We start from the raw sequence: 57,671 nt of genomic DNA, 5'->3' as shown, positions 1-57,671 counted from the left end.
ACGTAGAGTGTCTGCTGGTCCGGGGAGAGGACGAGTCCGAGGGGTGCGCCGGGGACGGAGACGGATTGGGAGACGGAGCGGGAGCCGGTTTGGAAGAAGGCGACGCTGGCGGCGGTGGCGCAGCCGACGTAGAGGGTCCGTCCGTCGGCGGTCACGGCGAGGGACGATGGGGAGAGCCAGTCGGGCGAGGGGGAAGGGGTGGCGGAACCGGGCGGCAGGACGATCAGGGAGGCGGCGGCGAGCGCGGCGGCGAGGAGGTGTCGGGAGCGCGGGCGAATCTCACGCCGGGGCGTCCGGATCGCAGAATGCCCGTGGGGCCCTGACAGGCGGCGGCCGGTGTCTTCCATGAGTTGGAAGCCTAAAGTCCGGCAAGGGTCCGTCCATCGGCCTGTGGCGAAATGCCCTGGGTTGGGTGCGAGGATCGCCGGTCCTTGGCGACCGGTCTGCAAGGGGCGGGGCCGGGGTGCGGGCGAAGGGCGGGAGATGCCGGCGGCGTTTCCGGGGACTACGGTTGGGTGGGGCGGTCGTCCTGGAGCACGGTGGCGGCGCGGATGGTATTGCCCTCGAGGGTGACGCGCCCGGCGTTTCTGCCGATGCGGATGCCGATTTTCTGGCGACCGCTGCCGGAGTCCTCGATGGTATTGCGGCGGATGACGGTGTCGTGGGTGACGCCATCGATGAAGAGTCCCCAGCCTTCGTTATCGCGGACGAGGTTTTCCTCGAAGGTGATCCGGTGGGCGGCCATGGGTTCGGTTTCGGCGCGCCAATAGACGCCGCCGCGGTGATTGCCGAGGATGGTGTTTCCGCGGACGAGGTTGTCGGTGTCCTTGTGACCGATGGAGATTCCGTAGCCGCGGTTGTTTTCGAGCCAGTTACCCTCGGCGACACCTCCGCGGACACGCCAGCAGAAGAAGAGACCGTCGTCGCCGTTGTCCACGGCACGGCAGTGGGTGACGGAGGGCCGCTGGGAGCCGCTGCCGGGGTGGAGGCCGAGTCCGGCGCAGCGTTCGATGACACAGCGATCGACGGTGACGTCGTTGGACTGCTGGAAGCTGATGCCGTCGCCGTTGTAATCCCGCACGACGCACTGGCTGATGACGCAATGGTCGCCGCGGTAGAGGAAGATGCCGGCGGCGCGGCAGCCATCGACGAGGGTGGGATTTTCGGTGCGGTTGCCATCGACGGTGAGGAGTTCGACGCGCGCGTCCTGGATATGGTAGCCGCTGATGACGGGGAAGACGGTGGCGGCGAAGGCATCATCGTGGACCATGATGTCGGCGTTCATGGGCCGGGTGAGAGTGAAGTAGTTGCCGTGGGCATTGAGGAGGGTGGCACAGACGCCGTGGAAATAGCGTTGGGACTTGGAGGCGACATAGACGCCGCGACCGATGGCGAAGCCGTTGGTATGGGTCAGGGTGATGGCGGCCTCGCCGAAGTCGGAGTCGGCGGCGAGGGGGGAGCGGTATTCGCGGTCTTTCCTGAGGATGGTGAGTTCGCCGGCGCCGCGCACGGTGACGCGGCTGCGCAGGTGGAGGGAATCGCGCATGAGGAACTCACCGGGACCGATTTCGACGAGGCCGCCGCCGAGGTTGCCGACGTAATCGACGGCGGCCTGAAGGGCCCGGTTGTCGTGGCCGACGATATCGGCATTGCGATGGCCGACGGTGACGCGGACGGCGGGGCGGGCATGGAGTTCGTTTTCGGGATACTGGCGTCCGGCCTGATCGGCGTGGGAGTGGGTGGTGAAGGCGGCGAACAGGACGGCGGCAATCAGGGGGGCGAAGGCATTCATGGAGGCGGGGGCGTGGCGGGGGCCACTGTGCCCGGCTCAATGGGGCTGATCAAGGCACTCGCGGATGAGGGTGACCAGGGCGGAGGGCTGATAGGGTTTCGGGAGGAACCGCATGCCCGGGTTGCCGATGCCGTCCGGGTGAACCAGGTCGAGGCTGTAGCCGCTGGAGATGACGCAGCGGAGCCGGGGTTTGAGCTGGCGCAGTTCCTTGACGATGTCGAGTCCGGTCATGCCGCCGGGCATGACCATGTCGGTGAAGACCAGGTCGAAGGCGCCGGCGTGGAGATCCCAATGTCGGACGGCATCGGGACCGTCGTCGGCCTCCACGACGCGGTAACCGTATCGGCGCAGGGTCATTGCGAGGAGGGAGCGAAGGGCCTCGTCATCCTCGACCAGGAGGATGCGTTCGCCGCGGCCGCGGACGACTCCGGCAGGTTCGGGGGCGGGGGTTTCGCGGGGGGCGGAGATCTCCGGCAGGAAGACGCGGAAGGTGGTGCCGTCTCCGGGCTGGCTTTGGACCTCGATCCATCCGTGGTGTTGTTTGACGATGCCATAGACGGTGGCGAGTCCGAGGCCGGTGCCCTTGCCGGGTTCCTTGGTGGTGAAGAAGGGTTCAAAGATCCGCCTGAGGGTGGCGGCGTCCATGCCGGTGCCGGCATCGGAGACGGTCAGGCGGATGAAGGAACCGGGGCGGGCGTCCTCATGGGAACCGGTCTGCTGGTGGGTCAGCGGGATGCGATCGGCCAGGAGGGTGATTCCGCCGCCGGCGGGCATGGCATCGCGGGCATTGACGCAGAGGTTCATGACGATCTGCTCGAGCATTCCGGAGTCGCCCTCGACCCACACCGGAACGTCAGCCGGGGTCCAGTGGATTTGGATATGTTCGCCGAGCACGCGGCGGAGCAGGTCGAGCATGCTGGCGACGACCTTGTTGAGGTCGAGGGGTCTGGTCTGCATGTGCTGACGCCGACCGAAGAGCAGGAGTTGGCGGGTGAGGCTGGCGGCCCGTTCGGCGCCGCGTTCGAGTTCCCTGAGGAAGGGTTGGGCGGCGGAGGGGACGGTGGCGGCGGAGCGGAGCATGGAGAGGTTCATCATGGTGGCCGCGAGGATGTTGTTGAAGTCATGGGCGACTCCGCCGGCCAACTGACCGATGGCCTCCATTTTCTGGGCCTGGAGCAACTGCGCCTGGAGTTGTCTGCGGCCGGTGATGTCCTCGAGGCAGACGAGGACGTGGGACTTTCCTTCGAGCGGGATGAGGGTGGTTGAAGCGGCCACGTCGATGGAGGACCAGACGCCGTCACGGCGGTACCAGAGCGGGCCTTCGATCTGGCGGCAGGGACGGCCGGTGGAGCAGGTGTCGATGAGGGCCTCGCGGAGGGGGCAGCGTTCGCACTGGGGGCCTGCGCCGCAGCCCTCCTCCCGGCGGAGGGCGTTGTAGCAGCCGAGGTGAGCTGCGATGGAGGAATGGACGTTGCGGGTGCCCGGGTCGGAGTTGGCGCGACCGATCAGGGCGGCCATGGCGCGATTCATCCGTTCGATCTGCCGATGTTCATTGACCAGGCACATCATGATCGGTGCGTTGTCGTAGATGGCCTCCAGTTCCACCTCACTGCGGCGCAGGGCCTCCTCGGCGTCGCGCTGTTGGGTGAAATCGACTGCGGAGGTGAGGCAGAGCGGGGTGGCCGAGGGTTGGGCGTGCATCGGCTGGGAATGGAGCCGGACCCAGCGCAACTCGCCATCGGGACGCTGGAGGCGGCACTCGCCGACCGTGGGGCGGGCGTCACCGAAGACCTGGTTCAGGTGCTGGTGAAAGGCCTCGCGGTGGGAGTCGGCGACGCAGGGAAAGAACGGCCGGCCTTTGAGGCGGTTGCGGGGCACGCCCACCAGTTCGGCGGCGGCGAGGTTGAGGTCGAGCAGTTGATGTTTGGGATCGAGGACGAGGTAGGGGAGCGGGGCGAGGTCGAAGAGGGTGAAGTACTGGTTGCGGCTGGCTTCGAGGTCCTGCTGGGCGCGACGCAGTTCCTGGTTCTGCATTTCCAGCTCCGTCTGGTGCACGCGCAGTTCGTGGAGAATGGCGGAAACGTCCTCCCTGTTGACGGAGGGCTTCGTGGGTGTCAGTCGCGCCTCGGCCTGCTCCCGCAGGGAAGGAGCCTGGGTTTTTTCAGGGCGCTTTCGTGGGCTTGGCATGGGGCTTTCTGCGGAGGGGTTGGGGGAGGGGGCAGGCGGAGGTGGAGCAGGAGCCGGGGAGTTGCTTGGAGGAGCAATGGCAGAACGACTCGATGATGCCGGTGGTCAGCCCATCGGCATTCCTGGCCGGGGAGGTGACGATGCCCACATGAACGATTCCGTGGTCCCGGGAGAGGCGTCGGGCGGGCTGGCAGGGGAGTTCCTCGCCGCCGAGGACCCGGGCATGGAGGGCGCGCTGTTCCGCCCTGGCGTCCGGGGGTGTGAAATCGGTGATGTTGCGGCCCTCTGCATGGTCGGCGGTCCATCCGAGCAATCGGTCGGCACCGCTGTTCCAGACCACGACGCGCCCGTTCCGATCGCAGCCGACGACGGCATGGCGGGTGGATTGGAACCACAGGGCCATCTGTTCCATGCGTGCCTCCTGCTCCTTGCGCCGGGTGATTTCGACGTGGGCGATGACCAGGCCGTTGTTGCCGGGGAGGCGGCTGGCATGCACGAGGAACCAGCGGGTTGAGCCGCCGGTGTGGCAGGGATACTCGGTTTCGAAGTGAGCGTTCCCGTCGCGCAGCAGGGATTCGAGTCCTTCCAGGCACCGTCGGGCGGCCGGGTCGCGATCCTGCGCGGCGCGGCAGACCTCGAAGTAGTTGCTCCCCACATCGCCTGTTCCCGGGAGGTTTTCACCGGACTGGGCGAACCGTCGCCAGGCCTGGTTCACGAGGAGGATCCGTCCCAGATCGTCCACCACGGCGACATGAGCGGGCATGGCATCGACGACTCCCTGGACGAGGGCCTCCTTCCGCCTGTTTTCGGTGAGGTCGATGACGGTGAGCACGAGTCCGCTGATGGCGTTGGTTTCGGTTCGGTAGGGTGCGAGGCGGACCAGGAGGGTGCGTCCGCCCTGTTCGGAGACGAGGTGTTCGAGCGTCTGGCACTCGCGTGAGACCTGCCGGGCGAGATCGATGATTTCGGGGGACTGGAGTTCGCGGCTGAGGACTTCGAGGGGGGCGCCGATGTCGCCGGAGGTAAGATGGGTGAGGGACTGCAGCGCCGTGGACATGCGGCGGATGCGGAGGTCGGGGTCCACGAGCATGGTGCCGACGCGGGTGGAGGCGAGGAGGTTGTTGATGTCGTTGCCGAGTGCGGTGAGTTCCTCGATGCGGTTTTGGTTTTCGGTGTTGACGGTATGGAGTTCCTCGTTGACGGACTGGAGTTCCTCGTTGGTGCTTTGGAGTTCCTCATTGGCGGCGAGGAGTTCCTCATTGGCGGCTTGGAGTTCCTCGTTGGAGGTTTCGAGTTCCTCGATGGTCGCCTGGAGGGTTTCCTTGCTGTACACGAGTTCCTGTTCGAGGTCCTTGATGCGCTGCCGGGCGGTGTGGTCGGCCTTGAACTCCTTGAGGACGCGTGGGGTTGCCGGGCTGGAGTCCTTGGGTTCGATGAAGATCAGGCGGATGCCGGAGGCGGCGCGGTTTTCGGGATGGACGGGTTTCACGCGCAGGCGGACGGACCTGACCTTCCGTCCCTGGTGAAACCGGACGTTGTCGATGGCATGGGCGCGACCATCGCGATTCACGCGATGGAGCATGGTGGCGAGGGTGACGGAGAGGTTGTGGCTGGTGAGTTTGAGAATGTTTCGGGTGAAGGCTCCGGGGGGGGCGTGGAGGTAGTCGCCGGCCTTGCCGAGCACATGAGTGATCTCGTTGTTGTCATCGACCACGATGCAGGCGGGACCGTAGTCGGTGAGGATCTGCTGATAGACGGTTTCGAGGAGACGGAGGTCGGCGGCGGGCTGGTGGCGGGCGAGGCGGATGGGATCGGGTTGCCAGGAGCGTTCGGGGACGGGGGACTGGGCGGAGCCGGCGTGCACATAGGCACCGGGGCGGGTCTGGTAGAGTTTGTGGCGGGTATTGAGGGTATTGAACTTTTCGGTGTGGTCGCCGATGGTTTCGCTGCTTCCGAGGAAGAGAATGCCGCCGGGTTTGAGGGCGAAGTGGAAGACATTGACCACCCGGGACTGGAGGGCGGACTGGAAGTAGATGAGGACATTGCGGCAACTGACGAAGTCGAGTTTGGTGAAGGGGGGATCCTTGAGGAGATCGTGTTTGGCGAAGACGACCATCTGGCGGAGGGCGGGGCTGACCTGCCAGCCGTCGGCCTTCCGGGTGAAGAAGCGTTTGAGTTTGTCGGGTGGGACATCGGCGACCTCGCTTTCGGAGTAGAGGCCGTGGCTGGCGATTTCGATGGCGTTCTTGGAAATGTCCGTCGCGAAGATTTTGACCGGCCAGATTCTTCCCTGGCGGCGCATTTCGTCGGCGAACAACATGGCGAGGGAGTAGGCCTCCTCGCCGGTGGAGCAACTGGCGACCCAGATGCGGAGGGTCTCGTTGGCCGGGGCGCGTTGGCAGAGGTCGGGGATGACGTCCTTTTCGAGGTGCTCGAAGGCCTCGCGGTCCCGGAAGAAGCGGGTGACACAGATGAGGAGTTCCTGAAAGAGGAGGCCGGCCTCGCGGGGGGAGCTGTGGAGGTACTGGAAGTATTCGTCGAGGCTGTGGAGTTGATTGATGCTGATGCGGCGTTCGATGCGGCGGTCGATGGTGGAGGGTTTGTAGAAGGAGAAGTCCACGCCGCACTGATCCCGCAGGAGGGCGAAGATCTTGTGCATCAGGGTATCGGTGGACGTCTGGTTGCGCATCAGCGTCTGCCGATTGGCGACGAAGGGATGCTGGAGATAGGTGAGGAGCTGGCGGGGCATTTCCTCGGGGGGCAGGATGGAGTCGGCGAGGCCGGTGCCGATGGCGCTTCGGGGCATACCGTCGAACTGGGCGGTGGCCTCGCTTTGGACCATGACCATGCCGCCGGCGTCCTTGATGGCGCGGATGCCCATGGTGCCATCGCTGCCGGTGCCACTGAGGACGATGCCGATGGCCTGGTGCTGTTTTTCCTCGGCAAGGGAACGGAAGAAGACATCGATGGGGAGGTTGACACCGCGGGTGAGGTCCGGGTCGACCAGGAGGAGCCGGCCTTGAAAGATCTTGAGATTCTTCTTGGGCGGGATGAGGTAGATGTGGTTGGGCTTGACCTCGATGCCATCCTCCGCGCGCAGGACGGGGATGACGGTGCGTTTGGAGAGCAGTTCCACCATGAAGCTCTTGTAGTCCGGGGAGAGGTGCTGGACGACGACGAAGGAGAGGTCGCTATCCGCGGGCATGTTGACGAAGAGTTTGCCGAGGGCTTCGAGTCCGCCGGCGGAGGCGCCGACGCCGACGATGAAATGGGGGGCGGGCGGGGAGGGAAGGCTGGAGCGGGATGCGGCGCCGGTTTTGGCCCGATGGCGGGGGGTGCCGGAGGGGGGCTTGGATTTCTTCATGGGGCCTGGATGCTGGCGGTGCTGGGGATGCGAACGGGGATGGCGAAAGGGATGGCGGCTCTCCTTGGTCTGGCGCTGGAAAGAGGAGACTCTTTGGAGGGCCAGTAGCGAATGACCTTGTGAATACCTGCGGACGGAGGGGCGATCTGGCCGTTTCTTGGGATTCCCTTGCCATTGCTTGGTTGGCGGCAACGGCGGTGCATCCCCAAGTTGTCGGTACCGAGCCAGCGACTCGGAGGGACGAGTTCCGCGAGTCCTCAACCCAACGCTCCACACCGTTGCGGCCTCGTGGAACTCGGCCCTCCGAAGCGACGCTTCGCGAAGTTCGCACCTCTACCGACAACTCCGGGATGCACTGCGGCAACGGGCGGGGGATTTCGCCGGCTTGCCAGGGGCGGGTGCGGGAGTTCAGTCTGCGGCCTTCCACAGCGGGTCCGCGACGATCGTGGACCGGGACCCCGGATGACCATGCAACTGACACGACGCTCCTTTCTTCGAACCACCGCCCTGACGGCCGCGACCCTGCCGGCGCTGCGATTGGTGGGTGCGGATTCGCCGACCCGCCGTTACCGGACGGCCCTGATCGGGACGGGATGGTGGGGGAACAACATACTGGGCGAGGCGATGGCATCGGGGGCCTGCCGGGTGGTGGGGCTGTGCGACGTGGACACGCGGCTGCTGAATCCGACGATGGAGCGGGTGCGGCGGGAGACGAGCGACGATCCGAAGGCCTATCGGGACTACCGGGAGATGCTGGAGCGGGAGAAGCCGGAGATTGTGATTGTGGCGACGCCGGACCACTGGCATCCGCTGCAAACCATCGCCGCGGTGGAGGCGGGGGCGCATGTGTTCGTCGAGAAGCCGATCGGGCACACCATTCTGGAGGGGCGGGCCATGGTGAACGCGGCGCGGCGGCACGACCGGGTGGTGCAGGTCGGCACGCACCGGCGGGTGTCGCCGCACAACGTGTCGGGACGGGAGTTCCTTCGATCGGGGAAGGCGGGGAAGATCGGGATGGTGCGGGCGTTTGTGCATTATGGCGGGGGGCCGGAGCGTCCGCTGGCGAACTCCGAGCCGCCGAAGGAACTGGATTGGGACTTGTGGTGCGGACCGGCGCCGTTGCGGCACTACAACGGGCCGACGGGAGATCTCTCGAATCCCTGGCGGGGGGGGATCCATCCGCGCGGGTTCCGCAATTACCTCGACTATGCCAATGGCACGCTGGGGGACTGGGGCATCCACTGGATGGACCAGGTGTTGTGGATCCTGGAGGAGAAGTGGCCGCGACGGATCGCCTCGTCGGGGGGCCGGCCGATCAAGGGACCGGCGGTGTACAATGCGGCCGAACAGAGCAGCGACGCGCCCGATCACCAGGTTGCGGTATTCGATTTCGAGTCCTTCACGCTGTCCTGGGAGCACCGTCAGTTTGCGGGCAACAACGCGGAGAAGGGGGAGAACGTCGGCTGCTATTTCTACGGGACGGAAGGGACGTTCCACATGGGGTGGATTGGCGGGTGGAAGTTCTATCCGTCGGACAGCCGCAAGCCCGTCATCGAGGAGCCGGCCCAGTTGCACACGCCGGACCAGCAGAACATCCGGGAGTTGTGGGCGGATCTGCTCGAGGCCATCCGCACCGGGGGGCGGCCGGTGAGCGACATCGAGGCGTGCCATTACTCCACGAACGTCTCGCTGCTGGGGATGCTCGCCCTGAAGCTGGGTCGGAGCATCGAGTGGGACGGCGCGCGGGAGCGGGTGGTTGGGGACCGGGAGGCGAACCGGTTGCTGCGCCGGGACTACCGGGGTCCATGGCGGTACCCGAGGGCTTGAGAGCCTGTCTGAAAACTGGAAGAGGCCCTGCGACGAGGGGTTTTGGTCCCGCAGCGGCCGGACGGCGAGGCCGGCCGGGGGAGGCGTCAGGGCGGAGGCGGTGAGGTGTCGTCGCGTGGCGGAGGCGTCCGGGTGAAGGTGTCGAAGGCGGCGCGGACACCGGCGACGAGGGCGGCCACGCGGGTGTCGAGGGGGTAGTCCGAGGGCGCTTCGAGGGTGTAGCTGAGGCGGGTCTTGTTCTGGAGGAGATAGAAGGCCTCGGGCCATTCGGGGCGCATGGCCGGGTCGAGGGTGGGCCGGATGATCCCTTGATGGGCGTCGCGCCCATCGATGACCGGCGAGAGGTCGATGGGACAGACGGGTCGGACGGCCTCGACCATGGCGGGGGCGAGGGAGGGTTGGTTGGCGGAATTGACCTCGTACACGTAGAAGCCGGCGGCCTCCCAGTCTTCGTGGAGGCAGAGGGCGAGGTCGAAGAGGGGCTGGCGACGAAGCCACTCGATGTGGGCGCGCACCTCGGGGGCATGGGCTTCGCGGTAGTCGCGGTTCAGGTCGATGCCGGCGGCGGATTCCCGGGTGTTGAGGGCCAGACCGGTGGGGTTGAGGCAGGGACAGCACCAGCCCCAGGCATCCTCGGGAAAGATGGCCTGGCGGAGCAGTTCCAGGACGGCGAGCGGACCGGCGGGTTCGTCGCCGTGGATCCCGGCGGAGAAGTAGAGCCGGGGGGCGCAGAGGCCTGCATGGCGCGGGGCGCGGGTGAGGACGGGAAGTTCCGTCCCGGAATCCGTGGTGAGGGAGCCGAGGGTCCAGCCGTTGCGGACGGCCTCGGTGCGGAGTTCCGCGAGAATCCGCGGCACGTCGAGGGTATCGCCCAGGTAGCGCCTGTGATTGCGTCCCAGCCGTTGCATGGGGTGGAGGGTGGGGGGTGAGACCTGAAACCGGAAACCTGAAACCTGAAACCTGAAACCGGAAGGGTGAGGACCTTATCGGGGTTGGGATTGTGTGGGGCGGTTGGGGCGGGCAAGATTCCGGGCCCCTTGCCGGGGGGCTTTACGATGACCGAACCCGCCATCACTCCGGAGCTGGTTGCCCGTCACCAGATCACGCCGGACGAATACGCGCGCATTCAGGGGATCCTGGGGCGTGAGCCGAGTTACACCGAGCTGGGGATTTTCTCGGTGATGTGGAGCGAGCACTGCTCGTACAAGAACACGCGGCCGCTGCTGCGGACCTTTCCGACGCGGTCGGCGCGGATCCTGGTGGGGGCGGGGGAGGAGAACGCGGGGATCGTGGACGTTGGGGACGGTCTGGCCATCGCCTTCAAGATCGAGTCGCACAATCACCCGAGCGCGGTGGAACCGTTCCAGGGGGCGGCCACGGGGGTGGGGGGCATCATCCGGGACATCTTCACGATGGGGGCGCGTCCGGTGGCGGCGCTGAACTCGTTGCGGTTCGGGGAACTGAGCCGTCCGGAAGTGCGGCGGTTGTTTGCCGGGGTCGTGGGCGGGATCGCGCATTACGGGAATTGTTTCGGAATCCCGACGGTGGCCGGGGAGGTCTGTTTCGATCCAAGTTATGAGGGCAATCCGCTGGTGAACGCTTTTTGCCTGGGGGTGCTGCGGCATGACCAGATCACCCGGGGGGCGGCGCGGGGGATTGGAAACCCGGTGTTCTATGTCGGGCCGGCCACCGGACGTGACGGGCTGGCGGGGGCGGCGTTTGCGTCGCAGGACCTGACGGAGGAGAGCGCGGAGAAGCAGCGCGGGGCGGTGCAGGTGGGGGATCCCTTCATGGAGAAGCTGGTGTGCGAGGCGTGCCTCGAACTGCTGGCAACGGGGGCGGTGGCGGGTATGCAGGACATGGGGGCGGCGGGGCTGACCTGTTCCACGTGCGAGACAGCGGCGCGGGCGGGGACGGGCATCGAGATCGAACTCGACCGGGTGCCGCAGCGGGCGCCGAACATGACGCCTTACGAGATCATGCTCAGCGAGTCGCAGGAACGGATGCTGGTGGTGGTCCAGCGGGGACGGGAGGAGGAGGTGAAGCGGGTGTTCGACAAGTGGGATCTTCCGTGGTCGGAGATCGGGACGGTGACGGACACGGGGCGGATGGTGGTGAAGCACGGCGGCCGGGTGATAGCGGATCTGCCGGCGGCGGCGCTGGCCGACGAGGCGCCGGTGTACGAACGCGAGGCGCGGGAGCCGGCGTATCTCGAAGGGGTCCGGGCCTTCCGGCTGGAGGGGCTGGCCGACACCACGGATCCGATGGCGGATCTGCGATCCCTGCTGGCGTGGCCGACCCTGGCCTCGAAGAACTGGGTGTACCGGCAGTACGACCACATGGTGCGGAACGGGACGGTGGTGTGCCCGGGGAGCGACGCGGCGGTGATCCGGATCAAGGGCGACTCGGTGCCCGGCGGGGCCGAGCGGGGGGCGGCGCCGGTGGCCGAAAAGCTGGTGGCGTTCACGGTGGATGGGAACGGGACCTACGTGTACCTCGATCCCTATGAAGGCGGGAAGATCGCGGTGACGGAGGCGGCGCGGAACCTGGCGTGTTCCGGGGCGGTGCCACTGGGTGCGACCGACAACCTGAACTACGGGAATCCACACAACCCGGAGATTTTCTGGCAATTACGGGAGAGCGTGCGGGGACTGGCGGACGCCTGCCGGGCCTTCCAGGCACCCGTCACGGGCGGGAACGTGAGCCTGTACAACCAGCGCGGCGCGCTGGGGGCGATCGATCCCACGCCCACGGTGGCGATGGTGGGATTGATCGAGCGACCGGAGCACGTGACGACGCAGTGGTTCAAGGAAGAGGGGGACGCGATCGTGCTGCTGGGGGCGGTGGTGGATGAAGACGATCCGCTTCAGGGACTGGGGGGCAGCGCTTACCTGCAGGTGCGGCACGGGAGGAAGACCGGGTTGCCACCGCGCTGCGACCTCGACGTGGCGCGCACGTTGCACACGGCGCTGGTGGGGTTGATCCGGACAGGGACCGTGAGGAGCGCGCACGATTGCAGCGAGGGGGGGCTGGCGGTGGCGCTGGCGGAGGCGTGCTTCAGCCGGTACGACGCGCGGCACACGCCGGTGTTTCTGGGGGCCACGGTGGACCTGACGGGGCTGGAGGGCGGGATGGGGGGCGAGGGGGCGGATCGGGCTTATCCGACCGATCCGACGGATCCGACCGATGCAGGGCATGAAATAGGTCCATCCCCGGTGGCCGGGTCCAGGGTTCGCCTGGACGCGCTGTTGTTCGGGGAGACGCAGTCGCGGGTGGTGGTGAGCTGCCGGGCGGTGGATGCGGGCGGGTTGATGGAGCGGGCCCGGTTGCTTGGCGTGCCTGCGGTCCGGATCGGGACGGTGGGTGGGGACCGGTTGGCGATCCGGACGACCGCGGGGGAAGTCTCAGCGCCGGTGGCGGAGTTGCACGACGGGTGGTGGAACGCCATCGCCCGGGCCATGGCATGACGGGAGGGATCAGCCGTCCAGCGTGGTGCGGAGGAATCTGCGCCAGGCGGGTTCGGTGGTGTCATGGGTGGCGAGCAGGGCAAGGATCAGGCGGTCATCGATGCCGCCGATCTCGACAGCCCAGCGGGAGCGTTGGCAGCAGGCGCACTGGTCCATCCAGAGCCAGGCGGAGCCGATGAGGTGGGGCAGAAGTTCGAGTCCGGAGGCACCGCCAAAGAGGCGGAGGCGCCAGGGCAGTTTGCGGCTGGCGTGCGGAGACGGCGGGAGGGGGGAAGCGGGGCGCGGTTCGGCGACGATCCGTTCGGGGATCCAGGCCGTCCCGCAGATCAGCGGTTCGCTGTAGAGCATGGTGCGCAGCGGTTGGGCGTGGGAAACCGCGGCTGCGAGGAGGTCGAGAGTCTGGACGAGGGACAGGCGGCGGATGCGGGGCGAGCGGGCAGCCCAGCGGGATTGGAGCCAGGGGATGCGCTGATGGACACAGGCGTGACGTTCTGCGGCACGGGCATGGTTTGGCGGGAACCACGGACGCGTTCGATCCGGGGGCAACTGGTGACGTTCGATGAAGGCCAGGAGGCGGTCGCTGCCCGGGCCGGGCGGGACGATGATCCGATGAAATACGGCGCCGGGCGTGTTCTGGACGGCGAGGAGGTGTCTGACTCCGGTGGCGTCGATTTCACGGAGCGCCCACAGGCGTGCGAACTCGGCGAGGTTCGGGGCATAGGGCCAGGTGCGGGACGCCGGCAGGACCGGCCAGTCGGTATGGTCGAAGCGCGGTGCGTCGCCGCACCAGCCCAGCGTGGCGCCTGAAACATGGGTGACAAACGTGAGGTCTCCCAGGGCGGCGAGGAGGTCGAACCAGGCGGAGGGCCCGGCATGGAGGGCCACTCGAATGGATCCATCGGGATCCAGGTTCCGGCATTCAGGGGCAACGGCGTCGGTCCAGGCGGCCAGTGAGGCCGGGTCCGGGTCTTCGTGGCACGGTGATGAGGGAAGGTGCCGGAGCGCGGAGGGAGCGGGTGCAGACAGCGACATGACACCGCCACCGTACGGGGTGGTCTGGCGGAGGGCTTTCGGTGGATTGACGCATTGTTGCGTCATCCTGTCCGCGCGAGGAGACCGAATCGTGTGGGCCATCATCAGGAGGGCTGGTCGGTGGTCCCGGGCCGAAGGAACAGGAATTCGTTCAGGCGTCCCCCCAAGGTGGACGACGCCTGTGGAAATGGCCGTAAACTTCGTGCATATGCACGAAGTTTACGGCCATTTGAGGGTGTGAACGGGAGATGGCAGGGGGGTCAGGGCCGGTCCGGGGGGGTGGCCTGGCGGGCGGCGTCGTACACCGCCTGGATGGGGACGCCCGCCTGTTCGGCGCGTTCGCGGCAGGATTCGAATTCGGGAGAGGCCTGGATGCGGCGGGATCCGAGGCGGCCGAGTTTGACCGAGACGGGTCCGAAGGGCGTGGGGACGGTGATGACTTCGCGGGCGAGTTTGCGTCGCGTGGCCTCGGTGCGGCGGACGCCGAAGGCGGTGGTCTCGGTCAGGAGGAGTTCGGTCAGGCGTTCGGCCAGGGCGGGGGGAGCGAGGAGGGTGAGGAGGGTGCCGGGCCGGTGCTTCTTCATCTGGACCGGGGTGTGGAAGACATCGAGGGCGCCAAGGGCGAAGGCACGTTCGGCGACGTGGCCAAGGATCTCGGGGCTGAGGTCGTCGAGGTTGGTTTCGAGGACCATCACCGTGTCGGTCTCCGCCTCCGAGCCGGCCGGAGTGGCGGGTGCGGCGGTTGTGGCGGTTCCGAGGACAGCACGGACGAGGTTGGGACGGGATTGAAGGGTGCGGGTGCCGAGGCCGTAGCCGACCCGGGACGGGACGAATCCGGCGAGCGGGCCGAAGGCGGTGACGAATTCGGCAAGGAGGGCGGCGCCGGTGGGGGTGACGAGTTCGTGAGGTTCCTCGCACTGGGTTACGGCGACCCCGCGGGCGGCGAAAATTTCGAGGGTGGCGGGGACGGGAATGGGCATGCGGCCATGGGCGCACCGGACCCAGCCCGTGCCGTCCACGACGGGTCCGGAGAAGACTTCGGGACGACCGAGATAGTCGAGGGCAATGGCGGCGCCGACGAAGTCGATGATGGAGTCCACGGCGCCGACTTCGTGGAACTGCACCTGGTCTGGGGGTTCGCCGTGGATCTTGCCTTCGGCCACGGCGAGGCGATGGAAGGCGCCGAGGGACCGCTGCTTGACCCAGTCGCCGAGGGGACTGGCGGTGATGAGGTCCCGGATTCCGGCGAAACGGCGGCCGTGGACGTGAGGCGGTGCCGGGTTGGAAGAGTCGAGAGGGTGGGCGTGCCCTTGACCATGGGGATGAGCGTGGGCCCTATCGTGCGAATGGGCATGATCCACGGCCGGCTCGTGGCCGTGGTGATGCGGATGTCCGTGCCCGTGCTCGTGCTCGTGCTCGTGCTCGTGCTCGTGCTCGTGCTCGTGCTCGTGCTCGTGCTCGTGCTCGAGGTGGACATCGAATTTGACGCCCTGGATGCCGGAGCGGGAGGCACGGTGGATGTGGAGGTGGTAGCCGGAGAGGTTGAGTTTGCGAAGTTCGGCTTCGAGATGTGGGAAAGGCACGCCGAGATCGAGCAGGGCACCGAGGAGCATGTCGCCGCTGAGGCCGCTGGGGATGTCGAGGTAGAGCGAGGGCATGGATGGAAGGCGGGGGTTGGGAACGGGGCGATGTGGAATCAGGCGGGGTTGTGGCCGGCTTCGGCGACCAGGGCGTTGATGCGGCTGGCGGCGCAGGCGGCGCCGAAGCCGTTGTCGATGTTCACCACGGTGAGGCCGCTGGCACAGGAATTGAGGGCGGTGAGGAGGGCGGCGAGGCCGCCGAACTGGGCGCCGTAGCCGACGCTGGTGGGGACGGCGATGAGGGGGCGCCGCACCAATCCCCCGAGGACGCTGGGCAGGGCGCCCTCCATGCCGGCGACGGTGATGATGACCTGGGCGGACTGGATGGCCTCCAGGCGGGCGAAGAGACGATGGATGCCGGCGACGCCGACATCGTAGATGCGTTCGACACGGTTTCCCATGACCTCGGCGGTGACGGCGGCCTCCTCGGCGACGGGCAGGTCGCTGGTCCCGGCGGCGACGACGGCGATGTGGCCGGGGCGGCGGGGAAGGGGGGGCTGTTCGACGGTGACGCAGCGGGCGACGGGATGATGGACGGCCTTGGGAAAGGCGCGCCGGAGCTGGGTGGCCTGGGCCGGAGTGACGCGCGTGGCGAGGAGTTGCCCGTCGGCGCGAAGGATCTTGCGGGCGATGGCCACCATCTGGGGAGCGGTCTTGCCGGCGCCGAAGATGACCTCGGGGAAGCCCTGTCGGAGCGTGCGATGGGTGTCCACGCTGGCGAAGGGAAGCGTCTCGACGGGCGGGGCGGCGAAGGCACGGAGGGCTTCGTCCACGGAGGTGTGCCCTGCCTTCACGGCCACGAGCAGGGCCCTGGCTTGGTCCGATGTCACGGCAGGCGAGGCTCCAGGGTCACCGCCTGCCGGTCACGCGGAAACGTGTGGGGGTGGGTTCAACGTCCGATCAGGGCGTCGCGTTTTTCCGGGGTAAGGGGGCCTTCCTCCGGCGGGGCGAGGATGTACCAGACCATGTCCCGGAAATCGGCGTCGGACATCTGTTCGAGACCTTCGGGCATGACCGAGGTTTCGAGGGTGCGCTGGCTGACGATGTCGGCGCGGGCAACGATTTCCTCCTTTGGGCCCTGGAGGAGAAGGCGCACACGGACGTCGGTGTCTTCCACGAGGCGGCCTGAGATGACGCGGTCGTCGCGGGTTTCGACTTCGACCTGTTCGTAGCCGGCGCCGATGACCTGGTTGGGATCGATGATGTTCCAGAGGAGGGCATCGAGGGAGGCACGGCCGACCCCGGTGAGATCGGGTCCGATGTCGGCGCCTTCGCCGAGGAACTGGTGGCAGACAAGGCAGGCCTGGCGGGTGATCTCCCGGCCGGCGGCGAGGTCGGGAATGCCTTCGAGGACGACGGCACGCTTTTCGGCGACGAGCCTGGCCTTGTCGGCGGGGCTTTCGCGAAAGCGACCGATGGCGGCCTGGGCTTCGCGGCGGACTGCCGGGTCGCGGTTCTGGAGGAGGGCGCGGAGGGTGGGGGCGCCGAAGTCGCTGGCGGAAATGGCGCCGGTACGGACCCGGGCGAGGAGGGGCATGGCCCAGCGTGGCCGGGTGGCGAAGGCGGCGGCGGCGGCGCGTTGCGCGGCCGGGGAGAGGCGGGGCCAGCGATCGAGGAGCTGATCAGCGATGGCGTCCCCGCCGAGTTCGCCAAGGGCGGCGACGGCCTCGATCTGGACGACCTCCGGGGCGGGCGAGGCGAGGAGATCCAGAAGGGCGTTGCGGGTGATGTCGGAACGGTCGAAGCGCGCCGTGCGAATGGCCTGCACGCGCGCGTCGGGAGTGGCGGAGGCATCGGCGAGGGTGGCGCGGACGGCGCGCAGGGCGTCGTTGTCGCCCCAGCGGGCTCCGAGACGTTGTCCGAGCGCGGCCACCCGGGCGTCGGAATGGCGGATCAGACTGGCGATCAGAGGGGTGACCGGGCGGGTTGGCAGGAGGGCGCGGGCCTGTTGTCCCTGGAGGAGCCCTTCGAGGGCGGCGATGGCGAAGGGGACGCTCGATGGGAGGATCTGCTCGATGAAGGCGACGGCGAGGTCGATGGACGAGGGGTCGCCGAGGTCGCAGAGGCGCCGCATGGCCTTTGAGGCGAGGGCGTCGGTGAGGGGGCGATGCCGGGGGCCGTGCTCGGCGAGCCAGGCGAGGGCGAGAGAGGGATGTTCCGCCAGGCGGGGTTCGCCGGCGTGCCAGATCATGAAGGGCAGGACGGGATCCCGGCCGTCGGCTGACGCGGCGACGAGGGCGGCAAGGATCGGCCCGACATCGACATCCGGCGTGGCGGGCGGGCGGTTGACGGTGAGCTGGCCGGAGGTGAACTGGCGGCAGGCGACGGCGACGGCGAGGCGGACGGCGGGGTCGGGATCGGCGGCCAGGCGGGTGAGGGCCGCGAGGTGACGAGGGGAGGCGAGTTGACGCTCGCCGATGTATCGGGCTGCCCAGGTGCGGACGGCGGGTTCGGAGTCCCCAATGGCGGCGGCGAGGAGATCCTCGGCGAGGGTGTCGGAAGCCGACAGGGTCCAGAAGGCGGCGAGCCGGGTGTCGAGGCGGCGGGCGGCGGGAACGGAGCCACCGGTGCGGAACAGGGTGTGCAGCGGGGGCAGCATGGCAGGATCGCGACGGTCGTCGAGGAGACGCTGGGCCGTGCGGCGGTGCCAGACATTGGGGTGTTCGAGGAGGCGGACGAGTTCTGCGGTGGAGAGGCGGCCGAGGTCCATGTCGCGTTGGGGCCGGGAGGGGACGGGTCTGCCCTTCTCGTTGCCGGTGTACACGACGCGCCAGATGCGGCCGTGTTCGCGATCCACGCCATCGGGGTCGGCGTTGGCGTTCTGGTAGCACGGGTAGCGGTCGTACCAGTCCATGATCCACACGGCGCCGTCGGGGCCGACCTGAACGCTGACCGGCATGAACCAGCCGTCGTTGGCGCGAACGAGATCGCGCCAGGCCGAGGCGATGGCGCTGGAGCCATTGGGGCGGAGGACGTCCTGGTGGACCGAGTGGTCGTGGATGTTGCCCTGGAGGATGGAGCCGAGGTTTTCGTCCGGATACTGGTCGCCCTGATACACCTGCACACCGGCGTAGGCCGCCATGTGGTGGCGGTGATCGTTGATCGAGGGGAGGCGCTGGTAGGCGAAGGGATGGGGTTCGCTGCCGGCCTGGCGGTCGTAGATGCCTCCGGGGGCGAGGTGGAAGAGGTGTTCGATGACGCAGGCACTGACGTAGGCATTGCCATAGCGGTCGAAATCGACGCCCCACGGATTGCTGGTGCCTTCGGCGAAGACCTCGAAGCGCTGCCGGCGAGGATCGAACCGGGCGAGTCCGGCGGTGAGGAGGACGGGTTCGGACTGAGGATCGGCGGGGTCCACCACCTCCGACCGGGTGAAGACGCCGTGGGTCATATAGAGCTGGCCGTCGGGGCCCCAGGCGAAGCCATTCAGGAGTTCGTGGCGATCCTGCAGGCCGAAGCCGGCCAACTGGACGGTGGACTTGTCCGCGCGGTCATCGCCAGTGGTGTCCTGCATGAAGAGGAGATGCGGCGCCACCCCGACGTAGGCGCCGCCGTTGCCGAGGAGGATGCCCGTGGCGAGATTGAGGCCGTCGGCCCAGACATGGACCTTGTCGGCACGACCGTCGCCGTCGGTGTCCTCGAGGATCTTGATGCGGTCGCGCGGGCGCTGCCCCTCCTTGGCGCCCATGGGATATTCGTACAGCTCGACGACCCAGAGGCGGCCGCGTTCGTCCCAGGTCATGGCGACTGGATTGACGACCTCAGGTTCGCTGGCGAAGAGGCGGACTTCGAAGCCTTCGGGGGTGGTGAAGCGGGCTTGGGCGGCTTCGGGGGAGAGGGCTGGGGTGGAGGCGGGGGCATGCTGTCCGCCGACCTGACGTCCCGGGGGCATGTTGGTGTAGATCGGGAAGCCGAGGTCCTTGCGGGGCGGACGATAATCGGCGGCCCCGACCGATAGGAGCGAGGAGGTCGCCATCGCAAGGCCGACCCAACTGGCGAACGAACAACGGGACATGGGTGCAATGCTTTCGCGGGAGGGGTGTTCGGGTACAACTGAAAACGCGGATCCGATGAATTATACAGCCAGGCGCAGTGTTATTGACCGGCCATCCAACAAAGGGCAGGAGACATACAGTTGACATAATAATAAGTCAGACCCGCTATTGTTGACCGCAGTCCAATAGCAAACCTGACATATTCTTGTTGACTCTGCGCTTCCTGCCCTCCAGCTGAATTCCGGCCGGAGCGCTCCATCAGGTTGCGGCGGATGAGCTTGTCGCCGGTCAGTTCGGCCGAGTGCCGGGTGGCGGCGGGAGCAGTGCATCCCCAAGTTGTCGGTAACGAGCCAGCGAACCGGAGGGACGAGCTCTGCGAGTCCACAACCCAACGCTCCACACCGTTGCGGCCTCGTGGAACTCGGCCCTCCGAAGCGCCGCTTGGCGGAGTTCGCACCTCTACCGACAACTCCGGGATGCACTGCGGCGGGAGCGGCGGTCATCGGGATCATGGACTGAGGCGGAGCGCGAAGGTTGGGGGGGCGTGGCTTTGGGGCCTTCGGGCCTTGGAACCCTCCTGTGTGGGCTGTCCACCCGGGAGCCTGGACTGGTAGGGTGGCTGGACGATGAATGTCTCGGTGTTCGGGCTGGGCTATGTGGGAGCGGTGACGGCGGGCTGCCTGGTGGCCCGCGGGCACCGGGTGGTGGGGGTGGATGTGGCGGCGGGGAAGGTGGAGGAACTGGGGCAGGGGCGACCGCCGATCATTGAGCCGGGACTGGAGGAGCACTTGGCGGCGGGGCTGAAGGCGGGACGACTGAGTGCGACCACCGACGCGCGGGCGGCGGTGCTGGCGACGGAGGTGTCGCTGGTGTGTGTGGGGACGCCGTCGCGGGCGGGGGGTGGATTGGATCTGCGGTTCGTCCGGCAGGTGACGGGGGAGATTGGGGACGCGGTGAGGGCGAAGGGAGGAGAGCACGCGCTGGTGTTTCGCAGCACGATGCTGCCGGGGAGCACCCGGGCTTTGGTGGAAGAGGGACTGGAAGGGCTGGTCCAGGAGGGCGGACTGGAGGTGGTGTACTACCCCGAGTTTCTGCGCGAAGGGTCGGCGGTGGCGGATTTCGAGCGACCGTCCCTGACGGTGCTGGGAACCCGGGACGGGGCGCCGTTGCGGGGGGCATGGAAGGGGTTGGTGGGGGAGGCAGGGCGGGTGGTGGGCTGGGAGACGGCGGAACTGGTGAAGTACGCATGCAACGCCTTTCACGCGACGAAGGTGGCGTTTGCCAACGAGATTGGCCGGCTGGGCAAGGGGCTTGGGGTGGATGCGCGGGCGGTGATGGAACTGTTGTGCGAGGACACGCGGTTGAACCTGTCGCCGTACTATCTGCGTCCCGGGAATCCGTTCGGGGGGTCGTGTCTGCCGAAGGATGTGCGGGCCCTGGTGCAACAAGCGCGCCAGTCGGGGGTAGGCGTTCCGGTGCTGGAGAGCCTGCTGCCGAGCAACGAGCGGCACCTGCAGAGCCTGCTGGAGTTGGTGGAAGCGTCGGGGCACCGGGAGGTGGTGGTGCTGGGTCTGTCGTTCAAGTCGCAGACTGACGACCTGCGCGAGAGCGCCATGGTGGAGGTGGCGCAGCATTGTCTGGGGCGGGGGTACACGGTGCGGATTTACGATCCGCAGTTGAACCTGGCGGCGCTGGTGGGGGCGAACAAGCGGGCCATCGACACGCGGATGCCGCACCTGGCGCAACTGCTGCGTGCGGATCTGGGGGAGGCGCTGGGGCGGAGCGGGCTGATCCTGGCGGCGCAGCGGGTGGCCGGGATCGAGGAACTGGCGGCCCGGGTGACGACGGAGCACACGATTCTGGACATCAACGGCTGGGCCGAACTGGAGCCGTTGGCGGGGCGGTATGTGGGGTTCTGCTGGTGAGGCCATGCGGGGATTGCGCCGGTGCATCCCGGCTTGGTTCCGGGGGCGGCATCGGCGTCAATCGGGCCGGTGAATGCCAAGGCAACACAGCAACGGCGACCGGCGGTGCTGATCCTGGTCGAGAATCTGCCGGTGCCGCTGGACCGGCGGGTTTGGCAGGAGTCGTGCGCGTTGCGGGACGCGGGGTACGAGGTGGCGGTGATTTGTCCGAAGATGCGGGGGTACACGGCCTCGTATGAATGTCTGGAGGGGATTCACATTTACCGGCACTGGATCAGCGAGGAGGCCGGGGGATGGTGGGGGTTTTTCCGGGAGTATGCGTCGGCGTTGGCGGGCGAGATGTGGCTGGCTTGGAAGGTGTGGCGGCGGCACCGGTTCCGAATCCTGCATTTGTGCAATCCGCCGGACCTGCTGTTTCTGGTGGCGCTGCCGTACCGGTGGCTGGCGGGGGTGCGGGTGGTGTACGACGTGCATGACGTGTGGCCGGAGTTCTTCGAGGCGAAGTTCGGACGGCGCGGGCCGTTCTACTGGGCGGTGCGGGTGGCGGAGCGGTTGACCTATGCGTGTGCGGACGTGGTGCTGGCCACCAACCGGTCGGTGCGGGAGGTGGCCCTGGAGCGGGGGCGAAAGCTGCCGTGGGAGGTGTTTGTGGTGCGGACCGCGCCGAAGATCGCGACCGGGGAGGTGTCACCGGATGACGGGTTGCGGAAAGGCAGGCGATACCTGGTGGGTTATGTCGGGGTGATGGGGAACGCGGACGGGGTGATTCATCTCATCGAGGCGGCGCGGCACATCGTCCGGGAGCGGGGTCGCCGGGACGTGCAATTCCTGCTGATGGGGACGGGACCGGAGTGGGAGCGATTGGTGAAGGAGCGGGAGGCGTGGGGGTTGGGGGAGTACGTGGATCTGCCGGGGCGGGTGAGCAATGCGGAGTTGTTTGCGGCGTTGCAGACGATCGATCTGGGAGTCGCCTGCGATCCGCCGAATCCGTACAACGACCATTGCACGATGAACAAGACGCTCGAGTACATGGCGTTTGGGAAGCCCCAGGTGATGTTCGACGTGACGGAAGGACGTTACTCCGCCGGGGAATCGGCCCGGTACGTGGAGGGGTTGTCGGCCGAGGGGCTGGGAGATGCCATCCTCGCCTTGCTGGACGATCCGGAGGCACGGGAACGGATGGGGGCCCTTGGGCGGGAGCGGGTGCGGAGGGAACTCAACTGGGAGCGGTCGGTGGAGGAGCTGCTGCGGGCGTACCGGGTGGCGATGGAGACGGGAGGGGGATGAACGCGGGGAGTTCAGCCAGCCCGGCCGGGGGGACGTCGGGGGATGGCGGGGAGGATCTGCGGGTGGCGGAGTTTCTCGAGGCGTTGGCCGGGGAGCGGGCGGCTTCGGAATACACCCTGCGGAACTACGGGCAGGCGTTGCGGGAATTCCGGGGGTGGTACCGGGGGATGCGCGGGGCGGAGCCGGACTGGGCGACGCTCCCGAGGGAGGAGTTCCGGTTCTATCTGCGCCATTTGGGGCGGCAGGGATTGAGTGCCGCGGCGGTGCGGTTGCGGTTCGCGGCCTTGCGGACGTTCTACCGGCACCTGGTGCGGCGAGGCCGGGTGGCGACGGTGCCGCTCAAGGATCTTGCGTTGCCGCGGGCGCCGAAGCGATTGGTGCGGTTCCTGTCGGTGGACCAGATGCGGGCGTTGCTGGAGGCTCCGGGCCGGGTTGAAGGCGGGAGGGAGGAAGGGGGCGGGGTGGGGCGTCCGGTGGACGACACGGTGCCGGCACGGGACACGGCGATCATTGAAGTGATCTACTCCTGCGGGCTGCGGATCGGGGAGTTGTGCGGGTTGCGGATGGAGGATCTGGATGTTCGTGAGGGATTGCTGCGGGTGCGGGGCAAGGGGAAGAAGGAGCGGGTGGTGCCGGTCGGGGGCCATGCGGTGCGGGCGGTGGAGGCCTACTGGGGGCGGATGGGGCGGGTTCCGGAGGGACGGGAGCCGATGTTTCAGCGCGGGCGGGGCGATGGACGGGCGGTGCCGGCGCGGACGTTGCAGCATCGGTTGAAGGGCCACTTGCTGGCGGCGGGGCTGGATCCGGGTCTGACCCCGCACAAGCTGCGCCACAGTTTCGCGACGCACCTGCTGGATGCGGGGGCGGATTTGAGGTCGGTGCAGGAGATGCTGGGCCACGCGCAGTTGGCGACGACGCAGGTGTACACGCATGTCACCACGGAGCGGTTGCGGCGGTCGTACGATGCGGCGCATCCGCGGGCGCGGGGGGAGGCGGGGAAGCGGGATGAGGACGGGGGAGGTTGACGACGGGCGGGGTGGGTGCGACGGTCGCGCCGTCGATCCAAGAACAAACGGTGATGGTGTCGGATGACAGCGGGTCGGTTGAGTCTTCTCGGCGAACCTTCGTGATGCTGCGTGTGCAGGTCCCCTCCACTGAGTTCCTGGGCTGGACACTCCTAACATGAATGCAGCGAGGTTGTTTGTTGGGAACCTGTCGTACACGACGGGCGAGAATGATCTGTTCGACCATTTCACGCAGGCCGGAATGGTGCGGGCCGTGGACGTGGTGATGGACAAGTTCACGGGTCGTTCGCGCGGGTTCGCCTTTGTCGAGATGGGGAGTGCCGAGGAGGCCGAGAAGGCGGTGGAGCTTCTGCATGACCAGGAACTTCAGGGGCGCAATCTGACCGTCAATGTGGCGCGTCCGAAGGAGGAGCGTCCGCCGCGGGAGGGAGGGGGCGGAGGGGGCTATGGCCGGCGCGGCGGTGGGGGAGGGGGCGGTCGTGGGGGACGGCGTGGCGGCGGGGGCGGGGGCAACGACTGGGAGGACCGCGGATCGTACAACCGTCGTTGAGGGGAAGCGGGCGACGGGCTTCACGGCCCCCTCGTCCCCGGCTCGGTCGGCCGGGTTTGGCGAGGGGGCACTCGGGCAGGGCCTGCCGTCTTAAGAGCCTGCTGGGGGATGGGGATGGCCGGCTGAAGGCGGGACACCGGGCAGGGCCAACCGGGGGGACAGCGAATTCGTAACGGGTCTGGAAGCGCCTTCGTTGCCTGGAAGTCGCCGGTTGTTTCCGAGGCGGATCAGCCATCGCGGGACCGGCCGTACATCCCGGAGTTGTGGGTTGAGGCGCGAACAACGCGAAGCGTCGCTTCGGAGGGCCGAGTTCCACGAGGCCGCAACGGTGTGGAGCGTTGGGTGGAGGACGGTGGAGGACTCGCGGAGCTCGTCCCTCCGATTCGCCGCCTCCACTCCCACAACTCCGGGATGCACCGCGGGGCCGGACTGGACGGCCAAAAAGTTTGACACTCTTCTGACCGGCTACCTAGCTTCGCGAACGTTCTATGTCGGAAAACTCCCCCAGCACACCCCCGGTGCCCCCGAATCCCGGTGAGGCCGCAAAAGTGCAGCCCAAGAAGGAGACCGTCCGGATTGCGCTCCCTCCGAAGCCGACGGCGGCTCCGACGGTGCGCCTTCCGTCGCCACCGCCTGGAGGCGCTCCAGCGGCCGGGGTTCCTGGGGCGGCCAAAGCAGCCCCTGCGGCTGGGGCAGCGCCGGCGCCGGCTGCGCCCAAGCCGATGGCCTCGGCTCCGGTGGCTTCGGGAGCGGCGGCTCCCGCGCCGATGGGGCGGCCGATGATGGCGCCGATTTCGTCTGGTGGCGGGATCAGCGGGTTGGACAAGGGATTGGCGGTGGCGGCCGCGGTTCTGGGGCTGGCCTTCCTGGTGCATGTGGTGCTGATCGCGCTGGGGATTCAGATCGATTGAAAGGCCATCCAGGTCGCGTCCGAGGCGGTTATTCTAAGAATCATGGCATCGAACCTCATTAAAAACGTCACCGAGGCGACCTTCAACGCGGAGGTGCTCCAATCGGCGACGCCTGTGCTGGTGGATTTCTGGGCGGAATGGTGCGGCCCCTGCAAGATGATCGCCCCGGTGCTCGAGGAGTTGGCCACGGAACTGGACGGCCAGCTCAAGGTCGCCAAAGTCGATGTCGATGCGGAGGCGGGTCTGGCCACGCAATACGGCATCACGGCGATTCCCACGCTGCTGGTGTTCAAAGGGGGTCAGATTGTGGACCAGATGCGGGGTGCCAAGGGCAAGCGCGCCATCCGCGACACGGTCGAGCCGTACCTCTAGGCATCCGGCCTGGGGCTGGGGCCCGTGGGGGGCGCCTGTTTGGGGAGCACCTGTCCAAAGGTCATGGCCTTCCTGGTGACACCGGCCCAACTCTCGGCGCGGGCCGACGTATTCCATCAGCTTGCGAGCTCGATCGGCGCGGGTCTGCCGCTGATCCGGACCCTGCGGATGCTGGCAGGCAGCCCTCCGGCGTGGGGGCTGGCGCGACCCTTGACGCGGGTGGGGGATCGACTGGAGGAGGGGGCCACGTTCGGGGAGGCACTTCGATCCCTGGGCCGATGGGCCCCGGACTTCGACATCGCGCTGCTGGAGGCGGGGGAGCAGAGCGGACGGTTGGATGCCACATGCCGGGTGTTGTCGAAGGCGTACCGCGAGCGGGCGGCGCTGTCCCGCAAACTCATCCTGGGGTTGGCGTACCCGGTGCTGGTTTTTCACGTTGCGTTTCTGATCCTGCCGATCGGGGATTTGGTGACGTTGTTCCACGGCGGGAGTGTGGGCGGGTTCCTGCTGGGGAAGGCGCTCTTCTTTCTGCCCTTTTACGTCGCAACGGCCTTTCTCGTGTATGCGTCGCAGGGGACCCATGGGCGGGCCTGGCGGTCGGGACTGGAAGCCGTGGCGGGGCTGATTCCGGGTCTGGGGCGGGCGCGGCGGGCGCTGGTGCTGGCGCGGTTGAGCATGGCGTTGGATGCGCTGCTGAATTCAGGGATGACGGCGACGCGGGCGTGGCCGATGGCGGCGGCGGCCAGCGGTTCGCCCGCGTTGGAGCGGGAGGTGCAGGCGTGGCTGCCGCGGTTGGGGGAGGGGGAATCCGCGGGGGACATCCTCCCGGAGCGCTCCTTTTTTCCGCAGCATTTCTCGGCGATCTACGCCGGAGGCGAGATGTCGGGACGAACGGATGAGGCGCTGGCCCGCCTGACCGAGCATTACCAGGACGAAGGGCTGCGCTGGATGACCCTTGCCAGTGGCACGCTGACCGGCGTGGTGTATGGCGCCGTGCTGTTGATCGTCGCCTGGCAGATCGTGTCGTTCTGGATGGGTTTCTACGGCGGAATTCTGGGCGGCGGTTAGCCCCTTTCCTCAGAGGTGGTTTCCGCGGCGCGAGCGGCGGCAGCCGGGGGGAAATCGGGATGTCCGGCCAGCCAGGCATGGGCTCCGTTGAGGTCATGGAAGCGCCCGTCGAGCTGGGCTTCGAAGGCGGCATGGGTCCATCGTCCGATCTCCTTTCCTGGGGACAGGCCGAGGGCAAGGAGGTGGCGTCCGAGGAGCAGGGGTTGCGGGGCGGAGCGAGCCAGATCGAGTCGATTGGCGATGCGCCGGATGGCCTCGACGGCGGACGGGGTCTGACGTGGGCGCGGGGGGCGTCCGAAAGCGTCGGCGGTCATCACCAGGCAGAGGTGCTCTACCGTCTCGGGGGCGAGGCGGCGGGCCAGGCGGCGGACGGCACGTTCGCCGGGTTCCTGGAAATGGGCCATGTGCTGAAGGACGAGCGGGACGACGCGTTCGGCAATGGCCCGCGGTATGCGGAGCCGTTCAAGGAACGCGGCGGCGAGCCGGGCGCTGTCGTTCTCATGGCCGGGAGAAACGATTCGGGAACGTCCATCGCGCAGGACGGTATGGGTGCAGGTGGCCTTGCCGAAGTCGTGGGTCAGGACGGCGAGGGAGACGACGATGCGGGTGGGTTCGTCGGCATCGCGCCAGGCCGGGAGATCGGGGAGGGCGTCGAGGGCGTGGCAGGTGTGTTGGAAGACGTCGCCTTCCGGGTGCCATTCGGGTTCCTGGGGCACGCCTCGGAGGGCATCGAGTTCGGGAAAATGGGAGAGCCAGCCGGCGGCCTCGATCCAGCGAAGGCCGGCGGAAGGGACCGTGCTCGATGCGGCCCATTTGAACCATTCGTCGCGGACGCGTTCGAAGGCGAGTTCATGAAAGGTGCCGACCAGTTCGCGGCAGCAGGCCAGGGTTTCGGGCGCGCCGGTCAGGTGAAAGCGCCCGGCGAGCTGCATGCCGCGGAGGACGCGCAGGGGATCATCGCGGAACGCTTCGCCGATGTGGCGCAGGATCCGGCGCTCGATATCATCGCGACCGCCGAAGAAGTCGAGGACCTCACCGGACCTGGGGTCCCACATGAGGGCGTTGAGGGTGAAGTCACGTCGGGCGGCTGCCTCGGGCGGGGTGATGTGGGGATCGAGGTGGATGTCGAAGCCGCGGTGGCCGGGGCCGACTTTGGAATCGCGGCGGGGGATGCTGAAGTCGTGGACGGCATTGCCGAGGGAGAGCTTGATGACACCGAAGGAGCGGCCGACGAAATCGGTACGGCCCCAGGGGCGGAGGGCCTCGGCGAGGGCCTCGTAGGAGGCGCCAAAGACCTCGACATCGAAGTCCTTCAGGGGGCGTCCCAGGATGGCATCCCGGACACAGCCACCGACGAGGTAGGCACGCCGCAGGACGGGAAGTTCGCGGAGCAGACGCGCCAGATCAGCGGGAAGCGGGAGGATCATCCCGGCACGGGGGTGTTGGGTGCGGGATGGCGTCCATGAGCTGTCCTTCCTTTCGATGGCTGCCAGCGGGAGAGGCGCGGGGTGACGGACTGCATTTCTGGTTTTGCTTTGCTGGGCGGGCTTTCTAACTTCGCGGCGTGACGGCCGAGACGTTCAAAGGGGAGATCGCGGAGGCCATGCGTGCCTTTGACAGGTATGTGGTCTGCCTGGAGAAGCCACCGGACGACATGGAGGCGGCGTTGCGATCGCTGGTGGACAAGGCGATCAAGGCATTTCAGAGCCGGGGGCCGGGCTTGCGGCATGGCATTGCCTTGGACCGGCAGGTCACCGTGATCCTGAGCCAGACGGACACGGAGCGGCCGCTGTGCGGGATCTACTTCAACCTGTCGAGTCCGTATCATCGTCAGCGATCCTCCAAGGTATCGAAGACGCGGGAGGAAGTTTAGGGGTTGGCGGGCGGTCGTGGTATGCCTGGGGGCGGTGGCGGGCGGCAGGCCCGGGGCAGCGAGCCAGGCAGCGAGCCCTTCCGGGGGACCTGGGTTCATTGCATCCGAACCTCATCGTCCACCTGAATGAACCCTTCGAGGATGTCGGCCGTGACAAATCCGCTGCGTTCCGGGGGGCCCGAGAGGCGTAGTTCGCCGACCTTCTGGTCGTTTCGATAGACACTGAGGATGGCACCTTCGGCGGGGAGTCCTCCCAGCGTGTAGTCGAGAACGACGAACCGGAGATCGGCGCGGACGGCGTGGACGCGACCACTGGGAGGCATGAGCACAGGGGCCAGGGGTCCTGTGTCGGAGCGGCCTGCGGACGAAGGGAAGGCGGGTGTGGCCAAACCTCCGCCCTTGGTGCCGGCGGGAATGGGGCGGGCATCCGGGGAACGATCGGGGGATCGGCAGCCGGGTCCGAGCGCCAGAATCAGGGCGGACACGACGAGGGTGCGACGCATGGTCGGGCGAGTAAAGGGTTGAGGTGCCCAGCCTGTCAACGCGGGGGGAGAGCTTCCCGGCGGGAGGGTGCGAACATCGGCTCCACGCCCTGGGCGCACCACGAATCGAGGGAACGGCAGGCACAGGATACGCTTTGACAGGAAGGGTGCGGACCCCCTAGCGTTTTCCCCGGCCGAGCGCATGGGGTCGTAGCTCAGTTGGTAGAGCACCACAATGGCATTGTGGGGGTCAGGGGTTCGAGTCCCCTCGGCTCCACCATCGCGCTCCGGCAGAAAACCCCGAAATCCGAGTGATTCCGGGGTTTTTTGCGGCCCGGGCAGCGGTTGCGCCCGCCGCTTGCCCGTGCCGTCCAGGGTCATCCCGTAAGTTTATCGGACGGCTGTCCCGGGACGCCGTCCACCTCGATGCCGGCATCGTCACGGGGGACGCGGCGGCCTCCACGGTGCGGCGACGCAGAGGAATGTCCGCCTTCGCCACCCCTGCGCCTCGCACCTCATGGCCCAGTGGCAGGACGCCGGGCGCGTGGCTTCGGAGTTGGGGAATTCGGCTGGGGTGCTGCTGAGGCAGTCCCGGGAGCTTGTGCGGAAGCAAGACGCGGAACGATTCTGGCACCTGGCGCCGAAGCGCAGATCTTGTCGTTGGGCAATTCCACCCATCGGCAGAGCAAGCAGGGTTGGATGTTGACGTCATATGAATCACAAGCGCAAGTTGCACTTGACATGGCACACCCGTCTCTAGCAGTCGCAAACCGACTCCTCCGGATTGCGGAGGAGCACGGGAAGGAGCTTACCTTGATGAAGCTCCTCAAGCTCATGTACTTCGCACATGGTTGGCACCTTGCGATCACAGACGCACCGCTCGTCAATGAACGCCCGGAAGCCTGGAAGTTCGGACCTGTCTTTCCAGAAGTGTATCATGCCTTCAAGCGATACGGTCGCGATCCGATCAAGCGCCCGGTCGAGCGTGTGGTCCTCAGCGGTTCGGGTGGAAAGTACCGGATCGTTTCATCATCACCGGATATTCCCGACGACGATTTTGCCGTCGCTCTGTTAGAGCAGATCTGGAGCATTTACGGCAGGTTCACCGCAGGCGAACTGTCTGCCTTGACCCACCAGGATGGCACGCCTTGGAAGCACGCCTGGGTAGAACTGAAGGGGCAGGACATTTCTGGAACCGACATACCGCAGGAAGAAATCAGAAACTTCTTCAAGGCGAAATTGCCGGCCCATGTCTGACCCATGCCAAAGGAAAGCGGCACCGATCCGAAACGACTGCTGCGGGAAATTCACGAGCCTGATCCCGATCAGGCCCTTGCAAGCCGGTTTGGCCCGAGAGAAGAGGAGGCCCTGAAAGAGCGATTGAGTTTGGATGAACGGGCCGCTCAACTGACAGAATTCAATGAGCTGATCGAGCTTCGCAGGGTGTATGCCGACAAGATCTTCCGACTTGCGAAATGGTGGGTGATCGCCCTCTACGTCGTGCTGATCCTGAACGGTGCACTTGGCGAGGGGCGAATGCTCTCGGCAGGGGGTCTGGAGTTCGAGTTACGTTTCCTCCTTTCCGATGCGGTCCTGCTCGCATTGATTGCCGGAACCGCGGTTGCCGGACTTGCTGGCATCATTGCCAACCACCTGTTCCCGAGACGCTGAGCCATTCTTTTTGAAGCCATTCGTGGGACAGTTCCTGGCGGCGATGGCGCTGTGGTTCGAGCGTCCAGGTGGGTGGGGAACCGGATCACGGGGGTCAGGTCGGGGAGATCGCGGGAGTACTTCGGCGTGGACGTCGGGGGGTGGGGACGGGTTTGATCCGCGGCGATGTCGTCCGCCGTTTCCCTGCGATGGGGTGCGTGGCGCCCGTGGCTGGTGCTCGGGCGGGTTTCCAACCTGCCGACGGTATGGTCGAATTGTCTGGCGGCGTGGATGTTGGGAGGGGGTGGGGCGGGGCATCGTCTAGGGGTGCTGATGATGGGCGCGAGCGCGGTGTATGTGGCGGGGATGCTGCTCAACGACGCGTTCGATGTGGCGCATGACCGGGAGCATCGTCGGGAAAGGCCGATTCCTTCGGGACAGGTGAGGGCGGGCTGGGTGTGGGCCGCCGGAGTGCTGCTTCTGCTGGGGGGCGGGGCGCTGCTGGCGAGTCTGGGCGGGGCGACGCTGCACCTGGGATTTCTTCTGGCGGTCTCGGTGGTGATCTACAACGCGGTTCACAAGCTGGTGCCTTTTTCGACCCTGCTGATGGCCCTTTGCCGGTTCCTGCTGTTCCTGGTGGCGGGATCCGCGACGGCGAACGGGGTGACGGGTGAGATCGTGTGGAGCGGCCTGGCGCTGGGAGGTTACGTGGTGGGGCTCAGCACGATTGCGCGGACGGAAGGCAAAGGGGGACTGGAACGTTGGTGGCCGCTGGGGGGATTGCTGCTGCCACTGGCGCTGGCGGCATTGACGAATCCGCCCTCGGTGTGGGGTCGGGCGGAGGTGGCGGCGCCGGTGGCGATATGGGCGGTGTGGACGGCGCGATCGCTGCTGCTGCTCCGGCGTCCGACCCCCGATGGCGCGCGGGGGGCGGTGTCGGGTCTGCTGGCGGGGATCGTGTTGGTGGACATGATGGCGGTCCTGCCGGGGGCGCTTCCCTGGGGGGCGGTTTTCCTGGGACTGTTCGGAGCGGCGCTGGTGTTGCAGCGGTGGGCACCGGCGACGTGAGGGGTGGGACTCGGGAATGGCGAATGGCGAATGGCGAACCGGGTGACGGGAATTCCGCCCGGTTTTGGGCGAACCCAATGTGCTCTGATGATGGCCAAGGCGGGGGCTGGATCGGGGAAGGCGTTGTTCGGAGCCGAAAAAATATCGGCTTGGCCTGTTGGGCCGGGGTTTCGGTAGGGTTTCCCCAGCATGTCGGACACGAATCCCCCGCGGATGAAGAAGCTGCCTTTCTGGGGCGCGGATGCGCTGCTGCTGGTGGCGGCCGGAACGTTGGTGGCGTTGGGAGGCAGGCCGCTGGGTCTGGGGGAGATGGTGGCGGTGGTGGTGTGTGTGGCGTTGGGGGCATGGTTTGGGGTGCTGCCGTACCTGAGGGAGTATGCGGCGGAACTGCAATTGACGGAGACGGCCCGGCTGGATCGCACCGCGGCCCGGTTGTCGCAGCTCGAAGGGATTTCGGAGCGAATTGCCGGGGCCACCAGCCAGTGGCAGGTGGTGCAGGACCATGCACGGCGGACGGTTGAAGCGTCGCAGGGGGTGGTGGACCGGATCAGCCGGGAGGCGGAGTCCCTGGCGAGCACGGTATCGCGCACGGCCGAGTCGGAGAAACAGACCCTCAAGTTGGAGGTGGAGAAGCTGCGGCGGGGCGAAGGGGAATGGCTGCAGGCGGTGGGGCGGGTGATGGACCATGTGTTTGCGCTGCATGCGGCGGCGGTGCGGTCGGGCCAGACCTCGGTGGTCCAGCAACTGGACCGGTTCCATGGGGCCTGCCGGGAGGCGTTACGGCGGGTCGGGTTTGTCACGGTGGTGGCGACGCCGGATGAGTTGTTCGATCCGCGCCGGCACCAGGTGGCGGACGGGCCGCGGCCGGAGGAGGGGGTGAGGGTGGACGAGACGGTGGCGCCTGGGTTCCAGTATCAGGGGCAGTTGTTGCGCCCGGTGATCGTTCGGGTGCTGGAGCCGGGCGGGAGAGCGGCGGACGCGGAAGCGCCGCCACCGGAGGAAACGTTGGGGCAGGAGGATGCCGAAGAGGGGGATGAGGCGGCGCCGGAGGAGGCTCCTGCGGACGTCGCGATGGCGGGAGAAGAGGCGGCGGGTGGCGGGGCGACACCGGAGGGAGCGGCGATGACGGACGCGCCGGACCAGGAGGAGGACGACCGGGCGACGCTGGGTGCGTCGTGATGGAGCGGTTTGGGCAGGGAACGCGTTGAGCGGGCGGTCAGGGAGAATGCGATATGGCGAAGATCATTGCGGAGATGCCGGTGGAGAAGGTGACGGCGGAGGCGGCGGACGTGAAGACGCTGCTGCTCCGGTGGCCGGACGGGTACGACATCGAGTTCAAGACGGGGCAGTTCGTGACGTTGTTCTGGCCCGATACGCCGCAATACAAGCGGGCGTATTCGCTCTCATCGTGCGCGCTCGACCGAGGGTATTTCGAGGTGACCGTGAAGCGGGAGGGGAAGATGGGGACGCGGATTGTGGACTGGGTGCGGGAGGGGCATCGGATGGGGGTGCTGCCGCCGGCGGGAAGGTTTCTGCCGGTGTTCGAGCCGGACCGGCATTTGATCTGCATTGCGGGCGGGTCCGGGGTGACGCCGTTCCGGGGGTTTGTGCGGGAGGCGACGCGGCGCCAGCTCCCGACGCGGATTACGATTCTCTACAGTGTGCGCCGGCCGGTGGACATCATCTTTCGGGAGGAGTTCGAGGCCCTGGCGCGGGAGAACCCGCATTTCGAGTTTCATGTCACGTGTACCCGGGCGACGGCGGACGACGGATGGGCGGGACACCACGGGCGGGTGACGGGGCATTGGGTGCGGCAGCACCTTGGGGACCCGGCGCGGACGACCTTTTATGCGTGCGGCCCGAACGCGCTGGTGGAGTTTGCCGAGCGACTGGTCCTGGAGGATCTCATGATCCCAAAGGAGCAGTTGCGGGTTGAGAAGTGGGGATGATCCAGAAGTAGCGGACGAAGGCTTTTTTGCGGAGCCGATCCAGCCACTGCTGGGCGAGGCGATCGCGTTCGGTGTCGATGAGGGTGCGCTCGATTTCGGCACGGACTTCGGTGATGGGGCGGATGTGGGCTGTGCGGACCTCTTCGACGAACATGATGTAGACCGCCTCGGGTTTCTCGATGAGGTCGCTGCGGCGTCCGGCGGGAAGTTGAAAGGCGAGTTCGGCGAGGTCCTCGCGGAGGACGTTGCGATCGACCCAGCCCCAGAGACCCCCTTCGCGCGCCTGGGAACCGTCGGAATAGACGGCGGCCATCTCGCTGAACTCCGCTCCTTCATCGAGTTTGGCGAGGATTTCCCGGCCGAGGACCACGGCATCGACGGGGTTGCGGGTCCGGTCGAGGACGATCATGCGGAGTCGGACCTGGTCGAGGACGCGGAACCGTTCCTCGTTGTCGCGGTAGTACCGTTCGATCCGGCCGGGGGAGATGAGGATGTCGCGGGGAACATGGCGGTTGCGCATGACCGCTTCGATGAACTGCTCGCGGATTTCGCGGCGGAAGCCTTCGAAGGTCAGGCCCTGTTCCTGGAGCGACCGGGTGAGGGTGGCACGGTCGGTGTAGATCTGTTTGATCTCCGCCTGGACCCGGTCCTCGATGATGGACTCGGGGATGTTGAGCATGAGGTTTTCGGCTTCCTGGAGGATGAGGCGTCGCTCGACCAGGCGGTCCAGGCTTTCGCGAAGGGCGGTATCGACCCTTTGGCGGAAGAGGAGGGGTTGCGCGGCGAACTGGTCGCGATAGGCCTGAATGGCCCGGAAGGCGGTCCGTTCGACCTGCTCCCGGGTGATCACGGAACTGCCCACCAGGGCGGCGATGCCGTTGACCGTCTCCATGCCCTGGGCCCGCGCGGCAGGGGCGGCGAGCAGGCAGAGCGAGGCCGTCGCGCCAACCAGAATCTGGATCGGGAAGAGCTTCATGCGCTGGGCGCATGGTCGGAACCACGGGGGGCGGGGGTCAAGCGCCGGTGTGACGGGCGGGTTTCACCCGGTGCATCCCGGAGTTGTGGGGAGAGGTGCGAATTTCGCGAAGCGTCGTTTCGGAGGGCCGAGTTCCACGAGGCCGCAGCGGTGTGGAGCGTTGGATTGAGGACTCGCGGAGCTCGTCCCTCCGAAGGGTGAAGCGTGGTGGTGGAATCGGAGGGCCGAGCTCTGGGAGGCCGCAGCGGTGTGGAGCATTGAGTTGAGGACTCGCGGAGCTCGTCCCTCCGATTCGTTGCCTCCTCACCCACAACTCCGGGATGCAAGGGGTTCTGGGGCAGTCGGGAGGAGGTGGCAGGCGGCGAGATGTCCCGGGCGATGCTCGCGGAGGGCGGGCAACTCGGTGCGGCAACGGTCTTCAGCGAGCGGGCAGCGGGGATGGAACGGGCAGCCGGAGGGGGGGTGGATGGGGGAGGGAAGGTCGCCGTTCAGGAGGATGCGGCGCCGTTTGCGGTCGGGATCGACCACGGGAACGGCGGAGAGCAGGGCCTGGGTGTAGGGATGGAGGGGATGGGCGCACAGGGCGCGGGCGGGAGCGGTCTCGACGACGCGGCCGAGGTACATCACGAGGATGCGCCGGCTGATGTGTTCGACCACTGCGAGGTCATGGGCGATGAAGAGGTAGGCGAGGCGGCGTTGCTGCTGGAGGTCCTGCAGGAGGTTGACGATCTGGGCCTGGATCGAGACGTCGAGGGCGCTCACCGGTTCGTCACAGACGAGCAGGCGGGGTTCCACGGCCAGGGAGCGCGCGATGCCGACGCGCTGGCGTTGGCCGCCGCTGAGTTCATGCGGGTAACGCCGGGCATGAGTGGCATCGAGTCCGACGTCGGCGAGGAGACGTTCGATCCGGGACCGGCGTTCCCTGGGATGGCGGGCGAGACCATGGATGTCGAGGGCCTCACCGACGATGGCCTCGATGGAGAGGCGGGGATTCAGGGATCCGTAGGGATCCTGGAAGATCATCTGAAGGTGGCGGCGGTGTTCCCGCAGGGCGCGGCCGGTGAGGCGGGTGATGTCCCCGCCTTCGAAATGGATGGAACCTCCGGAGACGGGAAGCAGCCGGGCGACGGCGCGGGCGAGCGTGGACTTGCCGCATCCGCTTTCCCCGACCAGTCCGACCGTTTCCCCGTCGTCGATGGCGAAGCTGACGTCGTTGACGGCGTGAACCCACCCGACCGGCCGGCGCCACAGCCCGCGGCGCAGGGGGAAGCGGACGGAAAGGTGGCGGGCGTCGAGGAGGCTCATGAAGGCATGGTCCGGGTGGAAGTCGGCGCGAGCACGCCGGGCGCATGGGGGCAACGGACGAGGCGCGATTGCGAATCCGTCGGGACCCGCGGGGAGAGCATGGGATCGTGGCTGGCGCAGTCGTCCTGACGGACAGGGCAACGGGGATGGAAGCGGCAGCCGGTTGGCCACGCGCCAGGGGGTGGAACGATGCCGGGAATGGTGCGGAGACGTTCCACCGGGGCGCCCGAGGCGGGCACGGAATCCATGAGGGCCTGCGTGTAGGGATGGGCGGGGGATTGCAGGACCGCGCGGGTGGGACCGGTCTCGACGATCTGACCGGCGTACATCACGGCGATGTGATCGGCGAGATCGCCGACGATGCCGAGGTTGTGGGTGATGAGGAGGATGCTCATGCCGAGTTCGCCCTGGAGTTCCCGAAGCAGGTCGATGATCTGGGCCTGGAGGGTGACGTCGAGCGCGGTGGTCGGTTCGTCGGCGATCAGGAGTTTTGGGCGGGGCGCGATCGCCAGGGCCAGCATCACGCGCTGCTGCATGCCGCCGGACAACTCGTGTGGAAAACTGCGCATCCGCTCCCCGGCCGCGGGAATGCCCACCCGTCGCAGAAGACGCAGCACTTCCTCCTCCCCGGCCGCTTCGGGACGGTGGATCCGGAGGCATTCCCGGATCTGAGTACCGATGCGTTGCACCGGATTGAGCGAGGCGCCGGCATCCTGGAAGACATAACTCACCACGCCGCCGCGGACCGTCCGGAGTTCGGACCGGGACATGGCAAGCACGTTGCGACCTTCGATCAGGATCTCGCCGGAGGCGATTTCGGCGGGGGGCGACGGGAGGAGGCGGGCGATGGACAGCGCGGTCAGGCTCTTGCCACATCCGCTCTCGCCGACCAACCCCAGGGTTTCCCCGCGACGGAGGGAGAGGCAGACGTCCTCGACGACACGAACCGTGCGGGACCGCTCCAGGCGGAAGCCGATGCTGAGGCCGCGGATTTCGAGAAGGTTGGGGACTGGCGACGGTTCGCCCGGCATGGCGGGCGCGAGGATCGGCGGGGCGGGGGTGGCGTTCGATCAAAAACGTGGTGGAGGGGTGGCATCGGAGGGCCGGGTTGCACGAGGCTGCAGGGAAGGGGTGCGATGGGATGAGGACTCGTGGAACTCGTCCCTCCGGAGTGGAGCGGTGGACAGGAAAGGCCGGATTGGCGCTTGGAAACCGGCACGGAGCTGTCCCCACCATGCGGGGTGCGCATCATTGGCGGGAGTGTCGGGGGCCGGTTGTTGACGGTGCCCAAGGGCTGGGCGGTGCGGCCGACGCCGGACCTGGTCCGGCAGGCGCTGTTCAACAGTCTCGGGACCATTCCGGACGGGGCCGCGGTGCTGGACCTGTTTTCGGGGACGGGCGCGTTGGGGCTGGAATGTCTGAGCCGCGGTGCGCGCGAGGTGGTGAGCGTGGAGCTTTCGGCCAAGCATGCCCGCTGCATCCGGGACAACGCCGCAAGGCTGGGGTTGCCGGCCGAACGGCACGAACTCCGCGTGCAGGATGCGCTGACGGGGTTGCGGCAGTTGGTGCAGGCCGGACGTCGATTCGATCTGATTCTTGCGGATCCGCCGTTTGGAACTCCGACCCGCGGCAAGCCTTCCGAATCCTGGTCGCAGCGGCTGGTGGACGCGGAGGAAACCGCGCAGGTGCTGGCGCCGGGTGGCATCGTGGCCCTGGGTCATGCGCGGCGGGACGAGATCCGCATTCCGCCCGGCTGGGAGGAGGCGCGGGAACTGGCGCACGGGGATTCCGTGTTTCGGATCCTGCGCCGGCGGACGACGCCATGAAGGAGGGGGAGAGCGGGGCCGGGATCGGGAGGGCGGGCGGAACGCGGCCGATCCGGAAGGGCGAATCCCGGTTTGTTGCAGGAGGCCTCGTACTTGGGATCGTGATTCGAGGACGAGGAGGAGCACCGCCCTTCGGGCTGAGTACGAGACCCCACGAGGAATGGCATGGGCGAGTTCCAGGAATCTGAGCTGTGGCCGAACCGGCACCAATGGCCTGAAACTCCGTGCATATGCACGGAGTTTCAGGCCATTTCATTGCAAATTGGGATTGGCAGGGGGGTGGGGGGGCGGCAGCTTCGGGGCCGTTCACTTCATGAAGGACGTTTCGTTTTCGGGCCCGAACATTCCTGCCAACATCCTTGATCGGACCTTCCGGCTGAAGCCGCCGAAGACGCCAGTTCGGAAGCTGCTGGCCCGCACGGGTGACGCCATCGAGGCGCGGCTGGCCAAGGCTTCGCTGGTGCCGGATGTGCCGGTGTACCGTCCCGAGCAGTTCCCCTGGATTGGCGAGGTCGAGTCGGAGTGGAAGGCTGTCCGCGCCGAGCTGGATGCGGTGATGCAGTTCCGGGACCGGATGCCCTCGTTTCAGGACATCGTGAAGGAGGTCGGGCTGATCCAGAAGGACGACCAGTGGAAGACTTTCTTCCTGACGGGCATCGGGATGGACTGCGAGGAGAACGCGCGGCGCTGCCCGGAAACGATGCGGGTGCTGCGCAGGATCCCCGGGGTGAAGACGGCGTTCTTCTCGATTCTTTCGCCCCACAAACACATTCCGCCGCACCGGGGTCCGTATGTCGGAGTGCTGCGGTTGCACCTCGGTCTGATGGTGCCGGAACCGCGGGACCAGGTGCGGATCCGGATTGCGGACCAGATCTGCCATTGGGAGGAGGGCCGGTGTCTGGTGTTCGACGACACCTATAATCACGAGGTGTGGAACGACACCGAGGGCTACAGGGTGGTGTTGTTCGTCGATTTCGCCCGGCCGATGCGGCAGCCCTACGCCTGGCTGAACGATCGGGTGCTCAACATGGCCACCCTGGCGCCCTTCATCCGGGAGGCGAAGGGCAAGCAGGCGCGGTGGGAGAAGAAGATGTACCAGGAGACTGCGGCGCCCGGAAACAAGCCCTGAGCCGTCATCGGCGGCACCATCGCCTTCGTTCTGACTGCATGGATACGGCGGGGCGGCAACGCGCGATCCGCACTCGCGCCGTCAGCGGCCCGCCAGCAGGAAATCCAACGTCCGCCGGAGCCCGGGTGTCAGGGGACGTCTGAGCAGGCCGGGCCACTGGGGCAGCCGGGGAACCTCGACGATCCGATCCACGCCGAGTCGTTCGCGGAGATAGAGCGGGTTGGTCCGGCACGACGGATCGCGCCGCGACGGAGCCATGAGAACGACCCGCCCGAGGCGGCGGGCGCCCGCCGGGAGGGCGTCCCAGGCGAGGAGGACCTCGTGCAGGACCCCGAGGCGGTTGACGGCGACCAGGACGGGTTGGGCCCGCCAGGCACCGAGAAGGTCGAGGGCGTCGAAGTCTTCGCCCAACGGCGTGCGCAATCCGCCGGCTCCCTCCATCAGGATGCAATCATGACCTGCGCCATGAATTTCCAGGTGGCGGAGCAGGTCGGCGCGGCGGACGGTCCGGCCCTCGGCACGGGCGGCGAGGAGCGGTGCCAGAGGGCGGCGGAACGACCAGGGATTGAGGATCTCGAGGGGGAGCTTGGTGTCGGACGCCCTGCGAAGAAGACGTGCATCGGCGCGGCTTCCCGAGGCGAGGGGTTTGAAGGCGGCCACGCGAAGCCCCTGTTCCACGGCCCGGCGGGCCAGCAGGGCGGTGAGGACGGTTTTGCCAACGCCGGTGCCGGTGCCGGTGATGAGGATTTGCCGGGGCGTCGTTCCCGGCACGGGGATCGCCATCGGGGGGGCGTGGGAGAGCCGACGGAGGTCAGAGCGGGCGGATGCGCATGTTCCGGAACGCGACGGCCCCGTGGTCGCCCTGGAGCATGAACGGACCGGGCTGATCGAGGTTGTTGTCGAGCTGGCCGCCGGTGGCCCGGGTCAGTTCGACGTCGTCATGGATCTTGACGCCATTGAGAACGACGGTGACGCGATTGCCCTTGAGGGTGGCCTCGACCTGCTGCCATTGGCCGGCGGGTTTGGAGACATTGCGGGCCGGGGCCTTGATGCTGTAGAGGCCGCCGTTGCCGCCGTCGGCGGGGGGATTGCCATGGTCGTCAAGGATCTGGATCTCGTACCGGCCGCGGAGGTAGAAGCCGGAATTGGAGCCCTTGGGGACCATGTACTCGTAGCGGACCACGAAGTCGCCGAAGCGTTCCTCGGAGACAAGGTCCGTGCCCTGGTTGTTGGCGGACATGCGATTGACGAGCATGCCATTCTGGGCGCTCCAGCTGAAGTGACCGTCGGCATTGCGGAGGCGCCAGCCGGCGAGATCTTCGCCATTGAAGAGGGGGCGGAATCCCTCGGCCTTTTCGGCGGCGCTTAGTTCGAGGCGAAGGGACTGCGGGGTGGCGTCGCCGGACTCGAGACCGACTGCCCAGCGGATGCCGCCCAGGATGTGTTTCTGGTAATCGCTGCTTTCCCAGACGTCCTCGCGGTGGCCGAGCGACGTGTACCAGACACGCCCATGGCCATAGGTGCGCGCCCAGCTGATCGGGTAATGGCCGGGGAGCCGGGAATTGGGATGCTGATCGAGGTCGAGCAGGGCGCGCACGGCCTTCCGGTTGTAGCCGTTCAGAATGTAGATCTCGTCGAAGACCTTGTAGGTCGGTCCGAAATGGCGGTTGGAGGGGAAGGCGGGGTCGCTGTTGACCGCCTCGACCTCGGCCTGCTCGCGGTGGTACTTGAACTCCCCGTTGATCATCTCGGTGTAGGGATGAAGGGGCTTGTGGCCGCCGAACGTGTCGGTGGCGGAATGCATGCCGATGAAGCCCTTGCCGTTCTCAATCCACTTGAGAAAGCCGGCCACGTCGGGGAGGGGCAGGTTGCCGGTGGTGTTGGCGAAAATGACGCCGTCGTAGCGTTCGAGCGCCTGCAGCGTCATCTTGCGGGCCAGGTCATCATCGGTTCGGGCATAGTCCACCGTAAAGCTGCCATCCCGCTGGGCGAGGTCGGCGAGCACCTTCTCGGCGGTGGGGATGGACGAATGGCGGAAGCCCTTGGTCACGGTCACGACGAGGATGGACTTCGGTGCGGCGACGGCACTGGCGGTCAGGCCGGCGAGCGCAACGAGCCAGACCAGACGTGAAATGCCCCTTGAAAGGGCCGTGGGGGGTGCGGTGCGACAGGTCATGGTGTGAGGCCGGAAGCGTGGAGGAAATCCGGGAGATCATCCAGCCTTGAATGCGGCGCACCATTCGCGGAGCTCGTCCCTCCGAAGGGTGAAGCGGGGGGGTGCAATCGGAGGGCCGAGTTCAGCCCTTCGCACTCGACGCGTCGCCTGCCCGGTCCATGCACCGAGGGTCTGCGCCCCCTGGCGGGGTCATGACCAAGGGCTTCTCCATGATGAAGTCGTCCATGACGAACCCGTTGCCGATGTCGAACACGGCCTCCTCGCGGATGTGAAAGCCCCGGCGCTGGTAGGCGAGGATGGCGGGGAGATTGCGGCGATTGACGGTGAGGAGGAGCCGGCGCCGGCCGTGGGCGAGGGCCCAATGCTCGACGTGCGCCATGAGCCTTCCGCCGAGACCGTGGCGCTGCCAGTCCGGGAGCACATAGAGCTGATGCAGTTTCCAGGCGTCGGGCTCCTCGGTGGCGGCGTGGGCGGCAAACGCGCAGGGAAGGCCCTCGCGCCTCAGCACTTCGAACAGGAGTTCCTCGTCCCGAACAGCACGGTCGAGGGCTTCCGGCGTGTAGCGCCGATCGAGCATGTACTCGATCTGGGCCGGAGTGATGATCCCGGGGAAATGGGCGCGCCAGGTCGTTCGAGCCAGTTCTGCGACGATTGCGAAGTCGTCCGGTCCGGCCCGACGGATCTCGACCTCATCGGTGGGTGTCCGGGAGGCGGTCATCGCCCAATGCAGTACAGGTGACGATCGGAGCGGATGAAGAGGTGGCCCTGCGACACCGCCATCGAGGCCTGGAACCGCTCGTTGTCGTCGAGGGCGTTTCGGGACACCACGACAAACTCCGGTCCGGTCCTGATCACGGTGGCGACCCCGTTTTCGGAGAGGAAGTAAAGATGGCCGTCGGCGTGCACCGGGGAGGCGGAGTGGTTGCCGCCGACCCGTTCGGAGTACAGGACATCCCCGGTGGCGGCGTCGTAGCCGTGGGCGACGCCGCCGTCGGTGATGGTGTGAAGGTGCGGATGGACGAAGATCGGCGAAGGCTGCGTCGGGGCTCCGCGACGCTGTTCCCAGGCGATGTGGGTGGACGTGACGTCGCCGCGCCCGTCCGGGCGAACGGTCCGGAGCGTGGTCCGCTCGAAGCCCGAGGCGGTGAAGACGAGGCCGTTGCCGGTGACGACACTGGGGGTCACGCCTTCGCCCTGGGAATAGACCGTCCAGAGAAGTTCGCCGGTCCTGGGGTTGAAGCCCTGGATGGCGTCGCCCGCGGGACTGATCAACTGGGGCTGACCGCCCACCGCCAGGATGGTCGGGGTCACATGGGCGATGCGCGAGCGACCGCGCCGGGCGGTCCAGACGCGCCGGCCGGTTTCGATGTCGAGGGCCACGATCTCGGCACGATCCCAGGGGATGCGCCATCCGAGTTGCTCCTCCTCGGTGTTGTTGGGCCAGTCGCCGGCCTTTTCGACACGGTTGCTGCCATCGAACGGCATGATGAGGCGTCCCGCATGGAGGATGGGCGACGCGCCCAGACCGTGACGGCTGTAGAACCGGACCTCGGCGTTCTTCCAGAGCAGGGCGCCGGTTGCCGCCTCGACGGCGACCATGGTGCCATCGCCGAAGACGGCGAAGACGCGGTCGCCGTGGGCGATGGGAGTGGGCGAGGCGTAGGAGTTCTTGGATTCCTTGCGGAGCGGAATCATTTCACTGACCACCACGTTCCAGAGCATCCGGCCTGAGAGCCGGTCGAAGGCAAGAATGCGGCATTGGGTCTGGCCCTCGGTCACCGTGGTCAGGAAGACGCGATCGCCCTGGACGATGGGCGAGGACCAGCCTTCGCCGGGGACGGGTATTTTCCATCGGATGCCCTGGTCAACGGACCACGAGATGGGGAGGTTTCGTTCCGGGGAGTGGCCCTGACCGGTGGGGCCACGAAAGGCGGGCCAGTCCCCGGCGTGGCCGGATCCGGACAGAACGAGGCCGACAAGCAGGGGCAGCAGGCGGTGCATGCGGACGCTATGTCAGAGAACGCGATCCAAGGCCAGAGCGAAGGCAATGGGGTCAAATCGGTACTTTTACAATTTAGGGCAATTGTACAATGTACGGAGTTGACCCCATTGCTTCCAGACGAGGCTGGTGTTGCGGGGGGGCGATCTTGTAGGCTCCGTCGTGGAAACCCCAAATCCTCCATCACGCCTCATGAAACCTCGCCTTCCCCTGCTGGTCCTGGCCTTGCTGCCGGGCATTGGAGCCGCTGCGGATCTTACCGGAACGTGGAGATCCGAATTCAACTCCCAGATCGGGCTCCAGCGGTACACCTATGAATTGCGGCAGGACGGGACGGCGCTGACCGGAAGGGCAACCTCGGAGGTCGATGCGCAGCGGCGCGAGTCGGAGTTGCGTGAGGGCCGGGTGGAGGGGGATACGGTCACGTTTGTGGAGCTGCTCGATTTCCAGGGCAACGCGCTGCGGATCCGGTACCGGGGCGCGCTGACGAATGGGGAATTGAGGCTGGTGCGCGAGGTGGGCGATTTCGCGCGCGAGGAGATTGTGGCCCGGCGGGCCGGGGCCGGGGAGGCGTCCCCGGGCGGTGCCGAAGGCGCCGCGCCGCGTCCCGGACCGCGTCGGGGATTTGGCGGTCCGATCGAGTTGGGGCCGGACGACAAGCCGGCCTTTCCGCCGGTTCCGGAGGGGTTTGACCGGAGCCGGGACGGCATACCGAACGGCACCCTGGAGATGGTGGAGTACGATTCCCGGACCGTTGGCAACCGCCGGAGGGCGCTGGTGTACACGCCGCCCGGGTACACGGCGGACCGGCGGTATCCGGTGCTCTATCTCCTGCATGGCATTGGCGGGGACGAGGAGGAATGGCGCCGGGGCGGCCGGCCGAATGTGATTCTGGACAATCTGCTCGCCGACGGGCAGGGGGTGCCGATGGTGGTGGTGATGCCCAACGGTCGTGCGCAACCGGACGACCGGCCGGGGCCGAACCCCATGGCGACCGCGCCCGCCTTCGCCCGTTTCGAGCGCGACCTGCTGGACGACCTGATTCCCTTCATCGAGTCGAAGTACTCCGTGCGGGCCGACCGGGAGCATCGGGCCCTTGCGGGGCTTTCGATGGGCGGCGGACAGTCCTTGAACTTCGGACTGGGCAATCCCGACACGTTTGCCTGGGTGGGCGGGTTTTCGTCGGCGCCCAACACCCGTCCGCCGGCGGAACTGGTGCCGGATCCGGCGGAGGCTCGGCGCCGGTTGAAGCTGCTGTTTCTCTCCTGTGGCAACCGGGACGGTCTGATCCGAATCAGCCAGGGGGTTCACGCGTACCTCAAGGAGCACGAGGTTCCGCATGTCTGGCATGTGGATGAGCACGCCCACGACTTCGAGCACTGGAGGAAGGCGCTTTACCACTTCTCCCGGCTGGTCTTCCGCGATGGCAACCCCTGACTCAGGGAAGTCGCCGGATGGCGTTGAGCGGGTGGACGTCGAGGGCGTTGGGGTGGATGCCGGCGAGGCGGTCGGGACGATAGAGGCTGAAGCCGACCTCGAACCATAGGGGGATCACGGGGATCCCGTCGCGGACGAGCAGGGTTTCGGCCTCGGCCATGAGGGTGGCGCGGCGGTCCGGGTCCGATTCCGCGGCGGCGGCGCGGAGGAGCTGGTCGTAGCGTTCGTGGGACCAGCCGGTGCGATTGTTGCCGCTGCCGGTCATGAAGAGGTCGAGGAACGTGTTGGGATCGTTGTAATCGCCGATCCAGCTGGAACGGCTGATGGCGTAGTCGAGGGCGCGCTGGGCGACGAGGAAGGCCTTTTTCTCCATGCGCCGCAGGGTCACCCGGACCCCGAGTTCGCGCTGCCACATGGCCTGGAGTTCGATGCCGGCGCGTTCGGTGACACGCGCCGCTCCACCGGCCGCGCTGTCGATGAGGAAGTCCACCTCGGGGAAGCCGCGTCCGTCGGGGAAGCCCGCCCCGGCGAGGGCGGCGCGGGCGGCGTCGGGATCGTAGGGCTGGCCGTCGCCGCGCCGGTAATTGGCGGTGACGGTGGGGACGAAGTGGGTGGCGGGTTCCTCGCCCATGGCGGTGATGCGCCGGGTCAGGAAGGGCTTGTCGGTGGCGAGGGCGAAGGCGCGACGGACACGGACATCATCGAACGGGGGGCGGGTGACGTTGAGGCGGAGGAAGAACGTTCCGAGGACGGGAAAGGAGTGGAAGTCGGGGCGGTCGCGGAGGGCCGGCATGAGTTCGGTGGGGACAAGGGGTTTGTCCCAGATGACATCGGCCTGGCCTTTGAGGTAGAGGTTGAGGGCGGTGTTGGGGGCGGTCACCGGCAGGAGATCGACCACTTCGCTGAAGGTGTTGAGGGCGTCCCAGTAGGCTGGATTCCGGCGGAGACGGATGCGGTCGTTGAGGCGCCAGAAGTCGAGCTGGTAGGGTCCGCTGGAGGGGAGGGGGCGGGCCGCCATGATCCAGCGGTCGCCATGACGTTCGATGGCGTGGCGGGGGACGATGGCGAGGGTCTGGAAGGCGCAGAGGTCGAGGAAGTAGGCGCACGGATGGGCGAGTCGGACCTCGACGGTCGCCGGGTCCGGGGCGCGCACGCCGACCTGGGAAAAGTCGGTGAGCCGGCCGAGATGGAAGTCCTCGGCATGCCGGACGGGGAAGAGGAGGTTGGCGTACTGGCAGGCGTTGGTCGGTTCGAGCACACGGCGCCAGGAATAGACGACGTCGTCGGCGGTGAGGCGTTGGCCGGTGGACCAGACCAGGCCTGGGCGGAGGTGGAAGGTGTAGCGGAGTCCGTCCGGGGAACGGTCCCAGCTTTGGGCGAGACCCGGTTGGGCGAGGGAGGTGACCGGGTCGGGTCGGGTGAGACCTTCGAAGAGGGGAAGGACGGCCCGGAGTTCCTCGACGCCGGTGACGAGGAGGGGGTCGAGCGAACTGGGTTCGGAGCCGTTGAGAACGGTGAGGTCGGCGGGCGGGAGGGGGCGGCAGCCCAGGAGCGCCAGGCCACAGAGGAAGGCCAGAGCCGCCCGGGCCCAGTGCGGGGTCAGCGAACGGCGGTCTTGACGGGGAAGAGGGATCCGCAGGCCGGCCAGGGCGGGCGGCGAACGACGTACTTGGGGGGATCGTCTGGCCCCGTGGCCCGTCAGGAGCGAGGCGGGGTGCCACACGGCGATGCCTCCCAATCCGTGCGGGGTGCGTCGCGGGAGAGCCCGATCACTCGGGGGGCGCGGGTGGGATGGCCTGGGTGGGAGCGGATTCCGCGGGGCCCGGGGTCAGTTGCAGGGGAAGGGTGCCTTCGGCGCCGGCGGCGGGATCGGTCGGGACAGCCCTGAGGGATTGGAGTCCGGAGGCGCCGGTGGGTTGGGTGGGCGCCGGGGTGGCCGGGGTGGCGGGCAACGAGCGGGCCTGCTCCTCGATGGCCCGGGCGACGCCCGTCTCGCCCTTGCGGGCCTCGCTGGAGATGAGAACCGAGAGCAGGAGCGAAAGGCCCAGGAAGATGCCGACGGTGTACTTGGTGATGCGGGTCAGGACATTGCCCGAGCCGGCACCAAGGAGCATCTCGCTCATGCCGGCGCCGAACGCCATGCCGACGCCAGCGTCCTTCTTGGGGAGCTGGACGAGCACCAGAAGGATCAGGAACAGGGCGATCACCATCAGTACGAAGGTGAGGAGACCGATGAAGATGGACATAGGGGGAACGGGTTGAGGAGACGGGGCGGGAACGGATCAGATCGAGTTTCGGATGATATCCGCGAAGCTGCGGTCTTCCAGGGAGGCTCCACCGACGAGGGCGCCGTCCACGTCGGGCATGCTCATGAGTTCGCGGGCGTTGGAGGCCTTGACACTGCCGCCGTACTGGATGCGGATGCGACGGGCGACGGCGTCGCCGAACAGGTCGGTGAGGACCTGACGGATGAAGGCATGGACGTCCTGGGCCTGCTGGGAGGAGGCGGTTCGGCCGGTGCCGATGGCCCAGACGGGTTCGTAGGCGAGGATGGTTTCTTCGGCGAGTTCGGGGGAGAGGCCGGCGAGGCTGCCGCGGACCTGGGTGCCGACCACCTGTTCGGTGACACCGCCCTCGCGTTCGGCGAGGGTTTCTCCGACACAGACGATGGGTTTGAGGGCGGAGGCATGGGCGGCGAGGGCCTTCCGGGCGATGAGATCGTCGGGTTCCTTCTGGTACTGGCGCCGTTCGGAATGGCCGAGGATGACGTAGCGCACGGAGAACTCCTTGAGCATGGTGGCGGCGATTTCGCCGGTGTGGGCGCCGGGTCCGTGCTCGCTCATGTTCTGGGCGCCGAGGCGGATGTTGGAGTTCAGGAGCGCCTTCGAGACGGTTTCCAGGGCGGTGAAGGGCGGGCAGACCACGATGTCCACCTCCTTGACCGTGCCGACTTCGCGCTTGATCCCGTTGATGAGATCCAGCGCCTCGGCGGCGGTCTTGTTCATTTTCCAGTTGCCGGCGATGACCAGCTTGCGGGCCTTGTCCATAGTGTGTTCTGCGGGAGAGGAGGTGGGGGGGCTACTTGTCTTCGAGCGCGGCGACACCCGGGAGGACCTTGCCCTCGAGGAACTCAAGGCTGGCCCCGCCGCCGGTGCTCATGAAGGTGACCTGATCCTGGAGACCGGCCTGGTTGATGGCCTTGACGCTGTCGCCGCCGCCGATGATGGACTTGGCGCCCCGGCGCGTGGCGTCGGCGACGGCGCGGGCCACGGCAACGGTTCCCCCGGCGAAGCGGGGATCTTCGAAGATGCCCATCGGGCCGTTCCACAGGATGGTCCGGGCGGAGGCGATCACCCCGGCATACGCCCGGGCCGTCTCGGGTCCGATGTCCACGCCTTCCTCGGCATCCGGGATGGTGTCGCCGGAATTCACCCGCGGCTGGGTCAGTTCCAGTTTGGGCCGGCCTTTCTTGTCCTTCTTGCCGGTATCCACGGGGGTGACGGCGATATTGTCCTTGGGCAGAAGGAACTGGATGCCGCGGGCCCTGGCCTTTTCGAGGGCATCGAGGGCGGTCTGGGTGCGGTCGGGTTCGACCAGGGACCGCCCCACAGTGGCACCGAGGGCGAGCTTGAAGGTGTACGACATGGCGCCGCCGATGAGGATGGCGTCGGCCTTCTCGATCAGGCGGTCGATGACAAGGATTTTGCCCGAGACCTTGGCGCCGCCGAGGATGACGACGAACGGGCGGGCGGGGTTGTCGAGTTCCTCGCCGAGGAAGCGGAGTTCCTTGGCGATGAGAAGCCCGCAGGCGCGGCGGCCACCGCGGCGGGCGACGACGTGGGCGACTCCCTCGGTCGAGGCGTGTGCGCGATGCGCGGTGCCGAAGGCGTCATTGACGTAGATGTCGGCCACCGCGGCCAGTTGCTCGGCGAAGGCGGGATCGTTCTGTTCCTCGCCGGGATGGAAGCGGACATTCTCGAGGAGGAGAACCTCGCCGTCCTTCAAGGCTGCGGCCGCCTCCGCCACGGCGGGGCCGATGGTTTGATCGACGAACCGGACGGGGCTTGCGAGCAGTTCGCCCAGACGGGCGGCCACCGGGGCAAGGGACATCGAGGGCACGACCTGGCCGTCCGGGCGGCCGAGGTGGGAAACGAGGATCACCCTGGCGCCACGGGAGGTCAGGAGGGTCAGCGTGGGAAGCGTCTCCCGGATGCGCGTGTCGTCGGTGATGACCATCCGGCCATCCCTGTCCTCGACGGGAACATTGAAATCCACGCGGACGAGAACGCGTTTGCCTTGCACTTCGATGTCTTGAACGGAGAGTTTGGCCATAGTCCTGAACGGCTCAGGGGCGACGAGCATACGGGAGGGGAGGGGTCAGTCAAAGTCATTCAAGGGAGGCCGTATGGGGTCGGGTCCATGCATTTCGGGCTGGCATTCGCCGCAAGGGGGAGGAGAAAGGGCGGGCATGGAATCCGCCGAATCGACGGGCCCGATGTCACTGGGTTCGCGCCTGATGAATGTCTTTGCCGCGCCCGGCGAGTTGTTTGCGGCGGTGGCCGCGGCGCCGTTCTCGGTGGCCAACTGGCTGGTGCCCGCGGCCCTGGTGGCGGCCATTGGCCTGTTCGCCAATCTGGTTGTGTTCAGTCAGCCGGCCCTGGTGCAGCAGATCGTGGCGATGCAGGACCGGGAGATCGATCGTGCGGTCGAGCGGGGCCGGATCCGGGCGGAGGATGCGCCGCGGGTGCGTGAGGCCGCGCAAGGTTTGGGAATGGCGGTGGCCAAGGTGGCCGGCGGAGTGGGGGCGGCGGTGGCGGCGGTGCTGACACCGCTGTGGTGGGGTTTCCTCGGCTGGCTGGTCGGGCGCTGGGTGTTCCGGGCGCCGGTGAGGTACCTGCGAACCGTGGAGGTGGCCGGGTTGGCCAGTCTGGTGGCGGGGCTGGGGACGCTGGTGGGGTTGTTTCTGGCGGTCGGCCTGGGCCGGCTCATGGCCGGGCCGCACCTGGGATTGCTGGTGCCGGATTTCGACATCGGCAACCGCCTGCACCTCACCCTGGGGGCCATCAACCTGTTCACCCTGTGGCAGCTCGCGCTGGTGGCGTTCGGGGTCTCCCGGCTCATCCAGCGGGCTTTTCTGCCGGTGGCGCTGGTGCTGGCCGGATTGTGGGCGGGCTACAAGGGCGTGGCGGTGATCCTGGGCTGGGTGCAGTTCGCGTTGTGACCGGCGGGTTCACGCCGGTGCATCATCCGCCACTGGAAAGCCGGAGGGCCTCCGCTGCCGGGTGAAGGCACGGCGACGATCGTCCGTTTCCCGTCGCGAGTAGAGTTCCTTCATCAGCCAGCGGAGGCCCGACTCCAGTTCCGTGACCGTCATTCGTGCCGGCCGGTAGACGACATCAAACAAGGTGCAGCGGTCCCAGAAGCGCGGAGCCAGGAGCCGCCCCGTGCGACGCAGGCGGTCATGGAGGGGCGTGCCGGGGAACGGCGTCAGGACAGTGACCTGAACTTCGGCCAGGCCGGAGGACCGGACGAACTGGAGAATCCTCGGAAAGACATCCGGGGTGTGCGAATCCAGTCCGAGGATGAAGCAACCGTTGACGCTGACTCCGCGGGATTGCAGGGCATCGATGGCCCGCAGCGCCGCCGGGGCCCGTCTCCGTTTCCAATCCGTGGGATCCATGCCGGCAAGGGCCTCGCCGTCGGGACTTTCCAATCCAATGAGCAGTTGCCGGCACCCTGAGGCGGCGAGGAGATCGCACAGGTCCGGATCTTCGGCCACCGACAGGTCGGTTTCTGTAAACCAGTGGAGGTTCTCTTCGACCATGGCCCGAAGGAACGTCCGGGACCAGTCCGGATTCAGGAAGGTGTTGTCGTCCGCCAGTTCGAGGAACGGGATCGGGACATGGCGGCGGGCCTCGCGGATTTCTTGAAGGACGCGAGGCACGGGTTTCTGCTGATAGCCCCGGGTGATGCGGAGGCTGGCGGCGCAGAATTCACAATGACGCGGGCAACCCCGGGACGTCTGGACGGTGAGGCGGTTGTACGGGCGGCCGGCGAGGAGGTCGAAGCGAGGCAGGGCCGTCGAAGGCGTGTCGAACAGGCGGGTGACGGCCCCATCGTAGCGTCTCCGAAGCCTTCCGCGGGCGGCGTCGTTCACCAGGGCGGCCCAGGCCTCGAGCCACTCGCGGTTCTGCTGACGCCATGCAGCCAGCCAGGAGAGCCGTCCGACGCCCCGGGTGACGAGCCGGTGGAGATCCTCGGGCTTCTGCCAGTACCCGTGGTGCGGTTGGATGGGGGTAAAGGTGGCCGGGGCGGGATCGCCGGCAGTCCCAGCCGCGCGCCTGCGGATGGGCCGTGTGCTGTCCACGAGATCGTCGAGGCGGCGAATCAGGTGTTCCTGAATCCAGCGGGGTTCGTCTTCCCGCGCCTCCGCGAGGAGCCCCGCCTGGTGCTGGAAGGTCGCATGTTCGTACGGCTTGGGCGGCAGCGGTCGGGCCGGGGCGAAGTCGCCGGGTCGATGGTTGCGAAGGAAGGCGAGGGCATCCGCGTACCGTTCCGTACGAACCCGTTCCTCCACCTGGGCACTGCGGCGGGCGGAGGGTTGAACCAGGACGGCTGCGGCCAACCAGAATGCCGTCGCGCCGGCGAGGAAGGTGCCGGGAAGCCGGTCGGCCATGGGCGCGGGGAGACGTTCGGTGCGTGTCGGGCGGGGGAGCACGAAAGCCGTCACCAGGGAGATTCCGGCGGTGATCATGGCGACCAACGTGGCCACACTGACCGCTTCGAGAATGACGGTTTCCGCTGGAGAGTGGCGCAGACCTCCCATTCCGCGGGCGATGGCCGGCCCCATGCCCAGGGGGACCAGCACGGCCACTGCTTCAATCGAGACGGGCACCAGCACCCAGACGAGCGCAGTCCAGTATCGAACTCCGGAAACGACCTGGATGACCCGGGCGAACAAGAGCACGCGCCACAGGGATACGAGCGACAGCAGGGTGACGTTTGCCCGCGCGGCGCCCACCGGATCGAGGAATCGTTCCACGGGAATGGCGTACAACCACGCCACCGGCGCGGTAAGCCAGAACAGCCCCATGAAGGTCGGCCAGTCCCTCCAGACGGACGTCGCTCGCGTGTCGGAGGTCCAGCCCCTGCGGATCCAGCCGGCGTAGGTGACGAGGAAGATCCAGGTCCCGGAAACCAGGGAGAACAGAAGCGGTCCGAAGATCCATAGAAACGGATGCTCGCCGATCCAGCTCTGATCGTAGTTCCGGGCAATCGAGGTCAGGAGAACCAGAAGCAGTCCGGTGGGGATCGTCGCGCGACTTGACGCCACCGCGCGGATCGCGTCCGCATGCCCGATCAGATAGCGGAGGCAGGGGAGCGAATGCATGAGCAGGAAGGATTCGGTGGCCGGGGATTCACGGATCCCGGGCGCCGTCCCTGGGACGACTAAGACCGTTCGGGGCTCGAAATGTCAAAATATCGATTTGACCCCATTTCCGTATCGCGGTTCCCACACGCGCCCCGCTCACTCCTCGTCGTGTCCGAAACGCTGCGGCGCCATCGCTTTCCACCTTACTGAATGGATACGGCTTAGCCGCGCCCTGCTCCCGCGCTCCGGCAGGATGCGGCAGGCCGATCTTTTCTCCCGGGGCGATGGCTGGTAAGCAGGGATCCGCCTATGACCCAGCCACGGCGCGGGCGTGCCCGCAAACTTCTGATTCTGTCCGCGATGGCCCTGGGTCTGGCGGCCTTGGGCGGTTGGGCGTGGTGGAGCCGGCGGGAACCGCCGCAGGAGGTGCAGACCGAACCGGTCACGAGGCGTTCGCTGACGGAGCGCGTGGTGGCCAACGGGCGGATCCAGGCGGTGACGCGGGTGGTGATCAATCCGGAGGTCAGCGGCGAGATTGTCGAGTTGCCGGTGCGCGAAGGGCAGCGGGTGGCCCCGGGTGACCTGCTGGTGCGGATTCGTCCGGACCCGTACCTCGCGGGCCGGCATTCGGCGGAGGCCACGCACCGGTCGGCCCTGGCCCATATCGAACTCGCGCGCGCGGAGCTGGCGAAAGCCCGGATCGAGTTCGAACGGATCGAGTCGCTGCGCCGGGGGGGGCTGGTGTCGGACTCGGATCACGTGGCGGCCCAGACGATGATGCAGGTGGCTCAGGCGCGGTACGAGACGGCGACGCACCAGGCGGATCAGGCGCGGGCGGCGCTGGCGCGGGCGGAGGAGGATCTGGCCAAGACGACCATCGTGGCGCCCATCGGCGGGACGGTGACCAGCCTGCGGTCGGAACGCGGCGAACGGGTGGTGGGGACGGCGATGATGGCGGGGACGGAGATCATGACGCTGGCGGATCTGAGTGAGATGGAGGCGCGGGTCGATGTGGGGGAAATCGATGTGGTGCTGATCCGCCTGGGCCAGCGGGCGGTGCTGGAGGCCGATGCCTTTCGGGACCGGCGGTTCACCGGCGTGGTCACCGAGATTGCCAACGCCGCCAGGACCTCGGCCGCCGGCACCGCCCAGGAGGCGACCCGGTTTGAAGTCCGGATCCGGATTGCCGAGAAGGAGGCGTTCCGGCCGGGGATGACGGTCACCGCGGAGATCGAGACGCGGTACCGGACGAACGTCCTGGCGGTTCCGCTCCAGAGCGTGACCACGCGATTGCCCAAGGGGAGCGGGGACGGGGAACGTCGCGAGGCCGGTCCGGGACGGGCACAGACGGCTGAAGATGACCTGGCGGCGGAACGGGACGGCGTCGCCGTGCGAAGGCGGCCGGACGACACGGCCCGAGCCGTCGAGGGGGTCTTCGTGGTGCGGGAGGGAAGGGTCGAATGGCACCCGGTGAAGCGGGGGATTGCCGACGACGAACACACCGAAATTGAGGAGGGGTTGGAGGAGGGATGGGACGTGGTGTCGGGCGGGTACCGTGCCATCCACCGCGAACTGGAGGACGGCAAGGCGGTGCGGGTGAACAATCGTCCGACCGCGGTCGGGCGGGGCTCCGAAGCGAGGGCGCCGTGAGCCTGATCCGCGTGGTCGGCCTGGCGAGGCGGTACGCGATGGGCGCCGAGACGGTGCATGCCCTGCGCGCGCTGACGCTGGACATCGAGGCGGGCGAGTATGTGGCCATCATGGGGCCGTCCGGTTCCGGCAAGTCCACCCTGATGAATCTCCTCGGCTGCCTCGATTCCCCGAGCGAGGGGCGGTACGAATTGAACGGGGTGGACGTGGCCGACCTGGACGACAACGCGCTCGCCGAGATCCGCAACCGGGAGATCGGGTTCGTCTTCCAGAGTTTCCACCTGCTGCCCCGGGCGGACGCGCTGCGGAATGTCGAACTGCCGCTGATCTATGCCGGGTTGCCGGTGGGGGAGCGGCGCGAACGGGCACGCGAGGCCCTGTGCCGCGTGCGCCTCGAGGACCGGATGCAGCATCGTCCGAATGAACTCTCCGGCGGGCAGCGGCAACGGGTGGCCATCGCCCGGGCTCTGGTGAACCGTCCGTCGTTGCTGCTGGCCGACGAGCCGACCGGCAATCTGGATTCCCGGACCGGCGAGGAGATCCTCGCACTGTTCGAAGACCTGTCGGACCAGGGCCACACCATCCTGGTGGTGACCCACGAGGAGGAGGTGGCCCGCAAGGCGCGGCGGATCCTGCGGTTGCGGGATGGCACCCTGGCGAGTGACGAGCGGGTCCGGGGCGCCCCCGCGGTGGAGGCGACGAAGCCATGAAGTCGCGCGAGGAGTGGATGGAAGCCGTTCGGATGGCCGGGTCCGCCCTGGGCGCCAACACGCTGCGGTCGGGGCTCACGACATTGGGGATTGTGGTGGGGATCGTCACCGTGACGCTGATGGCGACGGCGATCGATGGGTTGAACCGGGCGTTTCACCGGAGCTTTTCCTTCATCGGGGCGGACGTGCTGTTCATCCAGCGGCACGCCTGGCTGAGCAGCCAGGAGGACTGGCGACAGAGCCGCAACCGGCGCGAGATCACCCTCGAGCAGGCGCGGATCGTGGCCCGGCGCGCGACGCTGGCGCGGGCGGTGTCGGTGGAGGTGCAGGGCATCGCCCCGGTGCGGGCGGGACGGCGCAGCGCGCGCGATGTGTGGGTGGTCGGGAACACCGAGGACAGCGCGCTGGTGCGGGGCCTGACGTTGAGCGAGGGCCGGTGGCTGGATGCTCCCGACGTTCAGGGCGGGGGACGCCCGGTGTGCGTGGTCGGGGCGGACCTCGCGGCGCAGTTGTTTCCCCGCGAATCGGCCGTTGGAAAGCGGTTGCAGGTGGGCTCGGCGCACTACCGGGTCATCGGGGTCCTGGACCGCATGGGACAGTTCTTCACCGGGTTCAATTTCGATCATCAGGTGGTGATCCCCATCACGCGGTTCACCTCGGACCTCACGCGCTGGCCGGACGTCAGCATCATGGTGAAGGTCCGGGACGCCGCGGAGATCGAGGAGGCCCGGGAGGAGTTGCGCGGGATCATGCGGCAATTGCGGCGGGTGCCGCCGGGGATGCCGGACGACTTCGCGATCAACCGGCAGGACCTGTTGATCGAGCAGTTCAACCGGGTGGGTGGGACCCTGGCGGCCCTGGGCTTGTTCATCACCGGGCTGGCGCTGTTCGTGGGCGGCATCGGGGTGATGAACATCCTGTTCGTCTCCGTGGCTGAGCGCACGCCCGAGATCGGGTTGCGCAAGGCGATCGGGGCCAAGCGGCGGGCCATTCTCGCCCAGTTCCTGGCGGAGGCGGGACTGCTGGCGTTGGGGGCCGGGGCCATCGGCCTGCTGATGGCCTGGCCGCTGTCGCTCCTCGTCAACCGCGTCCTGCCCGCCACGCTGTCCCCGACCGTCGCCCTGCTTGCCCTGGCCACCGCGCTGGTCACCGGCCTGGTGGCGGGCCTCGTCCCTGCCTGGCGTGCGTCGCGACTGCATCCGGTCGAGGCGCTGAGGGCGGAATAATGCCGGGTACGCCGCTCCCATGGATCGCGATGGCATGCGGATGAGCGAGGGAGGATCGGGGCCGGTGCCCGGATTGGGCGATCGGCGTGCGCCGTCGGTGGCGCATCGCCGGGGAGGTGGGCTGGCGCTGGTTTGGGCCGAGGCGCGGGAAGGCGTGGCCATGGCCCTCGGGGCCATCGCGGCGCACAAGCTGCGTTCGGGCCTGACCCTTCTCGGGGTGCTGGTTGGCGTGTTTTCGATCGTGGTGGTGATGACCGCGCTGCGGGTCTTGCAGGGCACCTTTGAGACCCAGCTCAGCGCGTTGGGCGCGCACAGCTTTTCGATCCAGCGCCTGCCCCCGGTGCGGGTGGAGACCGTGCCGGGCGGCGATGAACGGTACGCCCGGCGCGAGCCGCTGCGGTATTCGTTGGCGGTGGCGTTCGAGCGCCGGGCCACCCTGGCGCGGCACGTCGGAGTCAGCGTCGGGATGGGTTCAGGGATCGTGACGGGACCCGAACGGGCGACGGACAGGACCATCCCCTGGGTGGGGGTCAGCCCGGGGGCGTTCGAGACCCGCAACTGGGTGGTCGAGGCCGGCCGGCCGATTGTGGCGGACGACGTGGAGTACGCGCGGCGCGTCTGCGTGCTGGGGGCCAGCGTGGCGGACAGGCTTTTTCCGTTCGGGGACGCCGTGGGGCAGCGGGTGCGGGCTGGCGGGATTGCCTACCGCGTCGTGGGCGTCACCGAGCCGAGAGGTCAACTCTTCGGCCAGGACCAGGATGCCCAACTGCTGGTGCCCGTCACGACCGCGCTTCAACGGACGCGTCCCGACGCCCCGGTGGACATCCAGGTGCAGGCATGGTCGGCGGGGTCCTACGAAGACACCCTCGAACAGGCGCGCGGCATTCTCCGGGTCCTGCGCAAGGTGCCACCGGGGGAGGACGACGACTTCGAGATCGTTTCCAACGACTCGATCGTCCGGCAGTTTCGCGCGTTGACCCTGGCGGTGCGGACCGGGGCCGGCTTGATCAGTTCGATCGCGCTGCTGGCGGCGGGGATCGGGATCATGAACATCATGCTGGTGAGCGTCACCGAGAGGACCCGGGAAATTGGATTGCGGCGGGCGATCGGTGCGAAGCGGCGCCACATCCTCCTGCAGTTCCTGCTCGAGGCGATTGTCCTCTGCCAGATCGGAGGCGCTGCCGGGCTCGGACTGGGAATTCTCGCGGGCAATGGTGCGGCGCTCTTCCTTGAACTCCCGCCGGCGATTCCCTGGGACTGGGCCGGACTGAGCGTGATGATCTGTTCCTTCGTGGGACTCGCCTTCGGAACCTACCCGGCATGGAAGGCCGCCCATCTAGACCCGATCGAATCCCTGCGGTACGAGTGACTTCGGGGGAAGGCCCGGTGTTGACCGTGGCTACTCGGCGGGGGGCGCCGGGTCCGGGAGGGGTTGGGGGACGCGAACAGGGCGTTGCGCGTGCGTGGCCCGGTAGAACAGCTTGTGAACTTCGAGCAGACGCCCGAGTTCCTCGATCGGTCGGGGATGATCCTCGACCCGCAGGTCGATGAACCGGTCGTTCTGACCCCAGACCCCTCCCCGATCCCGCACCACGAGCATCGCCGCGGACTGCTGGCCCCGACGGTCGCCCCCGGCGGCCTGTGCGGCATCGAGCGCGGCGAGAATCCAGTCGGCGAGTTGGGACCCGTCGCGGGATCGAGCCGTCTGGTACGCGTGGGCCATGGCGTCCACCACGTTCGCATCCACCAGCAGATTGCCCTGGACCGCGAAGTGATCTCCTTCGCGATGGCCCGCCCACGCCTGGCACCCGTCGCCCGTATGGACAGCCACCCTGCCCCTGGCATCCACGACAGCCAGTTGCCGCCGGGCACGTCCGTCATCGCCGGCGGTCAGGCGATCGACGGTCTCCCGGGCCGAGGCCCCTCCCCGCAGCAGGGCGAGGCCTTCGGGCCCGTACGCCACGTTGGCATAGGACTGCGTGGCGATGGCGCCGACGCCTGCCTGAGCCCAGGGAACCACGCTGCCCACTCCGAAGAACTTGCTCTGCACCCCGACACCCAGATCGCCGGTCGCCGGGTCGAAGGCGACGATGGAATAGGTGGCCACCGGGGATGCCGACGCCTGCTCCGCTGGACCTGGCAGGGTGGCGGAGGCCGCCTCCGGAACCAACGCAGTCAGCAAAACGAATGGGATGATGATCCACGCGCGGTGGATTGGAAGGGGCAGGTCGAGGCGGAACATGGTGGGAACCCGAGCGTCAGGCGGGGGCCCCAGCGCGTCAATGGCGCGTCCCAGACCGTCCGTGGTGGAATGGAGCGAACAATCGTGCATATGCACGGAGTTTGCGTTGATTAGTGGAGGGGGTTGGGAAGTGGGGTCGATCGGGGGAGGGGGAAGGGG

Annotated in this window: 48 protein-coding genes and 1 tRNA gene (1 of these 49 running past the window's edge); 25 read left to right on the top strand and 24 right to left on the bottom strand. The window is 67.5% G+C overall.

Features of this window, described 5'->3' with window-relative positions; genetic code table 11:
- The 4 genes from KF833_16220 to KF833_16205 all read right to left on the bottom strand — a co-directional run.
- A protein-coding gene (locus tag KF833_16220) for a hypothetical protein (protein ID MBX3746856.1) crosses the window boundary here: on the bottom strand, window positions 1–347 show its start. 1,612 nt of this gene lie to the left of the window's left edge; the window shows 347 of its 1,959 coding nt (coding positions 1–347); its start codon is at window positions 345–347; the stop codon falls past the left edge of the window.
- Between the two features lie 158 nt (window positions 348–505).
- Complete coding sequence (locus KF833_16215) at window positions 506–1,792, bottom strand: right-handed parallel beta-helix repeat-containing protein (protein MBX3746855.1); 1,287 nt, start codon at window positions 1,790–1,792, stop codon at window positions 506–508.
- Between the two features lie 36 nt (window positions 1,793–1,828).
- A complete protein-coding gene (locus KF833_16210; protein ID MBX3746854.1) occupies window positions 1,829–3,979 on the bottom strand; it encodes a PAS domain S-box protein in 2,151 nt (716 codons plus the stop codon).
- A complete protein-coding gene (locus KF833_16205) occupies window positions 3,954–7,343 on the bottom strand; it encodes a PAS domain-containing protein (protein ID MBX3746853.1) in 3,390 nt (1,129 codons plus the stop codon). Before KF833_16205 ends, KF833_16210 begins: the two co-directional genes overlap by 26 nt.
- 178 nt (window positions 7,344–7,521) lie before the next feature.
- Between KF833_16205 and KF833_16200 the strand changes: the two genes are divergently transcribed.
- Entirely contained in the window at window positions 7,522–7,809 is a 288-nt protein-coding gene (locus KF833_16200; GenBank protein MBX3746852.1) for a DUF802 domain-containing protein, read from the top strand.
- Window positions 7,806–9,170 (top strand): Gfo/Idh/MocA family oxidoreductase, encoded by a 1,365-nt coding sequence (locus tag KF833_16195; protein ID MBX3746851.1) that lies wholly within the window; start codon window positions 7,806–7,808, stop codon window positions 9,168–9,170. Before KF833_16200 ends, KF833_16195 begins: the two co-directional genes overlap by 4 nt.
- Before the next feature lie 86 nt (window positions 9,171–9,256).
- Here the strand turns inward: KF833_16195 and KF833_16190 are convergent, their stop codons facing one another.
- Window positions 9,257–10,078, bottom strand: a complete 822-nt coding sequence (locus tag KF833_16190) for a M14 family metallocarboxypeptidase (GenBank protein ID MBX3746850.1) — start codon at window positions 10,076–10,078, stop codon at window positions 9,257–9,259.
- A gap of 147 nt (window positions 10,079–10,225) precedes the next feature.
- Here KF833_16190 and purL point away from each other — a divergent pair, with 147 nt between their 5' ends.
- Window positions 10,226–12,637, top strand: a complete 2,412-nt coding sequence (purL, locus tag KF833_16185) for a phosphoribosylformylglycinamidine synthase subunit PurL (protein ID MBX3746849.1) — start codon at window positions 10,226–10,228, stop codon at window positions 12,635–12,637.
- 9 nt (window positions 12,638–12,646) lie between these two features.
- On the opposite strand, the gene KF833_16180 is transcribed toward purL, so the two are convergent.
- The 4 genes from KF833_16180 to KF833_16165 all read right to left on the bottom strand — a co-directional run bounded on the left by KF833_16180 (window position 12,647) and on the right by KF833_16165 (window position 19,324).
- Complete coding sequence (locus KF833_16180) at window positions 12,647–13,522, bottom strand: hypothetical protein (GenBank protein MBX3746848.1); 876 nt, start codon at window positions 13,520–13,522, stop codon at window positions 12,647–12,649.
- 407 nt (window positions 13,523–13,929) lie between these two features.
- The gene (gene larC / locus KF833_16175) at window positions 13,930–15,327 is read right to left on the bottom strand and encodes a nickel pincer cofactor biosynthesis protein LarC (GenBank protein MBX3746847.1); all 1,398 of its coding nucleotides are present in this window, start codon (window positions 15,325–15,327) and stop codon (window positions 13,930–13,932) included.
- Between the two features lie 38 nt (window positions 15,328–15,365).
- The gene (larB, locus tag KF833_16170) at window positions 15,366–16,139 is read right to left on the bottom strand and encodes a nickel pincer cofactor biosynthesis protein LarB (GenBank protein ID MBX3746846.1); all 774 of its coding nucleotides are present in this window, start codon (window positions 16,137–16,139) and stop codon (window positions 15,366–15,368) included.
- A 59-nt stretch (window positions 16,140–16,198) separates the two neighbouring features.
- The gene (locus KF833_16165) at window positions 16,199–19,324 is read right to left on the bottom strand and encodes a HEAT repeat domain-containing protein (protein MBX3746845.1); all 3,126 of its coding nucleotides are present in this window, start codon (window positions 19,322–19,324) and stop codon (window positions 16,199–16,201) included.
- Window positions 19,325–19,930: 606 nt separating this feature from the next.
- Between KF833_16165 and KF833_16160 the strand changes: the two genes are divergently transcribed.
- The 7 genes from KF833_16160 (at window position 19,931) to KF833_16130 (ending at window position 26,442) form a co-directional block, all read left to right on the top strand.
- On the top strand, window positions 19,931–21,229 hold the full coding sequence (locus KF833_16160; GenBank protein MBX3746844.1) for a UDP-glucose/GDP-mannose dehydrogenase family protein: 1,299 nt from the start codon (window positions 19,931–19,933) through the stop codon (window positions 21,227–21,229).
- 69 nt (window positions 21,230–21,298) lie between these two features.
- Window positions 21,299–22,516, top strand: coding sequence for a glycosyltransferase family 4 protein (locus KF833_16155; GenBank protein MBX3746843.1), 1,218 nt, complete (start codon window positions 21,299–21,301; stop codon window positions 22,514–22,516).
- Window positions 22,513–23,541 (top strand): tyrosine recombinase XerC, encoded by a 1,029-nt coding sequence (locus tag KF833_16150; protein MBX3746842.1) that lies wholly within the window; start codon window positions 22,513–22,515, stop codon window positions 23,539–23,541. The genes KF833_16155 and KF833_16150 overlap by 4 nt, the downstream gene beginning before the upstream one ends.
- Before the next feature lie 157 nt (window positions 23,542–23,698).
- On the top strand, window positions 23,699–24,091 hold the full coding sequence (locus KF833_16145; GenBank protein MBX3746841.1) for an RNA-binding protein: 393 nt from the start codon (window positions 23,699–23,701) through the stop codon (window positions 24,089–24,091).
- Window positions 24,092–24,813: 722 nt separating this feature from the next.
- Complete coding sequence (locus KF833_16140; protein MBX3746840.1) at window positions 24,814–25,002, top strand: hypothetical protein; 189 nt, start codon at window positions 24,814–24,816, stop codon at window positions 25,000–25,002.
- A gap of 42 nt (window positions 25,003–25,044) precedes the next feature.
- A complete protein-coding gene (trxA, locus tag KF833_16135) occupies window positions 25,045–25,374 on the top strand; it encodes a thioredoxin (GenBank protein MBX3746839.1) in 330 nt (109 codons plus the stop codon).
- 63 nt (window positions 25,375–25,437) lie between these two features.
- Window positions 25,438–26,442, top strand: a complete 1,005-nt coding sequence (locus KF833_16130) for a type II secretion system F family protein (protein ID MBX3746838.1) — start codon at window positions 25,438–25,440, stop codon at window positions 26,440–26,442.
- Here the strand turns inward: KF833_16130 and KF833_16125 are convergent.
- Entirely contained in the window at window positions 26,439–27,869 is a 1,431-nt protein-coding gene (locus KF833_16125) for an HD domain-containing protein (GenBank protein ID MBX3746837.1), read from the bottom strand. The genes KF833_16130 and KF833_16125 overlap by 4 nt on opposite strands.
- Before the next feature lie 137 nt (window positions 27,870–28,006).
- Here KF833_16125 and KF833_16120 point away from each other — a divergent pair, with 137 nt between their 5' ends.
- Entirely contained in the window at window positions 28,007–28,315 is a 309-nt protein-coding gene (locus KF833_16120; protein MBX3746836.1) for a hypothetical protein, read from the top strand.
- A gap of 95 nt (window positions 28,316–28,410) precedes the next feature.
- Here KF833_16120 and KF833_16115 read toward each other — a convergent pair whose 3' ends face one another.
- Window positions 28,411–28,818: a hypothetical protein gene (locus tag KF833_16115; protein MBX3746835.1), complete on the bottom strand. Its 408-nt coding sequence runs from the start codon at window positions 28,816–28,818 to the stop codon at window positions 28,411–28,413.
- A gap of 183 nt (window positions 28,819–29,001) precedes the next feature.
- Between KF833_16115 and KF833_16110 the strand changes: the two genes are divergently transcribed.
- The 6 genes from KF833_16110 (at window position 29,002) to KF833_16085 (ending at window position 33,464) form a co-directional block, all read left to right on the top strand.
- Window positions 29,002–29,077: transfer RNA gene (locus tag KF833_16110), tRNA-Ala, on the top strand.
- A gap of 533 nt (window positions 29,078–29,610) precedes the next feature.
- Window positions 29,611–30,054: a SocA family protein gene (locus KF833_16105; protein ID MBX3746834.1), complete on the top strand. Its 444-nt coding sequence runs from the start codon at window positions 29,611–29,613 to the stop codon at window positions 30,052–30,054.
- A gap of 3 nt (window positions 30,055–30,057) precedes the next feature.
- On the top strand, window positions 30,058–30,468 hold the full coding sequence (locus KF833_16100; GenBank protein ID MBX3746833.1) for a hypothetical protein: 411 nt from the start codon (window positions 30,058–30,060) through the stop codon (window positions 30,466–30,468).
- 165 nt (window positions 30,469–30,633) lie between these two features.
- Window positions 30,634–31,515 carry a UbiA family prenyltransferase gene (locus KF833_16095; protein MBX3746832.1) on the top strand — a complete coding sequence of 294 codons (882 nt, stop codon included), beginning with the start codon at window positions 30,634–30,636 and terminating at the stop codon, window positions 31,513–31,515.
- Between the two features lie 213 nt (window positions 31,516–31,728).
- Window positions 31,729–32,694 carry a hypothetical protein gene (locus KF833_16090; GenBank protein MBX3746831.1) on the top strand — a complete coding sequence of 322 codons (966 nt, stop codon included), beginning with the start codon at window positions 31,729–31,731 and terminating at the stop codon, window positions 32,692–32,694.
- A 53-nt stretch (window positions 32,695–32,747) separates the two neighbouring features.
- Window positions 32,748–33,464, top strand: a complete 717-nt coding sequence (locus tag KF833_16085; protein ID MBX3746830.1) for a hypothetical protein — start codon at window positions 32,748–32,750, stop codon at window positions 33,462–33,464.
- On the opposite strand, the gene KF833_16080 is transcribed toward KF833_16085, so the two are convergent.
- The 3 genes from KF833_16080 to KF833_16070 form a co-directional block, all read right to left on the bottom strand.
- A complete protein-coding gene (locus KF833_16080; GenBank protein ID MBX3746829.1) occupies window positions 33,421–34,440 on the bottom strand; it encodes a SurA N-terminal domain-containing protein in 1,020 nt (339 codons plus the stop codon). The two genes, KF833_16085 and KF833_16080, sit on opposite strands and share 44 nt — an antisense overlap.
- Before the next feature lie 303 nt (window positions 34,441–34,743).
- Window positions 34,744–35,745 (bottom strand): ATP-binding cassette domain-containing protein, encoded by a 1,002-nt coding sequence (locus tag KF833_16075; GenBank protein MBX3746828.1) that lies wholly within the window; start codon window positions 35,743–35,745, stop codon window positions 34,744–34,746.
- The gene (locus KF833_16070; GenBank protein MBX3746827.1) at window positions 35,742–36,776 is read right to left on the bottom strand and encodes an ABC transporter ATP-binding protein; all 1,035 of its coding nucleotides are present in this window, start codon (window positions 36,774–36,776) and stop codon (window positions 35,742–35,744) included. Before KF833_16070 ends, KF833_16075 begins: the two co-directional genes overlap by 4 nt.
- A gap of 210 nt (window positions 36,777–36,986) precedes the next feature.
- Here KF833_16070 and KF833_16065 point away from each other — a divergent pair, with 210 nt between their 5' ends.
- Together KF833_16065 and KF833_16060 are read left to right on the top strand one after the other, a co-directional pair.
- Complete coding sequence (locus KF833_16065) at window positions 36,987–37,571, top strand: RsmD family RNA methyltransferase (protein ID MBX3746826.1); 585 nt, start codon at window positions 36,987–36,989, stop codon at window positions 37,569–37,571.
- A gap of 313 nt (window positions 37,572–37,884) precedes the next feature.
- A complete protein-coding gene (locus tag KF833_16060; GenBank protein MBX3746825.1) occupies window positions 37,885–38,700 on the top strand; it encodes an aspartyl/asparaginyl beta-hydroxylase domain-containing protein in 816 nt (271 codons plus the stop codon).
- Window positions 38,701–38,781: 81 nt separating this feature from the next.
- Here KF833_16060 and bioD read toward each other — a convergent pair whose 3' ends face one another.
- The 4 genes from bioD to KF833_16040 all read right to left on the bottom strand — a co-directional run bounded on the left by bioD (window position 38,782) and on the right by KF833_16040 (window position 42,877).
- A complete protein-coding gene (gene bioD, locus KF833_16055; protein ID MBX3746824.1) occupies window positions 38,782–39,483 on the bottom strand; it encodes a dethiobiotin synthase in 702 nt (233 codons plus the stop codon).
- Window positions 39,484–39,511: 28 nt separating this feature from the next.
- Window positions 39,512–40,876, bottom strand: coding sequence for a ThuA domain-containing protein (locus KF833_16050; GenBank protein ID MBX3746823.1), 1,365 nt, complete (start codon window positions 40,874–40,876; stop codon window positions 39,512–39,514).
- A gap of 121 nt (window positions 40,877–40,997) precedes the next feature.
- A complete protein-coding gene (locus tag KF833_16045; protein MBX3746822.1) occupies window positions 40,998–41,594 on the bottom strand; it encodes a GNAT family N-acetyltransferase in 597 nt (198 codons plus the stop codon).
- Window positions 41,591–42,877 carry a PQQ-binding-like beta-propeller repeat protein gene (locus KF833_16040; protein ID MBX3746821.1) on the bottom strand — a complete coding sequence of 429 codons (1,287 nt, stop codon included), beginning with the start codon at window positions 42,875–42,877 and terminating at the stop codon, window positions 41,591–41,593. Before KF833_16040 ends, KF833_16045 begins: the two co-directional genes overlap by 4 nt.
- Window positions 42,878–43,067: 190 nt before the next feature.
- On the opposite strand from KF833_16040, the gene KF833_16035 reads away from it, so the two are divergent.
- A complete protein-coding gene (locus tag KF833_16035; GenBank protein ID MBX3746820.1) occupies window positions 43,068–44,312 on the top strand; it encodes an esterase family protein in 1,245 nt (414 codons plus the stop codon).
- A gap of 1 nt (window position 44,313) precedes the next feature.
- Here KF833_16035 and KF833_16030 read toward each other — a convergent pair whose 3' ends face one another.
- Genes KF833_16030 through KF833_16015 form a run of 4 tightly spaced genes read right to left on the bottom strand, consistent with a single transcriptional unit; the run spans window position 44,314 to window position 48,644 of the window.
- Entirely contained in the window at window positions 44,314–46,035 is a 1,722-nt protein-coding gene (locus KF833_16030; protein MBX3746819.1) for a peptide ABC transporter substrate-binding protein, read from the bottom strand.
- A 46-nt stretch (window positions 46,036–46,081) separates the two neighbouring features.
- Window positions 46,082–46,558, bottom strand: coding sequence for a preprotein translocase subunit SecG (gene secG / locus KF833_16025; protein MBX3746818.1), 477 nt, complete (start codon window positions 46,556–46,558; stop codon window positions 46,082–46,084).
- Window positions 46,559–46,594: 36 nt separating this feature from the next.
- Window positions 46,595–47,359, bottom strand: coding sequence for a triose-phosphate isomerase (gene tpiA / locus KF833_16020; GenBank protein MBX3746817.1), 765 nt, complete (start codon window positions 47,357–47,359; stop codon window positions 46,595–46,597).
- 31 nt (window positions 47,360–47,390) lie between these two features.
- A complete protein-coding gene (locus KF833_16015; protein ID MBX3746816.1) occupies window positions 47,391–48,644 on the bottom strand; it encodes a phosphoglycerate kinase in 1,254 nt (417 codons plus the stop codon).
- A 184-nt stretch (window positions 48,645–48,828) separates the two neighbouring features.
- On the opposite strand from KF833_16015, the gene KF833_16010 reads away from it, so the two are divergent.
- Entirely contained in the window at window positions 48,829–49,533 is a 705-nt protein-coding gene (locus KF833_16010) for a YIP1 family protein (GenBank protein MBX3746815.1), read from the top strand.
- Between the two features lie 9 nt (window positions 49,534–49,542).
- On the opposite strand, the gene KF833_16005 is transcribed toward KF833_16010, so the two are convergent.
- Window positions 49,543–51,702 carry a radical SAM protein gene (locus KF833_16005; protein MBX3746814.1) on the bottom strand — a complete coding sequence of 720 codons (2,160 nt, stop codon included), beginning with the start codon at window positions 51,700–51,702 and terminating at the stop codon, window positions 49,543–49,545.
- A gap of 291 nt (window positions 51,703–51,993) precedes the next feature.
- On the opposite strand from KF833_16005, the gene KF833_16000 reads away from it, so the two are divergent.
- The 4 genes from KF833_16000 to KF833_15985 are packed head-to-tail and all read left to right on the top strand — an operon-like array spanning window position 51,994 to window position 56,639.
- A complete protein-coding gene (locus KF833_16000) occupies window positions 51,994–53,334 on the top strand; it encodes an efflux RND transporter periplasmic adaptor subunit (protein ID MBX3746813.1) in 1,341 nt (446 codons plus the stop codon).
- Between the two features lie 2 nt (window positions 53,335–53,336).
- Window positions 53,337–54,044 carry an ABC transporter ATP-binding protein gene (locus KF833_15995; protein MBX3746812.1) on the top strand — a complete coding sequence of 236 codons (708 nt, stop codon included), beginning with the start codon at window positions 53,337–53,339 and terminating at the stop codon, window positions 54,042–54,044.
- Window positions 54,041–55,270 carry an ABC transporter permease gene (locus KF833_15990; protein MBX3746811.1) on the top strand — a complete coding sequence of 410 codons (1,230 nt, stop codon included), beginning with the start codon at window positions 54,041–54,043 and terminating at the stop codon, window positions 55,268–55,270. The genes KF833_15995 and KF833_15990 overlap by 4 nt, the downstream gene beginning before the upstream one ends.
- Before the next feature lie 40 nt (window positions 55,271–55,310).
- Entirely contained in the window at window positions 55,311–56,639 is a 1,329-nt protein-coding gene (locus KF833_15985; GenBank protein ID MBX3746810.1) for an ABC transporter permease, read from the top strand.
- 30 nt (window positions 56,640–56,669) lie between these two features.
- Here KF833_15985 and KF833_15980 read toward each other — a convergent pair whose 3' ends face one another.
- A complete protein-coding gene (locus KF833_15980) occupies window positions 56,670–57,512 on the bottom strand; it encodes a DUF1028 domain-containing protein (protein MBX3746809.1) in 843 nt (280 codons plus the stop codon).
- Window positions 57,513–57,671 lie beyond the last annotated feature (159 nt).

This window comes from Verrucomicrobiia bacterium (genome assembly GCA_019634625.1).
Taxonomy (GTDB): domain Bacteria; phylum Verrucomicrobiota; class Verrucomicrobiia; order Limisphaerales; family CAIMTB01; genus CAIMTB01.
The sequence above is the reverse complement of the archived record's forward strand: the minus strand, read 5'-3'. Positions and strand labels throughout refer to the sequence as shown.

Bases quoted from the DNA above. Each gene is read 5' to 3' on its own strand.
- KF833_16215 (MBX3746855.1), bottom strand. From the start codon at position 1,792: ATGAATGCCTTCGCCCCCCTGATTGCCGCCGTCCTGTTCGCCGCCTTC.
- KF833_16210 (MBX3746854.1), bottom strand. From the start codon at position 3,979: ATGCCAAGCCCACGAAAGCGCCCTGAAAAAACCCAGGCTCCTTCCCTG.
- KF833_16205 (MBX3746853.1), bottom strand. From the start codon at position 7,343: ATGAAGAAATCCAAGCCCCCCTCCGGCACCCCCCGCCATCGGGCCAAA.
- KF833_16195 (MBX3746851.1), top strand. From the start codon at position 7,806: ATGACCATGCAACTGACACGACGCTCCTTTCTTCGAACCACCGCCCTG.
- KF833_16190 (MBX3746850.1), bottom strand. From the start codon at position 10,078: ATGCAACGGCTGGGACGCAATCACAGGCGCTACCTGGGCGATACCCTC.
- purL (MBX3746849.1), top strand. From the start codon at position 10,226: ATGACCGAACCCGCCATCACTCCGGAGCTGGTTGCCCGTCACCAGATC.
- larC (MBX3746847.1), bottom strand. From the start codon at position 15,327: ATGCCCTCGCTCTACCTCGACATCCCCAGCGGCCTCAGCGGCGACATG.
- KF833_16165 (MBX3746845.1), bottom strand. From the start codon at position 19,324: ATGTCCCGTTGTTCGTTCGCCAGTTGGGTCGGCCTTGCGATGGCGACC.
- KF833_16160 (MBX3746844.1), top strand. From the start codon at position 19,931: ATGAATGTCTCGGTGTTCGGGCTGGGCTATGTGGGAGCGGTGACGGCG.
- KF833_16150 (MBX3746842.1), top strand. From the start codon at position 22,513: ATGAACGCGGGGAGTTCAGCCAGCCCGGCCGGGGGGACGTCGGGGGAT.
- KF833_16145 (MBX3746841.1), top strand. From the start codon at position 23,699: ATGAATGCAGCGAGGTTGTTTGTTGGGAACCTGTCGTACACGACGGGC.
- KF833_16140 (MBX3746840.1), top strand. From the start codon at position 24,814: ATGGCCTCGGCTCCGGTGGCTTCGGGAGCGGCGGCTCCCGCGCCGATG.
- trxA (MBX3746839.1), top strand. From the start codon at position 25,045: ATGGCATCGAACCTCATTAAAAACGTCACCGAGGCGACCTTCAACGCG.
- KF833_16130 (MBX3746838.1), top strand. From the start codon at position 25,438: ATGGCCTTCCTGGTGACACCGGCCCAACTCTCGGCGCGGGCCGACGTA.
- KF833_16125 (MBX3746837.1), bottom strand. From the start codon at position 27,869: ATGATCCTCCCGCTTCCCGCTGATCTGGCGCGTCTGCTCCGCGAACTT.
- KF833_16115 (MBX3746835.1), bottom strand. From the start codon at position 28,818: ATGCGTCGCACCCTCGTCGTGTCCGCCCTGATTCTGGCGCTCGGACCC.
- KF833_16100 (MBX3746833.1), top strand. From the start codon at position 30,058: ATGCCAAAGGAAAGCGGCACCGATCCGAAACGACTGCTGCGGGAAATT.
- KF833_16095 (MBX3746832.1), top strand. From the start codon at position 30,634: ATGTCGTCCGCCGTTTCCCTGCGATGGGGTGCGTGGCGCCCGTGGCTG.
- KF833_16090 (MBX3746831.1), top strand. From the start codon at position 31,729: ATGAAGAAGCTGCCTTTCTGGGGCGCGGATGCGCTGCTGCTGGTGGCG.
- KF833_16085 (MBX3746830.1), top strand. From the start codon at position 32,748: ATGGCGAAGATCATTGCGGAGATGCCGGTGGAGAAGGTGACGGCGGAG.
- KF833_16080 (MBX3746829.1), bottom strand. From the start codon at position 34,440: ATGAAGCTCTTCCCGATCCAGATTCTGGTTGGCGCGACGGCCTCGCTC.
- KF833_16075 (MBX3746828.1), bottom strand. From the start codon at position 35,745: ATGAGCCTCCTCGACGCCCGCCACCTTTCCGTCCGCTTCCCCCTGCGC.
- KF833_16070 (MBX3746827.1), bottom strand. From the start codon at position 36,776: ATGCCGGGCGAACCGTCGCCAGTCCCCAACCTTCTCGAAATCCGCGGC.
- KF833_16060 (MBX3746825.1), top strand. From the start codon at position 37,885: ATGAAGGACGTTTCGTTTTCGGGCCCGAACATTCCTGCCAACATCCTT.
- bioD (MBX3746824.1), bottom strand. From the start codon at position 39,483: ATGGCGATCCCCGTGCCGGGAACGACGCCCCGGCAAATCCTCATCACC.
- KF833_16050 (MBX3746823.1), bottom strand. From the start codon at position 40,876: ATGACCTGTCGCACCGCACCCCCCACGGCCCTTTCAAGGGGCATTTCA.
- KF833_16045 (MBX3746822.1), bottom strand. From the start codon at position 41,594: ATGACCGCCTCCCGGACACCCACCGATGAGGTCGAGATCCGTCGGGCC.
- KF833_16040 (MBX3746821.1), bottom strand. From the start codon at position 42,877: ATGCACCGCCTGCTGCCCCTGCTTGTCGGCCTCGTTCTGTCCGGATCC.
- KF833_16035 (MBX3746820.1), top strand. From the start codon at position 43,068: ATGAAACCTCGCCTTCCCCTGCTGGTCCTGGCCTTGCTGCCGGGCATT.
- secG (MBX3746818.1), bottom strand. From the start codon at position 46,558: ATGTCCATCTTCATCGGTCTCCTCACCTTCGTACTGATGGTGATCGCC.
- tpiA (MBX3746817.1), bottom strand. From the start codon at position 47,359: ATGGACAAGGCCCGCAAGCTGGTCATCGCCGGCAACTGGAAAATGAAC.
- KF833_16015 (MBX3746816.1), bottom strand. From the start codon at position 48,644: ATGGCCAAACTCTCCGTTCAAGACATCGAAGTGCAAGGCAAACGCGTT.
- KF833_16010 (MBX3746815.1), top strand. From the start codon at position 48,829: ATGAATGTCTTTGCCGCGCCCGGCGAGTTGTTTGCGGCGGTGGCCGCG.
- KF833_16005 (MBX3746814.1), bottom strand. From the start codon at position 51,702: ATGCATTCGCTCCCCTGCCTCCGCTATCTGATCGGGCATGCGGACGCG.
- KF833_16000 (MBX3746813.1), top strand. From the start codon at position 51,994: ATGACCCAGCCACGGCGCGGGCGTGCCCGCAAACTTCTGATTCTGTCC.
- KF833_15990 (MBX3746811.1), top strand. From the start codon at position 54,041: ATGAAGTCGCGCGAGGAGTGGATGGAAGCCGTTCGGATGGCCGGGTCC.
- KF833_15985 (MBX3746810.1), top strand. From the start codon at position 55,311: ATGAGCGAGGGAGGATCGGGGCCGGTGCCCGGATTGGGCGATCGGCGT.
- KF833_15980 (MBX3746809.1), bottom strand. From the start codon at position 57,512: ATGTTCCGCCTCGACCTGCCCCTTCCAATCCACCGCGCGTGGATCATC.